Raw genomic sequence first — 49992 nt, 5'->3', positions numbered from 1 at the left:
AACCACATTCACTATATGCCCTTATGGGCGCACCAGATACTGATAGATCGAGACTTCCACCCCGTAGATTTCACCTGTTGTCCCACGCCGTATGTACACTTCTTTGAATCTTCCGCGTCCTTCCTTGTTGTCCAGTTGGTTGATGGTGAATATCTTACGCCTTTCGGTATCGGTGATGGAAAGGAGTTTTGCGATGGCATCGTAGTTTTCCCGGAATTTACTCTGGTCCAACAAACAGATGGTGTCCGAGTTGGCCAGAATACTGTCTTTGACAATCGGATTGCCCAGGATATCTCCAAGTTCCTGGGTTACCACGATCACTTCCCCCCAGAATTTCCGTACGGTTTTATAGAGGTATAAAATGTAGCCTGCCATCAGTGGACTCGCGATTGCTTTCCAGGCTTCCTCTATGATGAGGGCCTTTCTCCGGTCTTTTCGGTGCCGCATTTTCTGGAGAAAAACGGACATAATCGACAGAGTGACAATGGGGAAAATGGTCTTATTTTCCTTAATATTGTCAATTTCGAAGACAATAAAAGGAGCGGTAAACAGCGACTGATCCGTTGCCTCATTCAATAAAGTGCCGAATTCCTGACCGGAGAAGAACTTACGGAGCACGTAGCGGTATTCGTCCAGGTCAAAATTGACGGACTCCTGCTCGGTGATCTCCTTTATCCTCTCCACGGAGTAGACATAGAAGGAATCGAAATCCAGCTTTTCCGGGCGCCGGGGATTCTGGGGACCTGGATCCAGCCAAAAATGTTCATAGTAATAGGAGGAGAGCACATTTGAAAGAACCGAATCCTCAATCTGGGTAAGCATCCCCTCAGCTCCCTTCCAGAGCAGGGCGACTAGCGTTTTCAGAAAATCTTTCTGCTCCAGATTAAACTCCTCCTGTGACATGGCGAAGGGGTTCATGGAAAGTGGTTTTTCTTCGGTATAGGTGATGTACTTGCCGCCATAATAGCTGCACAGTCCCTGGTAACTGTCTCCTGTATCCACGATGACCACGTCCATGTTGTACTGGCAATATTGTTCTACCAGTGCATTCATAAAAAAAGATTTTCCGGATCCCGAGGGCCCCAACGTAAACCGTGAACGATTGTTTGTCCTTCCCGTGCGCATGACTAAGTCCGAAGGATCAATTGCTACGGGAAGCCCCTGCCTGTCCGTAAATCGGATCAGAAAGTCGGAGTCCTCATCGGTCTGCAGGGATTCTTTAAAGAGTAGGCAGAGGGCGGCATCCGAGGTGGTGAGAAACCAGTCGTATTTTTTCAGTTCCGCAGCATTTCCCGGGAGCACAGTCCTGAAGAGTTCAAGCTGGTTGTAGGCATTTCGGGAAGGGATTATCCCCTGCTGGAAGAGTGCGGCTTCAATAAAATTTGCGGCCTTTCCAATTTTGTCGTTTTCAGCGCAGAGGAGAATATTAAAATGGGCATTGACCAATAACTGGTTCTCCCGAGCGACGTCCACCAACAGCTGATCGATATCCTCGACACAGATAAGATTGGCCGGGTCGGGAACCCCCGAATGGCGTTTACGTTTGAGTTCCAGTTTGCTCAGGGTGAGCTGCTGGTCGGGAATTTCGATCAGCTGGTTATAGACCATGCAGCCGTAATCGGGGACCTGATGTAAAAAGAACAGGTTGTCCACCGGAAATTCCCGCAGGTTCCGCCCATCATGTTTGTAGGTGTAGGTGCCTATCGTTTCGGGGAGATCGATGGCATCGGTATTGACAAGGCTGATGCTGCGCACCGAGCGGCTGCCCATGCCAAGCTCCTTTTCGCCTGCAAGGAGGTTATCCAGTGCGATGTTGTCCGAAGAAAAATCCATGGCGAGCATGCGGGACACGTATTGATGGATCTGTTTTTCGGTAAGCCGCTTTGGCATTAATCCTGCTCCCTCCAGCAGATCGTGGACCTTTTCGATCTGCTGTCCGAATTCGATGAGCACTTTGGGATCGTATACATAAAATGCTCCTTTTTTGATCAGCCGGGTTATGGTAAGATAAGTGGTAATGACTGTATACTCCCTTCCATGAAAATGCTCGTTATATTTCTGTTTCAGGAACTCTGTAGCCTTTTCAGCATGGTAAATTTTACGGGAGAAAATATCCTGCTTCTGGATGATATAACCTTCACCGAGGATCTTGATCAGGTTAAGAAGAACAGAATGATATGCCAGGTAAGGCTCCGGATCTGCTCCATAGTGCATGACCGGATTGTGTAAACTGAAGATAGCCGAAAAATCCCCACGTTCTCCATATAGCAGTGCTTCAAGATTAAAATGATCTATACCTGCATATGGCAATTTGAATACTGTTTTAGGATGAGCGCTGTGCATAATTTTTTTTAAGGTGTACGGAATGGATGAAGGCGCCTTTGTTTCGGGTTTTGTCGTGCAGGCCTTCTTTTTGGCGGTAAAAGGTGAAGGTGAGGCCACCGGCGATGGACAGTATGGTGATGAGTCCTCCGAGGTACATATTGGTCAGTGCCCCCAGGAGACCTCCGCCGACCAGTCCCATAATCAGGAAGCCGATACCCCAGCCGATGAACTTCTCTTTGAAACCGCGGTAGACAAGGGGCTTCTGTAGCCCCTTGTAGATGGAATACCTGTTCATGATCAGACGCCGAAAAAGGCTTTGATGACGACTGAAACGAGTACTAAGAAAAGGCAGGAACCGCCCCATCCCATGAGTTCTTTGTTGATGTCGTTATCACCTGAGTTCCATTTGATGTAGACCCTTACGCCACCGACGATACCGACAACGGCCCCGATGGCCAGGGTCAATGTGGAGACAGGGTCGACATAAGTTGTCAGTGAGGAGGTTGCTGCATTGATTCCTGTGGTTCCGCCTGCTGTCTGTGCCAAAAGCATGTTTGTTGCACCGAGGATGGCCACCGAACATGCGAACAGCTTTTTTGTTTTTACTGTCATCTGAGAGAAGAAGTTAAAGGGTATGAAAAATGGGTTAATTGATCCCGTAGAGGGCTTTGAGAAAGACACCGACTAGTGTGAGGAAGAGACAGGAAAACAGCCATCCCATGACCTGGGCATCGATGTGATGGTGTTTCCCGGACTGCCAGTTGGCATAGATACGCAGTCCGCCGAGTATCCCCGATATGGCTCCGATGACAAGTACCAGGTCCGCGAAGCTGAAATACCAGCGGTGCATTTCACCTGTGGCGCTGTAGAATTCATTGATACCGGGCTGTGAGAAAGCATTTATCGGCCAGGCAAAAAAAAGGACGGCAATTGCCGTCCATAACATAATCCGATGCCACATCTTTTAATAGGGTATGGTGCTGGTATGTTCGATGAGGTTGTTTTTGGCGAGATTGAAAAGTTCTTTCAGGCTTACTGCACCAGTTGAAAAAACGTTTCCGCTTATGTTCCTTGATGTCTTTGGAAGCACTGTGGCGACTATAGGCTCAATTTCTTCTTCGGCCTGATCGGCAGCCGGGCTGGGAGTATAGGTTATGATCTGTGGCTGGATATCCTCTTCAAAAAATAGCGTATCATCCTTTCCCGGGGAAGAGTAAGGTTTTCGGTTCATGAAAAGATCGTAAAGCAGGTTCAGACCGTAATAGAATAAATAGGATAGGGTAAGGATTAAAAGGAAATTTGTCCAGTTCATAATGCTGTATTTTTAAGGGTTTCATTGATGTAATTGGCAAGCCAGGGATGCTGGTCAATGTATTGGTGGACGCAGTAAACGATGAAGCGGTTCATGTCGACTCCTTTTGTGAGCTTGATCCGTTTGAGCAGGTTCATTGTCTTTTTATCGACCCGGATGAGGCTTTTCTCCGTAGTTTCTAACTGAAAGGAGAGGATCGCATCAAAAAATAGATCAGCTTTTAATTCGTCAGAAGATAATTTTTTTTGCTTTTTTCCGGGAGCGGGCGAGCTTTCTTTGTTTTTAGCTTCTTGGGTCTTGTTTTCGGTTTCACTGCTGCGAAGCTCGTTTCGGAGCCTGTCGGCGAGCGATTTTATTTCGGTCATTTTGGATCCTCCTTATTTATGTAATTGTCATATATCAATTGAAGTATGGGCAGGATGGCGGGCAGTACGATTGCCGGCGTATAGAGGGTGGTTACGCGTTGAAAATCAATGCGGTCAGCGATGCCTGGTGTTATTGCTCCAAATTTTGCCAGCACTTTATCCACTTCCGTTCGGGTGTCGTAGCGTACATTGGGTTTGAGCCTGTTGGGTATAAACACCAGTGGAGCCTTTTTATTTATTTTTGTTGTGACCATGGCAAATAGCAATGTTGAATCCACGGAGAATTCATCATAGGAAAAAGGACATAAGATGAGGTTGCCGGAACGTATGACCGGAATGAGATCATCGTCATCCATTTTACCCGGTAAGTCGACAAGCACCGTTTCATCTGGATTCTTCGTGAGTACTTTCAGTAAAACCGGGAACTGGTCCAGATCGACCGAGACGATTTCATAAGGTTCTTCATTTTCAAGGATCTTCGCTTTTTCGTATTTACTTGATATGGACTGCTGATAGTCCATGTCAAGCACAGTAACTTTTTGCTCATACACTGAAGTCAGGTAATTGGCTAGTAACAGGGTCAGTGTACTTTTACCTGCACCGCCTTTTTGATTTCCTATCAGAATGACCATATTTCGGATATTTAAAGAATTAATATTATCTGGTGTTGGTACGGGACTTACGCTTGCGCCGACGGTTTCGCCCCAGGATGGCTTCATCATCGATATCATCTGCAATATTGATATCCACTGTAAGTATGGGGATTTCAAATTCGGATAAATCCTGAGCGCCATTGGCCAGATCAGCTGACTGCCCTCCGTTAAGCTCGGTGGATGATTCCTCCAGTTGAATATTGCTGTTGTTACTCGCTGTCAGATTGGACTGTTCATTGGAAGTAGCAGCCTGTTTTTCTTTAGGTAGTTTTTTCACCTCTATGCTGCTGAAATGATCAGGTTTTGGGGCAATAAGTTCTTTCAGTACCATAATCTCGGCTCCTTTATATATGGCCTTACCTGAGTGGTCGAAAAGGGTATAACCGTAAGGCGCTTTCCCATCCTTGCCGTGAAATACGAACTGAAGACCGAATTGATCGCGAAGGAAATCTGCTAGATTTGAGTAGTATCCATTCTCATTGTACTTGATGGATGGATCACGGCTATGCTTATATTTTTCGATGAGAGCCCTGATCTGGATCAGTCGGGCTTTGTCTTTTTGGTACGAAGCGATTCGCTCGTCCACTTTAGATAGCTGGATCTGACCAATTTCGGTTTCATTTTTATTTATGCAGTACATATTATTTTTTCGGACAAGAGTATAGCCCAAATTCTCTAGCAGCATCATAAATTGTGCTCGGGTAGAGTAATTATAGGAGAGTGCCTTTTGCAGATGGCTCGTCAGTTGTTGCTCCCGGTCTTCTCCCATAATTTGATTTAGTACGCGATAGGCTTTTAGCTTCTCATAGCGGTCCGAGATCTTCTTACCATCCCTTCCCACGCGGGTTGAAACCAGATGCACGTGATTGTTATCGGTATCCTTGTGAAAGATTAAAAGGTAAGGCTGCTCGCCATATCCCATGCCATCCATCCATTTTTGAGCAATTTCCGCGAGTTCTTCTTTGCTGTGCTGACGGCCTTTTGTGGATATTGAAACATGGAACTGGGGGTATTTGATTCGTGTACTGCGAGTGGAGACAGCTTGTAGGTAGTTGATGTAGTCCTGTGGCCGTAGGTTCTCCATTCCCTGAAGTGCGCCAAAATTCTTGACAAGCAATAGTTCGCCTCTGTTTTTGTCAACTTTTCCGCTGTTATAATTAACGGCTTTAAAAGTTGTTGATTTTTTGAGGATCTTGACAATCATAACAGCGGAATAAATGTTATCGTGGTTTCATCGCCCGAAGTATATGGCGGAGCAACTTTTCAAGCTCTTGTTGAAAATGGATATAGTCCGAAAATAAAAGATTAAAATCTTTTACGATCTGCTCATTTAACCGGCCTTGTTTATTGATCGTGTTGGCATGTCTGGCAAGCTGGTTGATGTTATTTCCCGCTCTACCCATTTCGCTACCGATGGAATCTAAAGCATTGAGCAGTTCAGCTGTGTTAATTGTCCCTGTTATACCTTTCTCCAGTACACGTCTTCGGATCAGTTCCATGCGGTTTAGCCCGGATCTTTTTTGAATTTCTAGAACAGCCTTAAATTCATCTTCGGTAAGTTTAGCTTTGATAATATACGTACGTTTTCCGCTCAGCATTGGAGGTCTCCCGACTTTCTTTTGTACTTTTTTCATTGGAACTTATTATTCTTAACTGCGATAAAGCTTTAGCCTTAAAATCTGCTTTAGCACGTTTTAAAAGAGAAAAACCGAGTTGCGAAGGTTTTTCCCCTTTGTCCTGCAGCTCCCCAAAAGGGGCACCGCAGGGCAAAGGCAAGGTGGTTTTCGGGGTACCCGAAAACACAACTTGCAGGGAGCAAAACACAAGGTGGTTTGATGCCTGAATGAAGACTCCGTTGTGAGCGGGCGGAGCCTTCGGGGCTTGCGTGAGGGATGAAGGTTATACGTGATTTGCCGCTTCGGTTTAGATCGGTCATTGGTGTCAGTTTATAGATGGAATGGACAATTATTCAGGATGGCTTAAGTGCCTATTAGCAATCTGTATATTTCGCTTTTTAGCCAATTTGCAAAGTAGGTTCTTAGACGATCAGCTTATTTGGCTCATGTTTATGTGGCTTATTTGCATATTTGCCTAGTGCTAAATAAGCTTAATGGCTTATTTGCAAATTACATAGCCAGATCATGAGCTTACTAGCCTAATGCTTATCTCGCCAATCACTATGTTTGCATATTTGATAAGCTGGTTATTACATATTAAGCTTATCAGCTAATTTGTAAAACTGGAATCTTTTTGTGAATGGAATCGGTATATTTTAGCGTTTGTAGGTTCCCAATATTTTCTCATAAATATTTTCTTCTTCCCAGGGAAGGAGAGTAGGTTTTCTGGCGAGCAGCATTTCGTTATAGTCTTTAAAACCCGTGTAAACTTCTGAGCAATCTTCTGCATGTGGAAGTTTGTGCTTCAATAGTCCAAAAGCTGTTTCTCCTGCCTTGTCACGATCAAAATATGCGCTGATCTGGCGGTAGGTTTTTGCCTTCTCTATTCCAATATCCAGGAGGTTCACAGAATTTAGTACAATTATGGAATCGGCCGCGTTAGGATTGTCTTTTAGCCAGCTAAGATAGTCAAGGAAGCCTTCAAAGATTGACAGCTTTTCAGAGGATGCATTGAAAAAGGATATTCCTTTTCGACCGAGGCAGGCTTTGAATTCGAATAGTCCAATTCTGTTCCTTAATTCCCATCCTCCGTTTTCATTCTGCCATCCCGCTGAAAAATATGTTCTTCCTTTTTTCGGTCCACTTTCAATAACATAGTATACTTCTTTTATCTTACCTTGAGCTTGCTCTAAAACTCCTCGTTTTTCGAGGTATTTTGTAATTGGTGGATTGTTGCCGAGTTCTTTTATATCCTGGATTTTGTAATTAGCGACGCGTGTCCCTTTTAATCTGGGCCGTTTCTGTCGATAAGGATCTGAGGATATCTGTCTGATGGGTAATGACATAATATCATTTATTTTATTCAGGACTTCAAGGAATGTTGTTGGGTGCCAATAGGCCAGAGCAAAGTCAATAATGTTCCCGCCCTTGATGCCAGAAAGGTTAGCCCCTCCATGATCGAACCATACATCTAGTTGGTCGTTGACACAAAAAGAAGGTGTATTTTCATTTCGGAGCATGCTCCTGTAGAAAAGATCTCTTCCCGATCTGTGGGTAGGCTGATGGCCGAGCCTAGCAAGGAACTCAACCAATGACACTTCGTCCTTGATCTGTTTTGCGTTTCGCTGTGTTTCCATAAATTGCTGGATTAAAATATTTCAGAAATAAAAAAAGGGAGCAAATCTTTGCCCCCTTGGATATGTATATGGGTTGTTTTTCTATTATTGATATTATCGAGTATGTATCTCTACATTAAGGCTAACTCTTTAATCTGTCTCTCGGGAATACACACGTAGGTAAATACATACCTGCCGAAACCGGCTGCCTTCGGTTCATCAAAAATAGATCTGATGATCTATGTTGACTGCACGATAATTTCCGTTTTTTATACGGAAATGCTTCTTCCCACAATGTCAAAGAACGATTCCTTTATTGAGCAAAATTGGTGATGGTGCAGTCGGTGTTTTCCCAAGGTGGAAAGCTTGGTAATGATTTTTCTAGGGTTGATTTTCGGTCAAAAAGAAAAGTATTTATAAATCGGTGTAAGTGATAATAGTCTATAAAATGAAGGTTTTATTGAAAATCGAAACTAGATTTAAATAATATCAGTTTCTCAGTTTGGATCTGAGACAAAATGATTAATGTTTTGGTTTTCCTTACCAAGTTTATATTATTGGGGAGTTTACTTATTGGAGAATATTTTCAGAATTATTTTTCGGCATGTTTAGATTTTCATTCAAGTTTGAATCATAATTGTTCCTTTAGGCCGGCTAGCTTCAGTGAAAAGGATTTATTAGGAGATATTTCGTCTGAATCAAATCTTTGGTAATCACCCGAAGGGGTGATTTGGTTTGAAATCGGAGATTTAGGACTTCTTATCCGTGAAGAAAAGGACCGTCGTACAAATTCTGAAATGGAAGGATAATTGTCGAAAATGTACCGTCGTATTATAGACTTACATTACAGAATAAGTTGTACAGCACAGAAGTGATTTTGACAATACAAGGGTAGCAAAATTTAATTTTTTAAAAAAATAACTTCCTGATTATAAAATCCTTTTAAAAACGATGTTTTAAATAGTTGAAACTTTAATGTAACATAAATATATTAGAACGAAATTTATTAACCTGTTCATAATAGATATTTTTAAAAGAAAGCTATTTTATTTTATTACAGCTTTGCTCTTGTTCCAATCTTGTAACCGTACAATTTTGGATAAAGAGCTTGAAGTAGAGCAAACTTACGAGAAAGAAGATGGGCTGATTAAAGCATTGATGGAAGAATTAAAGAACTTTGGAGATTTTAATACAACCGTAAATAGGAATGGTCTAAAAGCTCAAAAATTGAACTGGAACGAATGTATTAAAATTTATAATGTTGGTGGCAAAGTAGAACACATTTACGTGCCGTTTACAAAAAATAAACAAAGTCTAGGATTTTTAGATATCAAACTCACAGCAGACAATAAACCCATTGAAGTACAAATTAAAGGATATTATGATACTCGGAACATACTTTATGATAGTATAGAACATTATTTACAAAAAAAGGGATTCTTATTAAAAGAGCTTTCTTTCCCTGAAACAAGACTAAAAACCTTTGCAAAAAATAGTATATTAATAGATTATTTGAAAAGTCAGCAAGAGAATTTTCCTGTAAAAAAAATGAGTAACGGCTCTGCTCCTTTAACTTGTGTCTATGAGGTGACAGGACTTTATCTCGGAAATTTTAATCTGAACCCCATGCAATGTACGCCTGAGGTTATTAATAGAATTATTCCTGAAAGTATAGTTGATCAGCTCAATTTAGAATTAGCTGACGTAGGTGGCAGTGCAAGTATTAATTGGGAACAAAATATAAGAATCATTGTCCCACAGGGCAGTATGTCCCATATAGATGTTGGAAATCGCGTAAGGGCGGCAGCTTCAAGAGTTCAGGGAACTGTCCAATGTGTACATTCTTTTAATATCGTTGAGCTAAATGTGGGAGGTGGCTGTCCAACTGGTGGTGGATCTACTGGTGGCGATGGAGGTGATGATGGAGACAGTAAAGTAAAACATCAGCTTGATGACTATCCATGTGCAGTTGGTTTAATAGATTATTTCACGCAATCGGAAAGTAAACTTTCGCAGCTTTTAAACAGTTTATTTGGTGGTAGCCAGACCAGGATAAATTTAACGTTTCATGCCAAAGAGTATACCAATCCATTACAGGACGGAGGTTTAAGGGGCGGACAGGGCATCCATCCGAATAATGCGCATGTAGATCTGTCAAAGTTTATTTTGCAAAACTCTACCCAAGAATATCTGTTAACCACTATGTACCATGAGGTGTGGCATGCCTATTTGGAAGCTGAGAAATATCGTCTTGGATCCAGTCAATTTAATACAAGATATCCCGAGATTCAATATTATCAATCTCCGGACGGAAGTAAGTATTTTTATAGAAATGATGAGATGCATTCCAGGTTTGATACATTTATGGGATTAATGAAATCCGAATTAAAAGCATTTAATCCAAATCTGAGCAATGATGTAATCGATGCCCTTGTTACTACAGGAATCATTGAAAACAGATTACCAAACGATATTATCCTGAATCAAAATGAACGGGATGTGACAAAAAACAAGCACAAGGGTCGAAAGTGTCCATAATTTACGAATACTAAAAATGAAAAATTCACTAAATAAGTTCTATATTCTTTTTTTATTGCTGATCACTCATACAATCTATACAGAGGCTTCAGAGCGGAAATATGTGTTGCTAAATGGAAAGAATGATATTAGAGAAGATATCAGATCACACTTCCTGCTAAACACAAATGAATTATACAAGGTTGATTATAATGTTGAAATCTACAACTTTCTTTTTCCTGGAAATGAGGACCGGAACAAAAATCTGTTTCTGTTTTCGGTACTGCCAGATTTGATAACCGGCAGAGGGTGGGAAGAGATCAAAGATCCGAATATAATAAAGAACCTTCTAGATATAGAAGCATTGAAAGAAGAACTTTTTGCTCCAAGCTTCAGTACAAGCAGTTCGGAATATGGAAATCACCAAAAATTCTTTGGTGAATTCCTTGCTGTAAAAAAGAGCGGTGAAAAATATTTTTATGCCCCCAATACTTTGTTAGAGAAATTCACTATTGTCTCTTTTGAAAATACCTTTCCATCAGTTTATGGTTATTTAAATCTAAAACAGCCAAAGGTCGAACTTAAAGAATACCTAGAGCTATTTAAAAAGTCTTTTCCAAGCGAACTCTCACCCTTTGAATTTGATAAAAAGGTGGTGGCTCCGAGTTACAGATTTGGATGGAGACTCTGGAAGGAATATCTTTCAAAGGAAGTCAAAACGTCAGCAGGTACCGCTTATCAATTCTGGACTATTGGGTCATCCAATGGAGCCGATTATTACGATTGGACAAAGGGGATTAATCGTTTTCTTTATCTTCCTACAAAAGGTATTATCGGCGGCTCTTATGATTTTTATTTCAGAGATTATGTAGGCAACGGTTATGAACTGATCAGGCAGCAAAAACCTTTGAATAAACTATCAGATGCAGAATGGAACCAAAATATATTGGAGGAAAGAATTATGACTGTCGATCTTTCCAAGCTTTAAAAGTAGATTAACGGATGTAAATTTGCGCTAGGGATTGCAAGGTAAATCCTTTTGATATGTAAAGATTGAAGAGGAAAGGCCGTCCAAAGAATACAAGGTTATTGAACGTATACCGACTCAGAGATTGTCTAATACAGTTGTGCTTGATCAAAATAGTGGAGCAGTCTTTGTTAAAAACAAAGTGCCACATTCATGGGTCTATAAACCTACAGAAGTATTAGAAAATGGCAATACTGTTCAGAAGATTGCCAAAGTCAATTAACGATAGCAATAGTCCTTAAAAATAATAACAAATGTCGGATTTGTAAGAAGGAACCGACAGGGGACAATAAGTGCTAAGATTTAGAAATGCGAAATCCGAAAGGACTTCGCATTTTTATCTTGTTAGACTTTTACGTTATATGATTTTAGGGATCGGTTATAATGGATTAAGAGCTCTTTAAGAGGGTTTGGAATAACTGAAAGGTGCGAACGTTTTTTAAGAATGATATGCTGAGGGCCTTCGTGACAATGAAAAACAGCTGCTTAAACTTATTTTCCTTAAAGAATTTGCTGTTTATTTGTTTTGGCTATTGAATTTTGGTCTGTATTTAATGGAGTCTTCAATGTGGACATTTATTTCATGACGCATTTCGTCGATAAATTTTGTATAGCTTATCGTTTTCCTTCTTCTTATATCGACGAACATCCTGTACGCTTGGCTGAGATCGGTATTTAAGCTTTCTTCAAGCCAATCTATAATATCGGAAATTTCAGCTTTTCCATTATTCAATCTTTGGGTATAATAAATTCCATAGGCTATCTCTACCAGTTCTATCTTATCGCCCGACCATGATCTTTTCATTTTATCAGAGAGCTCATTTATCCTGGAGCGATCTGATTCCTGATGTAAAAATTTTACCCTTTTTATAATATAATCCCTTAGCATTTCATAAGCGCGAAATTTGCTGAACAAATAATCCAGTTCAGTTGAGAAATCAGATTCAATCACGATTATCTCTGAGCCGGGCGGAAACTGAGTTCTGTTTCTACGAAGAAAATATATTCTATCTTTTGAATGCTCATCTTTCAAGTAATACTGGAAGTAAAAAGCATTTATCTTAAAGAACCTGTCCGTTATGGCTATTTCGTTTATATAATAATCCTTTATCATTTGATCTGTACCGATTGGGGTGGAGGAAATAATATTATGCAATTCAATGTAGTAAGTCTGCCATGCGGCAAAACGAGGTTTTACGTATTTGAAAAATTTAATTTCCTGTTCCTCATCGATAAAAGAATTTACTTTTATGAATTCTCTTAATGAAATCATAGTTTGGCGGATTAGGCTAAGTGAAACGCTTAGTTTTCCAACGGAATCATGCATAGAGCCGTTGATTTTTTCCAGCTGTTCCAACATTTCAGAATAAAGATTGTCAATTTCTTTTGCCCACATAATGCACTGTGTTTATTTTTTACCACGAGATTAATTAAAAGCTAAGGTAGGTCTGAACTACGGCTGAGCATAGCGTAAGTATAGCGTATCCGTATACGCAATACTTACGTATTATTGAATTTTAAGTACTTAGGAAAGGAACTATGAATAGTTATTAAGTTTTTCCAGAAGGTTTTCTCTGCATGAAACACCTGTTTTTAGAAATATCCGCTCGACATGTTTGTCAACGGTTCGTACAGATATAAAAAGTCTGTCTGCAATCTGCTGGCGTTGGAGTCGATGGCATAAAAGTAGGGCAATCTCCGTCTCTCTTTTAGAAAGCAAATGAATTCTACAATTGAAAGAGATAACTTCTTTTTGTGGGACATATGAGTTTACCTGTTGAAGATGCGTTTGTTCATAACGCAAAGTTTTGATGTAATTATACTGAAGGAGAATGTTGAATGTTGCTGGTCCAATATTAATTAAAATGATCTCTATTGTTTTCCCCCAGTTTAGATGAATGGAAAGATAGACAAATAACCATGTTGACAGCATTATAAAAGCTAATATTTCTTCAGGAGATCCTTTCCGGTCTATATTTCTTCTATAAACGTTCCAGATGGTTTTTCCTATAGGCGCCATAATGGTAATGTTATTCAAAAACGGCAAGAGAATCGTGTATCGATGGGCTTTGTCTAGATCATTGAATGTATTATAAGTAATAAGGAAAACAATAGGATAAGATAATATTAAAAGGAATGAGATTGCTGTTTTTTCTTGAAACTTCCTATCTAATATCTGAAGCTTTTTGAAAAATTGGATAGGGAAGAAGGAAACAGTAAAAATACCGATTCCATTACGAATGATATATTGGATGTATAATGGTATATCCAAAACAGGGGTGGGAAGAAAGCCATTCACGATATTAAGCGTGAGTAGCAGCGTGAGGAAAAGCAAATGCCAAATACGATCATTTTTAAGAGGGTTACTTAAATAGTAAGCTACCTGCGCTCCGAGCATGATTAGTTCAATAACAATTACTCCCAATATAATGGGATGCATTTCAGTACAACCTATTTGCATAACATGTAAATTGGGGTCAAGACATGCGGAGGTACAGGTTACTAGATGCTATATCAGTTTTTAATTATTGTTTTGATGCTTATTTGGTGATTTTTAATGGACTATATTAAGATTGATATTTTGCTTTTAATTCTGCAATCTGTTCTTTTAGTCTAATATTCTCTTCTCTCAATTGAATATTAGATTCAAGGATAGTATTGTGTTTACTTAAAAAAATGGAGTACTTTTCTTTTAACTCTTCCAGCTCTTTTTTTATGTCCATAGGAGCTCTATATGAAGTTTCTACTAATGCTAAAGCGGGATAATCAGCCATTTCTGGAAATTCCACTGATAAGTCTCTACTGATTACTTTACCATATTTGGCAATAATTTCATACGAGAGCTCTGGATTATTCTTATGCTTATAAAAAGTACCATATTTATAACCCGCATCTTCGACGATATCTTTAATCCTTCGCGGATGATTTCTCAGTATCTCATGTAGGATCTTTCCTCTATGTATATTTTTATTATCCTTTTCCAATAGTATAATTATAATAATGCAATATAGCTTGAGTTTAATTGTATTTTAAATTGTAAAATAGTTGTATTTGATTATAATATTATTGTATTTTTGTTTATATTGTGATCGTCAAAATCTTATTACTCATGGTTAGATAAATTTTTACGATAAAAATAAATATGCAAGAGCCTTGTTATCAAAACTACCGCAATTGATAGAGTCCAAGGCGATAGGGAAATTCTCCCCGGAATTTTGTATTATTGCAAAACACGGGGTGATGCCCTATTGATGACTGGACTCTAGGCCTAGCGGTAGTGCCTGATAACAGTTGGAAAATAGGCGCACCCCGTTTTTCCTTTTAAAAGGCTCGTTATAAAATAACGAGTTATGAATCTTAAAAAAACACTTCTCAAAAACTTGATATCAGCCCCTGAGTAGCTCGGCAGGCTTTGCCAATTTATTGGCTTTCATAGCCATGGACAACGTGACGTCAATTATATAACCTTGTGAAATACCATTCAAACGTTCGTCTGGCTCTCCAATTAATCAATTTATTATTAACGTGACCTGTATCAGTTTTAGGAGGTAAGATCCGATTATGATCGGGCGGGAAAGAAAACTTGTTGAGGTCACTCTTTAAAACACCTAAAAAATGAATATTTTTTTTAGGGCGGGAGAGCTCTTGCCCAATTTTAGAATACTATTGTTAAAAAGTGCCCTACTATCTACTTTGTGTTTTTATATGTTTAGTTTATCGGCCCAGTCGCCCCGCAAGGACAGCGGGGCTGGCGGGCTAGATCAAATCAAACCCTTAAAGATTGGGGATACCATCCCAGAGCTGCTCTGGAACACACCGCTAAAGGTGGTTAACCATCCGTCAGCGAGAGAACAGATAACCTTAAATGATTATCGTGACAAAAAACTGATTATCCTCGACTTCTGGGCGACATGGTGCGGAAGCTGTATCAAGTCCTTTCCAAAGATAGCGCAGCTACAGACTAATTTTTCCGAAGTTCAATACCTTTTGGTAAATTCCACTTCAACAAGAAATACGGCCGAATCTATCCGTGAATTTCTGCTTGCCAGAAGGAAAGCCTATGACCTTATGTCAATAGTAAAGGATACGGTAATGGATCTTAGCTTCCCACACGAATTTCTACCTCACTATGTATTGATAAAAGACAATACAATCGTAAATATACTGTCGAGCAATGATTTTGAACAGATTCAATGGGATAGTCTGTTAAATAATCCATTATATGAACAGGAAAAGCGGGTACAGTTATCCTATGATTTTAGATATCCATTGTTCAAAAATGGGAACGGAGGATCAAGACCGGATGTATTATTTAGTTCGTTCATTAGTCCCTATATTGATGGTCTGCCTATAGGAATCCATACGGGTGGCGAAAATACCGAACGTATGACATTTATCAATAGACCATTGATACAGTTGTTCAAATTTGCCATGCCAGAACTCGCTAAAGTTCCTCAAGTTAGACTTATTTATGAAAAAAAGCACGCAGATATACTATCGGATAGAAATGATAAAAATAAGCCTTCTAATCTGTTTACCTATGAAATAGAAACCCCGTTGCTTCCCTACGAACGTGTGCGGACGATGGTGGCAGAAGATCTCAAAAGGTATTTTGGTTATGAAGTAACCTATGAAAAAAGGAAACTGAACTGTTGGGTCTTATCTGCCTGGAACAAAACGAAAATGAGGAAGTTGGACAATGTTATTCCCAAGGGAACATATATAACCGAACAAAATGGCTTGCCGGTAACTTTCAACGGCACATTTGGTAAGCTGACAAAATATCTTGAGGATGTGCATAAAATACCTTTTATAAATGATACTGGAATTGAAAAGAGGATATCCATGGTCCTTCCTCCTGAACTTACGGATGTAGTTATGTTAAAGGACTATCTACGGCAATACGGTATTGTTATGCGCGAGGAAGTACGTGAAGTGGATGTTGCAGTCATATCATTAAATAAATAGATAACCGATGAAAATACTTTTAATTATTGTAAGCATCCTATATGGTATGTATGGATTTAGCCAGCAGATATCGGGTACGGTAATGGATGGTGGCGGGAAGAGGTTGTCTTCAGTGACCGTTTCTGTGAAAGGGGGGATGTTAAAAACGCTGACGGATAAAGACGGGCGATTTCGGCTCAAAACGGATCCGAATGGCACATTGGTCTTTACGGGTATCGGATTTGAGATGAAGGAAGAGAACATAGACAAGCGCTCGACGATGAACGTGTACTTGACGGAGAAAAACAATACGCTAGATGAAATACAGGTGATCGGGTATGGTACGAATACCCAAAGGATGAACCTAGGCTCAGTCACAAAAATAAGGGCGGAAGATATAGAAAAGCAACCGGTTTCTAACCCTTTGTCCCTTTTACAGGGGAGGGTGCCGGGTTTGGTCGTTTCGTCGACAAGTGGTATCCCGGGCTCTTCATTCAAGGTGCAGCTAAGGGGCCAGAATACGATCAACACAAATTTTGGTGCTGCGGTACCGATGGACAATCCTCTGTTTATTATTGATGGGGTACCATTTGGCCCTCAGAATGAAAATATCAATAGTTTTGGATCTATGGCAGCTCCGGGTACGGGCCGCATGTTTAATAATTCCTATGGAGGAGTTAGTCCATTTAATACACTTAACCCAAATGATATCGAAAGTATTGAAGTGCTTCGGGACGCGGACGCTACGGCAATCTACGGCGCCAGGGCTGGAAATGGCGTGATCCTTATCACAACAAAAAAAGGTAAAGCCGGAAAAACGGAACTAACACTGAGCAGTAATATGGGAATAGCTTCATTAGGAGAGACAATGCCAATGATGAATACGGAACAATTTCTTGAAATGCGAAAGGAGGCGTATAAAAATGACAACCGTGTTCCCTCGGCCGATCCCGTTTCCAGTACATACGCGCCAGACCTGATGTTGTTTGATTCTGGAAGGGATATAGATTGGATAAGGGAATTTTTCCGAAAACCTTCATTTAGCAGCACTATAAATGCGGGACTGTCCGGGGGGAATTCAGATACTCAGTTTCGTTTTGGAACGAACTATCACAATAGTACATTTATGATGCCGGGGAATTTTTCGGACAGGAAGATTGGACTGAGCTTAGGGATACACCATCGCACTAAGGATCAAAAGTTGAATTTTGATTTTTCAGGTTCTTATAACCATGGTAAAAACAATTCTTCTCTATCCCCAAACTTACTGCTGACAGCAAATCTGCAACCCAATTATCCAGAACCAGTAAATGAGGCTGGTGAACTGGTTTGGTATCATAATGGGGCTGCCTTGAATGGAGTTGGGGCTCCCGTAAATCCATATGCTTACCTGCTGCAGAAATACCAAATTGCGTCCAATACTATTAATTCTAATATGGTAGTGAGCTATACTCCGGTCAAAAACCTGATATTGAAAACAAATTTTGGGATCAGCGACATGTCTACGGATGAGTATAGCGCGACACCAAAAAAATCTCGTTTTCCCGGTTTTGACCCACTTGCTGAGGCAAGTTTTGGTGCGGGGCGGTTTACCTCCTGGCTTATGGAGCCACAGTTAAATTATATGTTCAATCTGAATAGTTTACAGGTTACAACACTGCTAGGTGGAACCTTTCAGAATAGCTCACAAGTAGGGCGGCAGGTTTTTGCGTCAGGCTACCTGAGTGACGAGCTGATCGGTTCTATCTCTGGCGCGCCAGTCAAAAATGCCCAGGACCAATCAAGTATATATCGGTATGCAGCAATTTTTGGGCGTGTCAACCTCAATCTTTCCAAGAAATATCTTTTATCCATAAATTTTAGGCGCGACGGTTCGAGCAAGTTCGGGCCACAGAGGCAGTTTGGTAATTTTGGGTCGATAGCTGCAGGTTGGCTATTTAGCGAGGAAGAGGCCGTGAAAAAGTTAGTACCTGTCCTAAGCTATGGAAAACTACGGATGAGCTATGGTATAACCGGATCTGATGCGACCGGAAACTACAACTACTTGTCTAGATGGCGGCCAACAGACTATAGGTACGGCAATAGCTTGGGATATGTTCCGGTAAATCTAAGCAATAGCCTCTTCAGCTGGGCATCAACAAAAAAAATGGAAGTGGGTGCCGAGTTTGGCTTCATGAAAGATCGGCTTCTTTTTACCCTAGCCTGGTACAGGAATAGGACCGGCAACCAGCTGGTTAATTATACTTTGCCCATGATGACAGGCTTTTCAAGTGTGGTAGAGAACTGGGATGCTATAGTTGAGAATGCCGGCTTCGAAATAGTTGCCCAAGCGTCGTTGATCAAGGGGAAGAATTTTGCCTGGTCCGCAAGCCTAAATATTACGGTACCTAAAAATAAACTGATCTCTTTTCCGGGCTTGGAAGAGAGTGCATATGCAACCACCTATACAATAGGGAGGTCGCTTTCATCACTTTATCTTTTCAGATATGCCGGAGTAGACCACGAAACTGGATTGTTCAGCTTTTATAAAAATGATGGTACGACAAGCAGTACGCCCCAAGATGCTAAAAACGGCAATTTTAATGATTTGAGCTATTTTGGTAATACAGATCCACGTTTTTTTGGAGGGCTGAGCAATACTTTCCGTTATGGAAGGCTACAGCTTGATATCTTGGCGGAATTCAGAAAACAGCTGGGTAAGAATTATCTCGGGCAGGTCTATAACTATCGGCCGGGAGGAAACGCTAATATGCCCGCCGAGCTCCTTAACAGATGGCAGAAGCCGGGCGATATTGCTCAATTTCAAAAATTCTCGACCTACAGCAGTAGTCCGGCTGGTCGAGCGACCAGACCATTTATCGATTCCGATGCCGTATATGGCGACGCTTCGTTTATTCGGCTGAAATCAATATCGTTGTCCTATGGTCTTCCGGTAGCGGTACTCAGACGGATCGGCACGGAACAGCTCCAAATATTCTGTTCGATGCAGAATCTATTTACAATTACAAATTATAAGGGGAATGATCCCGAGACACAGAGTTTTTACGGTGTTCCTCCATTAAAGACATACACTTTGGGCTTTCAGGCCAAATTTTAAATATAGGGCTATGCAGATAAAAAGATTAATGATGGGAGTCATTCTAGGAATGGCATGTTATCTAAGTGCGTGTAAGGATTTCCTGGGCGTTGAATTGCCAAAGAACGAGCTAGTGACTGAAACAGTTTTCAGTGATAGCATTAATGCCAGCCAAGCGGTCCTAGGTATCTACATTGCTATGGTGAATGAGACTGGATTAAGCTTTGGTGGAGGAGCGTTGACTGTCTATCCTGGCCTAAGTGCCGATGAGATCAGGCTGTCCGCGGAAGGAGGAGAAGCAAATGAATTTGAAATTAATAGTATATCACCATTTAATAGCATCAACTATGCGCTGTGGAGCCGGGCCTATGAGTATATTTATAAAGCAAATGCCTGTATTGAAGGCATCAGCAATAGTACCGGCATCGGTAATAGTGCTAAAAACAACCTTATTGCAGAAGTGAAGTTCTTGCGCGCTTTTATTTATTTTAACCTGATCAATATTTTCGGAGATGTTCCTTTGGTATTGGGCGTTGACTATACGATCAATCGTATCATGGGCGCAACTGTAAAAGAGAATGTATATAAACAGATCGAAGAAGATCTTCTTTTTTCCCAGCAAGTGCTAAGAAATCTGTCCTTTAAATTCGAGAGGGCAAATTATTTTGCCGTAGCAGCATTGCTTGCCCGGGTATATTTATTTCAGAAGAAGTATAGCTTGGCAAAGAATGAGGCTGACAAAGTTATCAACTCCGGTAAGTTTTCCCTTGAAAAAGATCTGGAGAAGGTATTTCTATTGGATAGTAAGGAGATAATCTGGGCATTGCTTCCTGTACTTTCTGATAGGGAAACGGCAGAAGGCTACTTTTTTGTTCCTTCTTCTGATGCTGTTGCACCAACATATCTGATCAGGCAAGAATTATATAATAGTTTTGAGGATGGGGATCTGCGTAAAGTTTTGTGGGTTGGTGAACAAAAGATAGGAGGTAACGAGGTTCAATATCCACAAAAATACAGGAACAGGCGACCGGGAGGTTCGGCCAAGGAGATTTATTCGGTCTTGAGGCTAGCGGAACTGTACCTGATCAGGGCGGAAGCGAACCTCTTTATCGGTGACCTAAAATCTGCCTCGGACGATCTGAATATGGTCAGGACACGATCCGGACTAACAAAAAATACTGTTTTGGACGAAAGCAAAATCTTTGACACTTTGGTACAGGAAAGACGTAAGGAACTTTTCTGTGAATGGGGAAACAGGTGGCTTGACCTAAAGCGTTGGGATATGACTGTCGAAGTGATAGGAGATATAAAAGGTGGCTGGGAAGAAAAAAATAAGGTATATCCCATACCCCAAAAAGAACTTTCAGCGAATCCATTTCTAGAGCAGAATACAGGGTACGAAGATCTATAAGTTAAGCAAAACAAAGAAAGGGGAGCCATTGGCCCCCCTTTCTTTGTCATCAGTTGACGTTAATTTCGTGTACGTGGCGTTGACTTCGGTACTTGATTGTCGTCGATCAGTTCATTGGTAGAAGGGTTTACCTGATCAGAACTAAATCCCGATACACATTGATGTGGGTTATTAGTTGAACAGTTATTGCCCATTGGGGGTGTTGTTCCTTCTCCTAGATAGGCTGCGTCCGACTGTGCTACAGGCTCATTGGTGTCATAATCAGTCGATGATGAAATTTGGAACCATTTGTAGCTTGTTTGTTTTACTTCTACCTTTTTTGCCATAGCGTTTACAATGAAAAAACTGCCTAATAGTAATGTTAACGCTGTTGCGCCAGCAATAAATTTTGATTTTAAAGTTTTCATAATTAAGTACTTTAAGTTTATAAGTTTCATGAACTAACGTGTATGTCGATTTAACCTCATAGCCATACGATGGAGGAATTCTATTTGTATGCCAGTCAACTTCCTTGAAGTTGTAATGGCGAAATTATCTGGATACAATATTCTTTTGTTGTATTTTTTCTTTCTTATCTTATGTATCTGTCCTTTTTTGCTCAATTATTTTAAACTATCTCCCCCTGCAATTTTTAAACAGGGGGAGATTTCCCAATTTTCTGATGTCTTTCAATGTACTATCGCAGTAAGTGCGTCTCTGCCCCGACATCCGATCTCGACCCGGTGAAGCATACCAACGGATATTGATAGCAATTAAGATGGCAGCTATCTTGTCGAAACATTACCATCGAGAAATGGCCTGTACCTTGGTATGCAGACTAAATCTAGACTTTATAATAGTCCCTTATGTATTGTTAAAGTTCGGAGTATTAAGTATCCGGGGAGTAGGAAAAAACAAACCAAATTTTTGAATTTTTCAATAATTATTGTGAATAAATGTTTGTTTTTGTTCACTTTATTGAAATTCATGTAAAATATTTTTTATGCTTAGCGCTTTAAGCATTTAGATGGTGGAAAACCAAAGTGTTTTTTAAATTGTCTTCTGAAACTATGAAAATCTGAATAGCCGACAAGTGGATAAACGTGTGAAGGACAAATGCGGTCCGAAATCAATAATGTTTTGGCTTTTTCCATCCTGTAGTTCATTAGATAATAATGAGGTGTTATGCCAAATTCTTGTTTGAAGGTTTTTATGAGAGTTTTTTCGGTGATAAAAAATAAATTTGCGATGACTTTATTGTTTAAGTGGAGAACAGTGTAATTGTTTTCTATATAATCTTTTATCTGATAAACACGTTGGGAATATTTTAAATTCAGTAAGAATTGATATTGGTTAATAATTGCTTGAATGTATTTTGTCAATTCTATTTCCAAATCAATCGGATTTGTGGTTGTTAAATTGAACATTTGTTCTAACAAAGTATGTAAAGTTGGATCTATCCGACACGGAGAAAGGTTGCCAAACACTGTTTTGTCTTTTTTCATACTAGTTAGCAATTGTTCAATATGGGGATAATGGCCTTTCGCTCTATCAAGCCATGCTGTTCTGGGCATAATGTAGCAAAAGCTAGTTCTGCCAGTAGCCAAAGAGTAGTGAAATTCCCCTTTACGATTATATGTTGTGTAACAAGTGTCGTTTTCTATTTGTAAAATTTGTGTACCATCTTCTTTTGATAAAAATATGTTTCCTTCTAACATCATAATTAAAAAAAGCCTTTTCTTTTGGTTGAAATAGCTAGCTTTTAAATCGTTATGTAATACAAAAGTTGTGAATTCTAGAAAGAAGAGAAAGTGGCTGAAATATTGGATATACATTACTCCCTCTTGAAATACAATTTTTTGTGTTTTAGCAAAAGGTAACACCTTCCCGGATGAATCAGAAATACGTCCGGAGATATCTGCTGTTATTGCTTGGGAACTGAATTTATATGTTACCGTTCTACGCATTTTATTACCAAATTCAGATTAGGGAACTTATATCTAAGCTCTGGTAAAGCATTTTAATTCAGAGATCATGATTTTTGGTTTTTTATTCATGGTCTCTGAATTATTTAAATTTTTATAATACGAAATCTCCAGTCACTTCACCTGAGGTAGAAGTAAATGTTATCGAATAGTTTCCTGATGTAAATCCTGAAATTGGTATTAAAAATTCGCCAATTGAAGTGGACACTGTCTGATTATATACCATAGTGCCTGTAGCATTGGCAATGGAAATTTGCAATGTTCCTCCATCAAAATGAAATTGTGATCTAATTACAGTTGTTTCCAAAAATGCTGAGACAGCAGAACCTATTCTACGAATTTCACCAGGTTCGATTCTTCCTCTTAAATCAATTTCGTCAGATTGGGTGATTAAAGCACTGTTGGGAACCGGTGCGATTTGTGAACTTCCTAAAGCAGGAGCAGCAATAACACCTGATAATAATGCGATCAATAATATCTGTTTTTTCATACTAAAAGTGTTGTTGGGTTTAACTTTTAGTGGTCAAATATATTGGTGCGGTTTTTTGAACTATTACATATATAGGTTTAATTTTCTTAGGTATAGGTTTTTATTATTGATAAATTATAAGTTTCTTATTTTCTGTATATTGTGTTTTTTTAAATATAGGTTTTTGATCAGGTTATGGTAGTATCATTTTCTATATTTAACAAATGACAATGGAATTTTATTAATTATTAATGCCGTTGGAGAAAGGATGTGATAAAGTTATGCGGATTTAATTTTTAACTTTTAAAAGATATAATGTGTGAAAGTTTATCATCTGAATAAAATCCTTTTTTCAATAAAATCTTATGAAGCATTAATTATTTTGTTGAAGGGGTAGGTTGATTAAGTTAGGAGATGATATTGTGACGTTTTTGTTAGGGAAAGTCGTTGATTTTAAGTTGTTTTTATCGGATTATATATTTGATTATAAGGTCGATGTATTAGGGGGCTTAGCGCTGATGCCAATTCTTTTGGAATATTTTGATTGAAAAAATCAACCGCATAAGCTGTCTATTGATTCAGAGATGTCTCCGCCTTTAGGTACGCCAAGTTTTTGTCTTAATGACGTTCTTCGCGTCTGTACCGTATTTGGACTTTGTTGAAGAATAAGGGCTATTTCTTTAACACTGAAATCAGCGTAGGTAAGAATACATATCCGAAATTCTGTTTCAGTAATTTCTGGGAATAACTGTTTTATTTTTTCCGAATATTCGGGTCTAGCCTGACGGAAGGCTTGGTGCAGTGTTTCCCACTGTTCATCATAGGAATTTTCTCCATAGACTATAGTATTAAATCGCTTTAGTAACGAGTTACTATCTGATATAATTTTGTTGTTCTTGTTGATTTCTTTATTTAGTTTGATTAATTTTTTAGTAATATCAAATCTCCATAGAATTGTCCTTCGAAGGTCACGCTGTTTTTTTTGTACCATAGATTCTAAGTCGAGTTTCATTCCGTTCAAAGTCTCTATTTTGCCTTCAATTGCATGTAGTTTGTTTTTTTGTCTTGTACTGTAAGTTAGAAATGAAATTCCTCCTAAAATTACAATGCCCATTAACAAAATTATCCATTGTTGTTTTATCGTAAGTGCTTCAAAATATTCCTTTGTAATCTGTTCATAGTTGTATTTTTTTTCTATTTTGTAGATAGACTGCTTCTCGCGTTCTTTCATAATCTGATAAAGAACTTTCATTCGATCTGTTTGATAATCAAAAGCAGTTGAGATCCTGTTATTTTTTTTTTCGTAACGGATTAGGTAGTCTAATATGCTGTATTTTAAATAATTGTCTTTTATTGTGGGTAGCTCTTTTTTTAACTTTGCTGTATAATACGTTGTAGAATCATCAAGTGACATTTTACTGTAGAGTAATGCAAAGTTTAGATAATATCGTGGCAATCTGGTACTGTCAGTATTAAGAGAGATTGATTGCCATAGGTATTTTTGGGAGGCTCTGTATTCTTTTGTCTGTTCATATGCAACTGAGAGGCTTTCTGTCAATTGTCTTCTTAAATTTGTTCCTCCCAGATATTCTGCAATTTTTAGTCCTTTATGGAAAAAAAGAAAGGCGCTATCAGGATTTTGGCGAAATAGATACATTCTACCAATAGAGCTATATGAAAATGCTAGTTTGTCAGGGTATTGCTTATAGTAGATAGCTGCTTTTTGATATTTATTTAATGCTTTTCTGTAACGTCCTTGTTCGGATAAAAGGTCTCCCATATTGAAGTTAATTAGACCGATTGTTGAGGCATCATGAGATAGAAGTGCATATTTTTCGGCGTTTTTATAATATTCCATTGTTACATCATACTTTTTTTGTTCTCTCATGACGTTACCTGCGTAAAAGTATGCTAGTGAGGTTTGCTTGGGATTATTTGATTTTTTTTGATAATAGTTAACAGCATAAAATATAAGTGTATCCTCTTCAATAGGGAGATGATTTTTATAGTATATCTGAGTATGAGCAACTAGATAATACATGTATTGTTCTCTGTTTAAATTGGTTTTTGGTGAAGAAATAGAGTCAATGAATTTTAACGCTTTATCAGGATAATTTTCTGCGAAAATTCGAGCTTTTTGTAGCAATAGCAAATCCAAATTTTGTTGCCCACAGCCAGCCATAAAGAGAATAATGGCATAAAAGGAAAGGATAAACATAAATCTAAATTGCATAATAGTATTTATTAATAATTTATCTTGAATTTTATGATAGTTTGATAATAGTCTATTTTCAAGCCAATCGAACTTGATGTATACTAAAGAGGTTAATTTTATATAATTTTCTACTCTGAATTAAAGTTGAATCAGATTATATCATTACCTGGGCTATTTTTATGACTGTTTAAAATAATTGTTGGAATAGATCATTTCGCTTGTTTACAAGTACTATTCGTAGTTGGTTGATTTAAACTGGACTTTTCCCATAATACTTAAATTTAATTATTTACATCGAACTTTTAAGAAATATAAATAATTCACACAAATCTACTTTAAATACTTATATGGAGATTTAGAGGTATGTAAAGTTGTTCATATACTTTGAAAAGCGTTAGTCAAAAGATATATTACAGTTTTAAATAAAGCCATTTATTTATTGTTTTTTTATTAGAAACAATATGGCTGAATTGTAATATCAATTGCACGATATTAGAATGACTAATATAAATTTAAATACTTCCCCAATATTGATTTAAATAATTACTCTTTTATAGAGTAGGATGTTTGGACGAGAGACAATTGCACTAATGAACTAGTTTTAAAATTGTCGTTGTATTTATAATAGACAACTATAAATATTCTCATATTAAAGCAAGAAAACTATAAAGTCGTCTTTAAATTTAGTTTTGTTTGTTTTTTTTTATATTTTCGTTATAAATATGAGATGGAAAGCTACAATATTATTATTTTATATCCTTGCGCTATTTATGGTGCCTTGTGGGGATACGAATAATACATGTGGAACTCTTTCCAAATTTGCGGACGAAACAACGCATAGGCATAGCAATGATAGTGATGATTATTGTACTCCTTTCTGCCAGTGTACATGCTGTAGTATTTCAGTTGTTTCCTTCAATTTTGAAATCCCTGAATTAGGTGTGCTAACACAGATTTTTTCTAGGGAAAAAGTAATAATTCCGGATTTTAAATTTATCTCCCAGTATTCGGGTTCTATTTGGCAACCGCCAAAATTTTACGTTTAAGTTCATTTTAAAAGAGTATGGGTATTTGTTGCATTTTATAACAATATAAATTGCTTCTGATTTAATACTGATTTATGGCTTTATAAAGATTATAGCCAATCTTTTCAGTGTCTAATCATTCCCCTTACACACTTGTAATTCCTCTCCACCTTCTTTTAAGGTGCTAGAGCAAGCGCGATTTTTTTAATGTTAAAATAACAAAATACATTGTGTTAGACAGTATCATAAAATTCAGTATAAAGAACAAGATCATTATTGGTTTGATGACCCTGTTACTTATTATTTGGGGAGCATGGAGTGCAACAAAGTTGCCTATAGATGCGGTACCCGATATTACCAATAATCAAGTTCAGATACTCACCACTTGTCCCACGTTGGCCGGGCAGGAGGTTGAACAGCTGGTTACCTTTCCTATCGAACAAAGTATTGCAAATGTGCCCAAGATTGAAGAGATCCGTAGTATCTCGCGTTTTGGTTTGTCGGTTATTACCGTCGTTTTCGAGGAGGATATAGACATTTATTTTGCTCGACAGCTTATCAACGAACGATTAAAAGAGGCGGTTGATAAGATTCCACAGGGTATAGGTACCCCGGAAATGGCCCCTGTAAGTACCGGGCTGGGAGAAGTTTATCAATATATAATTCACCCCAAAAAAGGTAGTGAGAGTAAGTATAATGCGAAGGATCTGCGTACAATGCAGGACTGGATCGTGGCAAGACAGCTATATGGGACGCCAGGCATAGCTGAGGTGAACAGCTTCGGTGGTCAATTGAAACAATATGAGGTTGCTGTAAACCCTGATAAGCTTAGGGCTATGGGAGTTAGTATTCCTGAAATATTCACGGCTCTGGAGAAGAACAACCAAAATACGGGAGGAGCTTATATTGACAAAAAGCCTACAGCCTACTTTATCAGGGGTATCGGATTGGCAACTTCTCTCGATGATGTCAAAAAAATCGTTGTAAAAAATTCCGGAGCTGTTCCTATTTATATAGGTGATGTTGCAGATGTTAGGTTTGGTAGTGCTGTAAGATATGGTGCATTAACCTATAATGGAGAGGTTGATGCCGTGGGTGGCGTGGTAATGATGCTTAAAGGTGAAAATAGTAACGAGGTAGTAAAACGGATAAAAGAAAAACTACCGACAATTCAACAATCTTTGCCTGATGACGTGACAATTGAGCCATATTTGGATAGAACCGACTTAGTAGGAAGGGCAATGAGTACTGTGGAGAAAAACCTGATCGAAGGTGCGTTGATCGTAATCTTTGTTTTAGTACTGTTTCTTGGGAATTTCCGTGCAGGACTTATTGTTGCTTCCGCTATCCCATTAGCGCTTTTGTTTGCCTTAGGTATGATGAATGTATTTGGTGTTAGTGCTAACTTGATGAGTCTTGGAGCGATCGATTTTGGATTAATAGTGGATGGTGCGGTTATAGTTGTAGAAGCTACTATGCACCATCTTGGACTGCGGAAATCTACTGAGCGGCTAACGCAAAACGAAATGGATGATGAAGTTTTCCTTTCCGCATCCAAGATTCGTACAAGTGCCGCCTTTGGCGAGATCATCATTCTAATTGTCTATATACCAATCCTCACCCTAGTCGGTGTGGAAGGCAAGATGTTCCGCCCCATGGCGCAAACTGTTGGTTTTGCGATATTTGGAGCGTTGATATTGTCGCTGACCTATATTCCGATGATGTGTGCGTTAATTCTGTCAAAAAAACCAAGTCACAAAAAGACTTTTAGCGACAAAATGATGGATAAGCTTTCTGGTTGGTATCAGCCTCTGCTTCAAAAAGCAATCAGGATCAAATATATCATTGTAGGAGCAACTGTCGCTATTTTTGCAGTTTGTTTATTTTTCTTCAGTAGGATGGGGGGCGAATTCATTCCGCAACTGCAAGAAGGGGATTACGCCTTTCACTGTATTTTGCCGCAGGGAAGTTCATTAAATCAGAGTATCGAAACCTCCATGCAGGCTTCAAGGATAATTAAGCAATTTGATGAAGTGAAAATGGTTGTGGGTAAAACTGGAGCAGCTGAAGTGCCTACCGATCCGATGCCTCCCGAGGCAACCGATTTAATGGTCGTACTAAAGCCGCAAGACGAATGGAAGTCTGGCAGAAATTACAACGAACTTGCAGAGGCGATGATGGAAAAGCTTGAGGTTATACCGGGCGTTTTCTTTGAGAAAAACCAGCCTATTCAGATGCGTTTCAACGAGTTGATGACAGGTATAAGGCAGGATGTAGCTGTTAAGATTTTTGGTGAAAACATAGATTCACTCGCATCCTACGCAAAAGAAGTCAGTGAGGTGATTCAAACTGTCCAGGGGGCAACATCTCCACAGGTCGAGCGGGTAAGCGGTCTGCCACAAATTAATGTCGAGTATGACCGTACCCGGATTGCAAATTATGGATTGACCATTCAGGATGTCAACGATGTTGTCAGTACGGCTTTTGCAGGCAAAAGTTCAGGTCAGATCTATGAAAATGAAAGAAGGTTTGACCTTGTTGTACGTCTTGATAGTACACATCGGAGTAGCATTGATGATGTCAGTAACCTGATGATCCCAACAGATAAGGGAATACAGATTCCACTTTCGCAGGTTGCAAATATAGAGTATAAACTTGGACCTGCCCAGATAAGCAGGGAGGCAGGGAAGCGGCGTATAGTAATTGGATTCAACGTTGCAGGTCGGGACGTACAAAGTGTGGTACAGGATATCCAAAAACAATTGTCCGAAAAGATAAAATTGCCTTCAGGATATTATTTTACCTACGGAGGGCAGTTTGAAAACTTACAAAAGGCGAGTGCACGTCTGATGATTGCGGTACCAGTATCACTATTGTTAATATTTATGCTGTTGTATTTTACTTTCCATTCATTTAAGCAAGCTGCCTTAATATTTACGGCCATCCCAATGAGTGCTATTGGTGGTGTATTTGCCCTTATGGCGCGTGGTATGCCGTTCAGTATTAGTGCAGGAATCGGTTTTATTGCCCTGTTTGGAGTTGCAGTGCTTAATGGTATCGTTCTGATCGGAACGTTCAATCAACTAAAGAAAGAGGGAATAGAGGATGTTTTCAAACGAGTAAAAGAGGGTACAATGACCCGTCTGCGGCCGGTATTAATGACTGCCACTGTAGCATCACTCGGGTTTTTACCTATGGCGATTAGTACGAGTGCCGGTGCCGAAGTGCAAAAACCTCTTGCCACTGTGGTGATCGGCGGATTGATCACAGCAACATTTTTGACACTGTTTGTGCTGCCCCTCCTGTACATTATTTTTAATTCGAAGCTCAAAAAAAATGGAGACGGTAAAATGAAGGCAATAACAATGGTAATCTTAGTGTGTCTGGGAAGTTTATCGACGGTCAAGGCCCAGCAGCGGGAACGGATTTCTATCGAAAAAGCGGTGGGCACGGCGTTGGAAAATAATCAACAGTATGGGGTTAATAGTGCACAGGTAAAAAGTGCTTCCTTGAACGTCAAGACTGCAAACGATATTCCCAAAACGGGCGTGTTTGCTGAAAATGAAGATTTCCGGCCATCAGATAGAGTAGGAATTTTGAAAATCGGAGTTTCTCAAAGTATAGCATGGCCTGGCTTGTATGCTGCAAGGAAAGATTATTTTAAGCAGCAGTTAAAATATGCAGAACTTAATACCGATGTATTGAATGCTGCAATCAAACGTGATGTGCGTACCGCATACTATCAGCTTTGGTACCTGCAGGACAAACAGCTGCTTTTTAAAAAATTGGACAGTATTTACACGATGCTCTTTAAAACTACTGAAGTCAGGGTCAGGACAGGAGATGTCGCTAAATTGGATCAGGTGTCGGCTGAAGCTAAACTTAAAGAACTACGGGCTTTTCTTGAGCAGAACAAGAAAGAAATGACAGTCCAGCAGCAACAATTGATGATGCTCATGAATCAGAACGAATGGTTACTTCCTATTGCTGAATCATTAAAGAAAATCGAAGTTGAACTAGTTGAAAATAATAGTTCGCATCCGGTACTTGCTTTGCAGGAACAAAATGTCAATATTGCTTCTTCCAATATCAAAGTTCAGAAGAATACGAACAAACCGGAGTTTTCTGGAAGGTTTTTTAGTCAGCGTCTGTGGGGTGCCAAAGATCCGTTTACTGGTTTTTCAGTAATGGCTTCTTTCCCGGTTTTTGGGAGCGGCGCCTACCGGAATAAAGTAAGGGTTGCGGTTGCCGAGAAAGAAGTGCAAGAAAAAACACTTGCTTATCAGACCCAGCAGTTCCAGACACAAAGGGCATCGGCTATTGCTGAAATAGAAAAAAACTATTCTCTTCTGAATTTCTATGAAACATCGGGACTACGTCAATCTGAGGAAATAATCAGTGCTGCGACTCTGAGTTATAGAACAGGTGAAATAAGTTTTGCTGAATTAGGACAGTTCCTGAACCAGGCAATAGGTATCCGTCAGAACTATTTGGATGTACTAAACCAGTACAACCAATCAGCAATTCAATTCAATTACTTCAATAACAAATAATACAAAATGAAAATTATAGGAAAAATATTAGTTTCGGGTGTTCTTGTAGCATTTTTATATAGTTGTGGCGGACAGGCTGACAAGAAGGAAGAGAGCGGAGCCAGGAAAGAGACAAAGAAGGCAGAAGCTAGTGGTGAGGAGGGGCATGCAGAAGAAGAGTCTTCTACTATTGCATCACTTACACAAGAACAGATTAAGGCTGTTGGGATCACTCTTGGCGACATCGAAAATAAAAATCTGACAGCAACCGTCAAGGCCAACGGAGCACTTCGGGTTCCTAACAATAAGAAGGCAAATGCGACCTCGCTGTATGGAGGGGTTGTCAAAAGTCTCAAAGTGCAGCTGGGTGATTATGTTCAAAAAGGGCAGGTGATCGCCACAATAGAAAATCCACAGTTTATCCAGCTGCAGGAAGAATACATAACGATTGACAGTCGGATTACTTTAGCACAACAGGAACAGAGCCGTCAACAGGAACTTAATGAAGGGAGTGCTGGTGCATTGAAAAACCTCCAGACAGCTACTGCTGACCTGAATGCACTGATGGCTCGTAAAGCATCATTAAAAAAGCAGATACAGTTGATGGGCATTAATCCATCTAGTATTAACAGGGAGAATCTAAGGTCCGCACTTGTTGTAACAAGCCCTGTCAGTGGTACGATTAGCAATGAGCTGGCCAAGATAGGTAGTTATGTAGATGTTTCCTCTCCGGTTGTCGAAATTGTCGATAATGGTCTTTTGCATCTTGATCTTCAGGTATTCGAACGCGACTTACCTTATATGAAAATTGGACAGGTTGTCAATTTTACCATTACCAATAATCCAAAAGTTACCTACACTGCAAAGGTATTCAATATAGGCTCATCATTCGAAAACGAAAGTAAAACAATAGCTGTGCATTGTACTGTAGTAGGGAATAAAACGGGGCTAATTGACGGAATGAACATTACAGGTATGGTCAGTGTAGAAGATGTAATGGCATCGACTGTTGCTAATGATGCCATTGTAGAAGCTGACGGTAAGTTCTATATTTTTGTTCATACGGATAAGGATCCTGAAGCTGGTCACAAGGAAGGTGGTCATGAACACAAAGAAGGTGAAAGCCATGACCAGAAAGCTGAAGAAGACCATGATCACAAACCGGGGGAAAAACATGATCATGTTGCTGATAATAAGCAAACTGAAAAGAAAATTAATTTTGAAAAGATCGAAGTTGTTAAAGGAGTTTCTGAATTGGGTTACACTGTTATCACTCCTGTAACAGAAATTCCTAAGGGAGTTAAAATTGTTACCAAAGGGGCATTCTTTATCAATGCGAAATTGAGCAATACTGGTGGGCATGAACATTAATTTCTAAGTAAATGTAAAATTATGAAAACTCTGTTGTTATCTGTTGAAAATTATGTTTCCTCATTGCTAAAAGAAAACCTTTCAGGTGATTTGGGTTTTCATGGCATTACCCATACAGTTGAAGTTGCGAAAGCAGCAGTTGAAATTGGACAATTCTATAGTCTTGATGGTGGCCAAATGGAAATATTACTTGTTTCCGCCTGGTTTCACGACTGTGGTTATATTCATACCTACGCCGGACACGAGGAAAAAAGTAAACAGATAGCCAAAAGTTTTCTGACGAGATATAAAGCCGATACCGAATTTATAAATTCGGTATCGGCCTGTATCGAAGCAACAAAGTTTCCGCAGTCGCCGATGAATTTGGTGGAAATGATACTTTGTGATGCTGATTTCTTTCACTTTACTAGACCCACTTATCCTAGATATGCTATGGCGATAAGGAGAGAGTTTGAAATTTTCCTTCACAGGGTTTATTCGGATGAGGAATGGAAGACTATAAATATGGCTATGTTGCGAAACCACACTTATTGGACTTCATATGGAAAAAATGTTCTGGATAGATTTAAACAGGTCAATGTTATATTGATGAACTTTAATAGTCGGGATATACTATGAAGTGATCCGCTGGCAGTATTATGAAAAATTTCGACAACAGCTCCTTCAGGTATGGAATTTACTTGAAGATGTGTTTGACCAGCATTTACACTGTATTTTTGTTTTGCTATGAACAATATTGAAAATATTGAAATCGGTTTCGGAAGGGGGAAACCAAGATTTATAATTAATTGTTCATTATCTAAATGTACATCCGTCTAAAAATATAAAGAATGATTATTGTTCTTCACAAACCTAGAATATTCAGTTATGTTATTAAATCGAAAAATATCAATTTGGTACTTTATAAATGAGATAAAGACACAATTCATTCTGATCTCTATATTCGCCATATCGATCGGCGTGGTTGATATGCATCCGACTTTTAAAAAAGTATCCTTGCCGCTGAGTATTCCTGCTCTGATCGGAACGGCTGTTTCCCTACTACTGGCCTTTAGAACGGCTCAATCCTATGAGCGCTGGTGGGAAGCCAGAACAATATGGGGAGCTATTGTTAATGACTCCAGGAATTTACTAAGGCAGTTTATTCAATATGCTCCCGAAAGTCCCCGATACGAAATAAAAGAATTTGTGGACCGACAAATTATCTGGACTTATGCGCTGGGAGAATCGCTCCGAAAGCTGGAGTTTTCACCTAAAGTTCAGGCTTATCTGCATTTCCACGGGATAAAAGCCACAAATATACCCAATGCAATATTGGATAGACATTCAAATGCAATCAGACATCTCGCTTTCAGTGGAGCGATAACGGATATTCAACAGGTTCAGCTAAATGAAACAATAGGTAGGTTATGCGACAGCATGGGTAAGTGTGAACGTATTAAGAATACGGTCTTTCCCAGATCATATAGCATGATGGTACACACCTTGATCTACGTCTTTGCCGCGATTTTGCCTTTCGGGCTCGAAGATTCTCAGTTAACTATTGAGATCGTAATGACCATGATTATACCAATACTCTTTATTGCCATTGAAAAGACAGTCATCATTATGCAGGATCCTTTTGAGGGTACGCCAGTTGATACACCAATGACTTCGCTTGCACAAACCATCGAGATAAACCTTTTGGAAATGATTGGAGAAATAGATATTCCGGCAAATCCCAAAAATGATTCTTATTATGAAATGTAATATATCTGTAAATAATAAAATCTAAAGACTCTATGGATATGAATTTTGAACTTTTGCTTTCTGCTAAATTGGTACTCGCTCTCGTTTTAGGAAGCATCGTCGGTATAGAACGGGAAAAAGAACAGCAGAATATGGGTATAAGGACATTTGCCTGTATCTGTGTTGCCTCTTGTCTCTTTGTATCTGTTGCAGCCCACTTGACTGAAGACAGGTCTGCAACGGCAAGAATGCTGGCGGCGATTGCAACTGGCCTAGGATTTATAGGAGCCGGTATAGGATTTCGTACTGAGAAAAGTATGCCAATAGGACTGACCACAGCAGCCGGCCTCTGGACAATTGCTGCGGTTGGAATAGCTATCGCACTCAACATGTTTGTTCTTGCAATTTCTGCAACAGTTATTACCCTATTGATTTTCGTAATAAATCAATTTGAGTGGTACAAGCGATTTCTGAGAAAATTATCCGACAATAAAAATAGCGGCCATGAAACAGAATAATAATCAGTTCGATCTGCATCTTCAAAAACTCGCAGATTTGTTTGAAGGGGCGAAGAAAGAGAACAATCCCGGGCGGTATCTTTTTGAGAATGGATTAAGAACACCTTTGTTCCAATTGGAGGCATTGGCCAGGATATATAGTGTTACTGGTCCAAGAACAAAACAGTTTAGAAGAATGCGGGACAAATTTAAACAATTGGAGGACATGCTTGGGAGCATAGACTATTTTACCACTTTTGCTAAATTGTATACCAAAGACAAATGCATTCCAGAAGATGTGGGGATTTATTTTGATGCACAATTAGAAAAAGTCGTGAGGAAACTTAATAAATTACTCAAACGTAAAAACTGGTTGAATGGTAAACAATTAAAAAAAATCATCAGTGACATTGACAAAACCCAATGGAAGGCAAAAGACGAGCAGCACAGACGTCTTGTTAAATTCTATCGTTCAGAAATAGAAAAGATAATGGATTTTTCCCAGAATGGAAAATATGTTTTCAGAAACGTGGAGTCAGATATTCATGAGTTTCGTCGGAAATTACGCTGGTTAAGTATTTATGCACAATCATTACAGGGATGTGTCGAACTAGTAGATATTGAACATGAAAAGTCGGAGTTGAGAAACTACCTTACTGATACTATACTTGAGTCACCCTTTAATCGACTCCCACCTGTTGAAGAAAAGCAGACCCATCCTCTGGCGCTATCCAAGTTTGGTTTTTACGCAGTTAGCTGGATGATCGAACAGTTGGGAATACTGAAGGATCATGGACTCAGCTTACTTGCCCTGGCGGACGCTTTGAAAGAAACAGAGAAAATCAAAAAACAAAGTGATGCAATAATTAGGGCTGAGAAATATTTGGAGAAATCAATTCCTTCAATAGATGTTGTACTAAGTGAAGCAAATAAGGTCTCGAAACAATTCTTTATGGATAAAATATTAAAAAACCTTTTAAAATAAATATTATGGATCACAAACATCAATATGACGCGCAAGGCAAGCAGATCTGTTGTACGCAGACGGAAAAGGTCTATTCTAAAGCCGGAGCAAGAGAATTGGTAAAAGAGGAACATTACAAAAATGACGGACACGATCATGGCCATAGTGATGATGACGGTCATGACCACAGTAATGCCACCGGAAGTCCATTTAAAATGTTTCTACCATCTATTCTTTCTCTTTTACTTTTACTTATTGCAATATCATTGGATAACTGGCTGCCTCAGGAATGGTTTAAAGGAACAGTCAGATTTGTTTGGTATCTGGTAGCTTATGGAATCGTAGGCCTTCCGGTAATTCAAGATGCTTTTAAGAGTATAGCCAAGGGAGAGGTCTTCTCAGAATTCTTTTTGATGAGCATTGCAACCATAGGCGCGTTTTTTATCGGGGAATATCCCGAAGGGGTGGCCGTTATGCTTTTTTATGCTGTAGGCGAAGTATTTCAGACGTTGGCGGTTTCAAGAGCACAGCGTAACATAAAAGCCCTGCTGGACCAGCGGCCGGACGAAGTGAGAATTGTTGAGGAGAATCAGACCAGAGTTATTAAAGCCGAGGAGGCACAGATAGGTATGGTTATCCAATTAAAACCTGGGGAGAAACTGGGCCTTGATGGAGAACTGCTCACGGATAGTGCTTCTTTTAATACTGCCGCACTGACAGGTGAAAGTAAACCGGATACCAAAAACAAGGGGGAATCGGTGCTTGCCGGCATGATCAACCTAAATACCGTTGCTCAGGTTAAGGTGACTACCGCTTATACGGACAGCAAGCTAAGTAAGATTTTGGAATTGGTCCAAAATGCAACATCCCAGAAAGCACCTACAGAACTTTTTATAAGGAAGTTTGCCAAAGTCTACACCCCAATCGTTGTTTTTCTTGCAATCGGAATATGTTTGCTACCTTATTTCTTTTTAGAGAACTACGTATTCAATGACTGGCTTTACAGAGCTTTAGTCTTCTTGGTAATTTCATGTCCTTGTGCATTGGTAATTTCTATTCCATTGGGATATTTTGGAGGTATTGGAGCTGCCAGTCGTAATGGTATTTTATTCAAAGGCAGTAATTTCCTTGATACTATGGCTGCCATAAAGAATGTAGTAATGGATAAAACTGGTACAATGACCGAAGGTGTTTTTAAAGTGCAAGAAGTAGTTTTTAATTCCGATTTCGATAAAGCTGAAATTCTAAAACTCGTAAATGCCATCGAAAGTCTTAGCACGCATCCTGTAGCAACGGCCATACACGAATATGTAGGAGATGTTGATAGTTCCATAAAATTAGAAAACACTGAAGAGATTCCCGGTCATGGTTTGAAAGCGCAGATTGACGGAAAAGAATTACTGGTCGGCAATTTTAAACTGATGGACAGATTCAATATTAAATATGATCTAGATCCATTATCAATTGTCTACACAACTATTGCGGTGGCTAAAGACAGTAAATTTGTGGGCTACATTACCATTGCCGATAGCATAAAGGAAGATTCCCAAAAGACTATTGATATGCTTCATAAGCTCAATGTAAAAGCGACGATGTTGAGCGGAGATAAGACAACTGTTGTTAGATTTGTTGCAGATAAGCTGGGGATCGACAAGGCTTTTGGAGATCTCTTGCCTGAAGACAAAGTAAACAAAGTAAAAGAGATGAAGGCAAAAAATGAAACTGTTGCCTTCGTAGGAGACGGGGTAAATGACGCTCCGGTAGTTGCTTTAAGTGATGTGGGAATTGCTATGGGAGGACTTGGAAGCGATGCGACAATTGAGACAGCAGATGTTGTTATTCAGGATGACAAGCCTTCTAAAATCCCGATAGCCATTAATATTGGCAAGAAAACAAAAAAAATTGTTTGGCAGAATATCATACTAGCGTTTGTGGTGAAAGGCATAGTTCTTATTCTTGGGGCTGGAGGTCTTGCTACTATGTGGGAAGCCGTATTTGCTGACGTAGGGGTTTCGCTAATTGCGATATTGAATGCTATAAGGATCCAGCGGATGAAATTTTAAATAAAATTTGAATGTTATTGGAAACAGTATTCTATAAAACATCATGTTTAGTAGGGTCTTAGCTTTTTTATACAATAAAATGATCATCTAGGATGTTTTGTAATAAAGCAAGACATCCTTATTGTTAGCCTTTGAAAGGAATATCCAATTAGACTGTATTTATCAAATTTACGAAGGAATCAAAAATATGTTGGTATTGTTTAGTCTAAGTATCGGTCATGGCTGTCCGACATTCCTGTTTTCCATCTGTAAATCTTGCAGCATCATGTTGGGGTATCTTTATAATTAATGTGTTAGTGAAGTTTTTCTCATAAGTCTAAACGGTCATTAACTTTTGTAGCTTTTTTTGTTCTAACCTGTGTTGAAAGAAAAATAGGTTTTGAGAAATGTTGTATTAGGAAGTTTAGGATTATAAAATTATTGTTGATGCAAATGAGTATCAATTTATGTTTTTATCAAATTTTAATATAGGATTTCTATTTTTTATTGTTCCAGTTGTATTGAAATGAAAAAAAAACATAATGTACACAAGAGAAAACCTGCTGTTAAGAGGAGAAAGAGAAAACATACCTCTACTATATCCCAGAAGTCTTTTAAAGAGAGAAAATCACCCTTTTTGATTTTTATGGTCATTATACTGTCCATTATAACAATAATTACAATCATCGTTCAGATAAAACATATATATATACATATTTCAGGAAGAGGGCATTAAAATTCAATAATCAACTTAAAATTTTAGTAATGTTAGGTACTGTATTCACAGTATTTGATTGTGTTTTAGAAGAAGTTGATTGTTAGATTAGTAGTTCAAAATTACGAATTCGAATTATTTATAATAATCCCCTCAACTAACATTTATAGAAATAATAAACAGATAATTGAGGTCAAGATTTTAGGTGTTAAAAGTGTGTCAATATTCAATAAAGGTTTTAAGAACGTTTAAGATTTGTATTAATACGCAAAATATTATCAGAATATTTGCAATTTTTTATTTTTGATAAATGTATAACATTAGTATATGCTAGTTTTGTTTTAAGCCTAGAAAATGTTACTATTGTGTTTTGTCACTTTTGGTTTAAAGTATCATGTATAGACGTGTTTTATGTGTCCTGTTGATTGTTATATCGGTTATCTTATGTAAAGCAGGAACTGGACAGGATACTGCGTTGATACAACTGCTTCAGATGATCGACAAAAAGGAAGTGTTTATGGCCCTCAAAGAAGCGAGAATAGACGATTTGGGACGACAACTTCAGAAATCAATAAATAACACTTCCGGACAATACGAATTAAACAAGCTCCTTTACCAAGAATATTCTTCATATAAACTAGATTCTGCGATTATATATGCTAGGGGAAATGTAAAATTAGCCAAAAGAAGTGGCGATTTCTTCCAAATCAATGAAAGTAATCTGGATCTTGCTTCATTTTACTTCACAGCAGGTATGTATATTGACGCCTATAAAATATTGGCCACTGTAGGTAAGAACAAGCTTCCTAGAGAACTGTTGATCAAGTATTACGATGCGTGGAAAAGGCTCTATAAATTTTATTCATTTTCAAATACCGACGATCGGCAGTATGCTATTCGGAGTGACCGCTATCGCGATTCGCTCTTAAGTGAACTGGACACGGCAAGTAGTCAATACCGTATAGTTTATGCCGAAAAGCTCCATGATGAAGGGAAATTTGAGGAAGCGAAAAAGAGTTTGATGTATATGCTTGATCTTTCCCGAAAAGAGGATCATGAACATGCCATCTTATGTTATGCCCTGGCTAATATCTATGAAAAGGAAGGAAATATTGACCTTCAACGCAAATATTTGACGCTATCCGCGATTAGTGATATTAAAAACGCCATCAAGGAGAATGCCTCGATGCAGGCATTAGCGACCTTATTGTATAAGTCAAACCATATTGAAGAAGCCTATAGCTGTATCAAATCGTCAATGGAGGATGCTATATTTTGTAATGCCCGTTTCCGGACCTATGAAGCTTCGCAGATCTTTCCAATCATAAACTCAGCTTATCAAGAAAATGAATTACAACAAAAGGCAAAATTGACAATCTTTCTAGCGATTGTCAGTATCCTATCGCTGTGCCTCATTATAGCAGTTATTTTGATATACAGGCAGATGAAGCGGGTAAATCGCGTCCGTAGAGAGCTCTTCGAACTCAATCAAAAATTGCAGGTGCTCAATCAGCAATTGAATACAGCCAATGACGAACTTCATACCACCAATAGCGAAGTGCTGTCTATGAATAGCGAGTTGGCAGAAACCAATCACATCAAAGAAGCCTATATCGGTGAGTTCCTAAACTTATGTTCCTTATATATTGATAAGCTCGAAAAATACCAGATTTCGCTCAACAAGATGGTCATGGCCAAGAAGATCGAAGAGCTCAAGCAGATGCTTAAATCACGCGATATGATCGACCATGAAGTAAGAGAATTATACGCCACTTTTGATCATGTATTTTTGCACTTGTATCCGAACTTTGTGGAAGATTTCAATGCACTGTTAGTCGCAGATATGCAAGTCGTCTTAAAGCCAAATGAAGTACTGAGCCCGGAACTCCGTATTTTTGCATTGATACGTTTGGGTATTACAGACAGCGCAAAGATAGCCCGTTTCCTGCACTATTCAACCAATACCATTTATACCTACCGGACCAAATTCAGAAATAAAGCTGCCGTCCCGCGCGAAGATTTTGATGAATTGGTCACAAAAATAGGTCGAAAAGCCCTAAATTATTGACCTAATCTTCTATATATTTCTTTGTTGTATTTGATGTAATATTCTGTTTTTTAGGTTTTTACGTTTTTGTTGTTTCTATATTTGGCGATACACCTCTTTTATCTGCTCTTTGATCCTCTTATTTTTGGATAAACCAATTAGGGGGCGATTTGACACTAGTTTCAAATCGAAATTAGATAACAATTATAAGTAATACGTAAAAATCAAATTTTATGAAAAACCAGGGGCGATTACGTTTTACGTATCCCATTCTCATGCTTTCAATGATTTTGATCTGTTTAAATTCATTTGCACAACAAAGGGAGATTCAGGGTACTGTAAAAGACGAAAACAAGCTAGCTATTGAAGCTGTTTCCGTCAACAACAAGGGGACAACCCAACAAGTACAGACAGATCGAAATGGCCATTTTAAAATGACCGTTGCACATGGTTCAGTTTTGAGCATCTCCTATATCGGCTACAAGACTCAGGAACTAAAAGTAGACAATGCATCAATTTATAATATTATATTAGTCAAGGATAACACAGCACTTGACGAGGTGGTTGTTATTGGATATGGGACCGTTAAAAAGAAAGATCTGACAGGTTCTTTAGCGTCTGTGGGTGCAGAGGCAATGAAAGATAAGCCTGTGGCAAATGTTGGCGAAGCGCTTCAAGGACGTGCCTCTGGTGTACAGGTTATCAACTCAGGCGCGCCCGGAAGCAATGTGTCCATACAGATTCGAGGGCTGGGATCAATCAACAATAGTGCTCCATTGTTAGTGATTGATGGCGTCCCAACGGATCTGTCTCTCAATGCGCTCAATCCAAATGATGTGGAGACAATCGATATCCTCAAGGATGCCTCTGCTACTGCCATTTATGGTTCCAGGGGAGCCAATGGTGTTGTATTGATTTCAACAAAAAAGGGTAATAAAAATAAAGGCAGTATTACGGCAAGTGCCAATTACGCGATTCAGCAGGCAACGAGCCTACCCAAAATGCTGAATGCACAACAGTTTGCGTCGCAGCACAATGAGATGATGGCCAACAACAATAACCGTCAACGACCGGATTTTGCCGATCCTACATTGCTTGGCCGAGGAACAGATTGGTTAGATGCGCTCCTACAGACAGGTAAATTAGCTAATTATGCCCTTAGTTATGCTGGTGGTGGAGAAAAGAATACGTACTACGTCTCTGCTGGTATACTCAATCAGGATGGCATCGTGAAAAACACCGATTACAAACGGTATAATTTTCAGTTTAACAATGAAGCTAAACAGACAGCATGGCTCAAATTGGGCAATACGCTCACGCTAAGCCATGATGTAAAACACAATGGTTCCTATAGCGTATTGAATACGCTTGCCTCATTGCCTACACAACCAATTTTTAATGAAGATGGTACCTATTCAGGGCCAGGAAATGAAGCTATATTCTATGGCGATCTGCGCAATCCGATCGGGACTGCCATGCTTGAACAAAATACAACGAAAGGCTATAATCTTCTTGGAAATATCTATGCGGAAGCAAATTTCTTGAATCATTTCACCTTCAAAACTTTGCTTGGCCTTGATTATAAGGCTTGGGACAATATGACCTTTTCGCCTAAATACAATTGGAAACCCATCCCCGTTCCCAATTCCTATCGGAGTGAAAGTTTCAACAAGAGCCTAACCTATTTGTGGGACAATACCCTCACTTATGCAAATACTTTCGGGGGTGGACACGAAATCAATGTGATGATAGGTTCTAGTGCGCAAAACAATGATTATAATTACATGAATGGAAGTATCAAGGAATTTCTTTCCGACAATAATAACCAGTTAAATAATGGCTTGTTAGATCCAACTGTAGGTGGGAGCCGCAACGAATGGGCGTTATTGTCATTCTTCGGGCGCGCCAATTATACGTTTAAAAATCGCTATCTCCTTACGGCCACTGTACGTCGTGATGGTACATCAAGAATTGCTTCGGCCAACCGTTGGGGGACTTTTCCTTCTTTTTCTGCCGCCTGGCGTATCTCTGAAGAGTCTTTTTTTAACAAAAATGATTTTTGGAGTGATGTTAAACTCCGTATCGGTTATGGAGTTACCGGTAATCAGGCCGTGTTGGATAACTATGCTGCATCAGCCCGCTTAAAAACTGGTCAATATGTTTTCAATGGTATTCCCGTTTCGACATTGTACCCACTCGTTATGCCTAACCCGGGCATACGCTGGGAAACGATCAAACAACAGAATGTTGGAATTGATGCAAGTTTTTTCAAAAACAGGATCCAGTTGACGATGGATGCTTACATCAAAAAAACCTCAGATATGCTTGTCAAAATGAGCGTGCCCATTACGACAGGATATTCAGACAGCTATACGCCAATGATCAATGCCGGAGAGGTAGAAAACAAGGGGTGGGAATTAAGTTTACGTAGCCAAAACCTAAAAGGAGAATTGGTTTGGAATACCGATTTCAATATCTCCTATAATAGAAATAAGGTCGTTAGACTTGATGGCGATGTACCTATTTACTACGGTTATCAGTCCCATACCATTGGACAGCCTGTTGGATCATTTTATGGCTATTTGACCAATGGTATTTTTCAAAACTGGGCCGAAGTGAATAGTTATGCTTATCAATATCAAGGGGCAGATCCCGCTAATAGTACGGCACCCGGCGATATCAAATTTAGGGACATCAATAAAGATGGAGTTGTTAATGACTATGACCGGACCTATTTAGGCAATCCAACACCAAGTTGGAGTTTTGCCATGAATAATAAGTTGTCCTATAAAAATATAGATCTTGAAGTATTCTTTCAGGGGGTGTCTGGAAACCAGATCTATAATGCCAATAGGGTTACCTTGGAAGGTATGTATACCATACGAAATCAGACGACTAAGGTTCTTGATCGTTGGACCGCTGAGGGAACCAGCAATGAGGTGCCGAGAGCGATTTACAGCGACCCCAATAAGAATACACGTAATTCAGATCGTTTTATTGAGCAGGGAAAATACCTGCGTCTGAAAAATCTGACCGTAGGTTATACCTTGCCTGAAGCTGTAGCCAAACGTCTGCATGCAGGACGGTTGCGGTTTTATTTTTCAGGGCAGAATTTGTTTACTTGGACCAAGTATTCTGGCTTCGATCCTGAAGTGATAGGAGGTGTTGACAATAGTAACTACCCGATCACAAAAAACTTTAGCTTGGGATTGGACCTTAGATTTTAACTAATTAGACTCATGATGATGAAAAAAATATTTTATATGGCCCTTGCGGCGATGCCCCTTTGGTTGGGCTCATGTTCAAAATTTTTGGATAAAGAACCTCTTGAGGATCCCAGTGCCGAATCCGTCAAGGATGCTTCCGCTGCTGTTGCAATGATCAATGCGGCTTATCAGCCACTCCAACGACCCAAGTTATACAATATGCGTATATGGTCATTAGACATTATGGCAGGGAATAGTGCCGTGGGTGCAGGTGGTGGCGATGATGGAATAGAAACGATCCAATTGTCCAATTTTTCCACTGGCCCAGACAATTTTTCGGCGGTTGATCTTTGGCGAGGACCCAATCCCGGTATTTTATATTGTAATACCGTCTTGGAAAATGTCCCTTCGATGGATATAGATCCCCAATTGAAAAACAGATTGATTGGCGAAGCCAAATTCCTCCGTGCGAACTATTATTTTATTTTGGTTCAGCTGTTTGGCGATGTGCCGCTTTCATTGGTACCCGCGAAACCTGGAGATGATCTCAAACCGGCTCGCGTGAGCAAAGAACGCATCTATAATGAAGTCATTGTACCAGACCTTAAGGAAGCCATTACACTGTTACCTCGTCGTGAGGAATATGCCGATCAGGATAAGGGACGCGTCAGTAAAGGAGCTGCGGCAGGCCTTTTGGCAAAAGTTTACCTCACACTAAAACAATATCAGTTGTGCATTGATCAATGCAATCAGGTCGAGTCGCTGGGGTATGTGCTTAATGCAGACTATAGTGATTGTTTTGGGGGGGAGCCTCGTCATAAAAATACAGCCGAATCGCTCTTTGAAGTACAATATTATGGACTTACCAAGGCCGGATTTTGGGACGATGAAAATCAGGCAAACTGGCTGAGCACCTATATGGGACCACGCAATTCGGGCTGGGTGGGCGGCGGCTACGGTTGGAATCAGCCAACAGCTGAGTTTGTCTCCCAATACGAAACTGGAGACTTGCGCAAAGATAAAACTGTTTTGTATGAAGGAGGACCACTTTTCGACGGTAAGGCCTACAAATCCAATATGTCGTCCACAGGATATAACGTGCGCAAATTTTTGGTTCCATTGTCCATTTCACCCGATTACAATACCAATGCGGCCAATATCGTTGTGTTACGTTATGCAGACGTGCTATTGATGAAAGCCGAGGCACTCAATGAACTCGGCAATACGGCTCAAGCGGTGGATCCCCTGTATATGGTGCGACAACGAGCAGGTTTGACCGACAAAAAGTCAATTACAGGGCTTTCCCAAGCTGATATGCGTGAAAAAATCCGTCACGAAAGAAGAATAGAACTTGCTTTTGAAGGACAACGCTGGTTTGATATGATTCGCTGGGACAACGGGCAGTATGCGCTTAACTTTCTGCACAGCATCGGCAAGCTCAATGCCACCGCAAAACATTTGTTGTTACCCATTCCTCAAGTTGAGATTGACGCCAATCCAAATTTGAAGCAGAATCCCGGTTATTAAATCCATTTTGGTAATTAACCAACTAACAAATTTAAAAAGATGAAAAGACTATATTATATTATCAATTTGATCTTGATCTCGTCCTTGTTCTGTCAGTCCTGTAAAGACGATTTTGGCAATGTCATCTATCCCGATGGTCCCTTAGAACTCAGTGTCTCAACATCAGATATTGTATTGAATGTTGCCGCCCCGGAGCAGGAAGCTGTAGTATTCGACTGGACTTCGGGTTCTAATTTTGGAACGAATGCAGCCATCAAGTATACCCTTGAAATCGGTGAAAAAGGTAAGGATTTTAAGCCTTCCATTAACAGTACTTTTGAGAAAGGATTGCGGTCACAAAGATATGTTACCAAAGATTTTAATCAATTGTTGATTGAAAAGCTTGGCATCACAGCAGGAAGCGGAGCACAGCTGGAAGCGCGTGTCATAGCAGAGACCCAAGACGGACAAAGCGCAACACAGTTGTCTCAAATAATTAGTTTAAAGATCAAAACCTACAAGCCGGTTACCGAAACACTCTATATCCTTGGTAGCGCAACAAGCAACGGCTGGGATGCGAACAAAGCCAGCAGGATGAATCCGATACAGGGTACGCCAGGAGCCTTTATATGGCAAGGTGTACTGAGCCGGGGCGAGTTTAAGTTTATCAGCACCTTGGGCAATTTTACACCTTCATACAACAAAGGAACAAATAATGAAAAGCTCTATTATCGTGAGTCGGAGTCAGATCCCTACGATGTTCCATTTACCGTTGCCAAATCTGGACTATACCAAGTCAAAGTCAATCTGATCGATCGATCTATTGTCATTACTGAAATTGAGGGAGCTATGTATGATGCACTGTGGTTTGTGGGTGGCTTTACCGGTTGGTCCTTTCAGCCTATGGTGAAAGACCCGAATGACCCTTTTATTTTTACCTATCATGCCGTATTGAATTCTAATAATAGCACCGACGAGTTTAAGATTGCAACGAAGCCAGATTTTGATCCAAGCGTTGTCTTTTTGCGCCCAGAGACAGATCAACAAGGCGTTGGAACAGACCTACCTGTCGTCAAGTGGTCCGAAAGTGAAAATAAGAATGATTATAAATGGCGGATTAATAAAGGAATCTATAAGATCAGACTGGATCTACGGGCCAATAAAATTACCATTGCTCCTTTTACATCGTTTCCGGCTATTTATCTTGTGGGCGATGCGACACCCAATGGTTGGGATATTGCCACAGCAACCCCAATGGTTAAGGGTGATACACCCCACAGGTTTACCTGGTCTGGAACACTTAAAGCCGGTGAATTAAAGTTTAGTTGCGATAAACAGGCCGATTGGAATGGCGCATGGTTTTTGGCTTCACAAAATGGCAGGACACCCTCAGGGCAGACCGAGCAGATGATCTTTAGCAAGTCTGGCTCTAATCCAGATAATAAGTGGAAAGTGACCACTGCGGGTACATACAGTATCATACTGGATCAGCTACAGGAAACAGTCACAATTATCAAACAATAAATCAATCTTAAGCTTTTTCCTCCATCAACAAAATGGAGGAAATTAATAAGCTTCTGTGTGCATGATTAATTATTTACAGATGAAACGAATATTCAGACTTGTGGTTGCCGGCGGAATCCTTCTAAGCGCGAGCTGCAACAACTATTACGATATTGAAAAAGACCCGATCACCTATGGGCAGACCTATTTTAAGCCTGTCATCAATACAGATAAAGCTGTTTATAAACCTGGGGAAAAGATCACATTTACAGCTGCCATCTCCGACAATAATTTGAGTGTCGCCTATACCTATCTGGGCGAATTGATCAAAGAGGAGCCGCTTTCGCAGCTGAGCTGGACCTGGACACCACCTACAACAGACTTTCGGGGCTACATGGTCTATCTTTTTAAAACTGATGATACAACTAAAAAGCCGCTCTACAGCATAGCCGTTGATGTATCTTCTGACTGGCGCAAGTTTCCACGGTATGGATTTGTATCCAATTACGATCGCCTTGATCAGCAGGTAATACAACGCAATGTCGAAACGCTCAACCGTTTCCATATTAATGGAATCCAGTTTTATGACTGGCAGATGGATCAGCATAAACCTTTGGCCGGTTCAGTATCCAATCCGGCTGATTCCTGGCTGGATCTCATCGGCCGGACTAATTACAAATCTACCGTGGATGGCTATATTCAGGCCGCTCATGATAAAGGGATGAAAGCGATGTTCTACAACTTGTTGTATGGCGCTTTGTCCAATGCGGCAAGTGATGGGGTATCCGAACAATGGTACCTTTTTAAGGATAATCAACATCAGGAGAAAGATAGGCATTCGTTGAATGCACCCTTTCGCAGCAATATCTATTTGGTCGATCCCGGCAACTCCGACTGGCAGACCTACATTAACAAAAGACATCAAGATGTATTTGCGGTCTATAATTTTGACGGCTATCATATTGATCAGTTGGGAGACCGCGGAAAACTATATGACTATACTGGCAAAGAAGTGAAACTAGAGCAGCGCTACGCCCCATTCATAGCAGCGTCAAAGAAGGCTTTTCCGGGCAAGTATCACGTGATGAATGCAGTTAATCAATACGGTCAGGAGTCTGGGATAGCACCATCTGCTGTTGATTTTTTATATACCGAAGTTTGGGATCCTAACAAATCATACGATGAATTGGTGAAAATTATTCAAGACAATGACCGTTTTAGCAATTACAATAAGAATACCGTATTAGCAGCTTATATGAACTATGCTAAGTCCAATCAGGCAGGCTTTGTCAATGAGCCAGGCGTGTTGCTGACCAATGCGGTCATCTTTGCCAATGGAGGGGCTCACCTTGAAATGGGAGAACATTATTTGACCAATGAATATTTTGCAAATAACAACCTGCAGCTTAAAGGAACAACAAAGGAAAAGCTGATCCAATATTATGACTTTATGGTCGCTTACCAAAACGTATTGCGAGATGGTGGTACAGCCGCGGTCTTTAGTGTCACCGGTACAAACGCTTTGACTATCAGTAATGGTAAAGCAAGATCAGGCAGTATTACAAGCTATGGGCGATATTTTGCTAACCGCGATGTAATCCATTTGATCAATTTTAAGGATGCCAATACTATGGAATGGCGTGATACCAATGGGACCCAACAGGAACCCTCCAGTATCGATGGCCTACAGATCAAGCTCGACGTGACACGTACTGTCAAGCGTGTATGGCTGGCATCGCCCGATATGCAAGGGGGCGTCGCTATTCCGCTTACTAAAGCGCAGACAGGAAATAAATTGACCATAGATCTGCCGGGGCTCAAGTATTGGGACATGGTTGTGATCGAATATTAAAAACCTATTATGCATAAACTAAAATCTTTTTATTTGATGCTGTTTTGCCTGATCTCCATCGTTCATGGAGCAGCAGGGCAGATGATGAAAGCGACACAATGCCAAGATTATCAGATCGAGGGGCGAAAGGTGACTTTCAATTGCAGCGACGGCGCTAAGTTGGAGCTTTATTTTTGCAGCAGTTCTGTTGTTCGGATATGGTATGATGTCAGCGGCACATTGCAAAGGAAGAATTCTTCCTTTGCAGTAGTTCATGAACAGCTTGAAGACATCGGTGAAATCAAGGTGAATAACGAACCGGCAACCTTCGAAATCTTCACCGGAAAGCTGCGTGTCCGTCTCAACAAGAATCCCATGCAATTGCTGATTTACGATAAGTGGCAAAAGTTGGTTTTCAGTGATTATAAAAGTCTTGGGCACAGCACGAGCGGTACCAAGACGGTGGCACATAAAGTACTGCGTCCCGATGAACAATTCTTTGGCCTAGGCGAAAAGACTGGGCCGCTCAATCGAAGAGGCCGGTCTTACAAGATGTGGAATAGCGACAAACCCTGTTATAGCAGTCAAGAAGATCCATTGTATAAGAGTATTCCTTTTTTCATGAGCAGCTACCATTATGGTATTTTTTTGGACAATACCTATAAAACAGCTTTTGACTTTGGAACCAGCAGTACAGAATCCTATTCCTTTGGAGCACCAGATGGTCCCTTCATCTACTATTTTATCTATGGAAAGGATTATAAAGAGATCCAACAGCAATATATCGCATTGACTGGGAAACCGATCATGCCACCGAGGTGGGCGTTTGGTTTTGCACAGAGCCGTGGACTTTATACACGGGAAGACCAAGCTTTGGAGATCGCTTCCGAATTTCGAAAGCGGGAAATTCCCTGTGATATCATCTATCAGGATATAGGCTGGACACAGGAACTGCAAGATTTCAACTGGCGTAAAGGAAATTATAAAGATCCTAAAGGAATGCTCAAAAAGCTGAATGAAAAAGGCTTTAAGATGATTCTCTCACAAGATCCAGTGGTGTCGCAATCAAATAAGAGTCAGTGGCAGGAGGCCCATCAAAAAGGATATTTTGTCAAGGACCGTCGTACGGGTACATCTTATGATATGCCTTGGCCATGGGGTGGTAATTGTGGTGTCGTTGATTTTACAAATCCATCTGTGGCCGACTGGTGGGGGCAGCTCCAGCAGAAGCCCCTAGCCGATGGTGTGAGTGGTTTCTGGACAGATATGGGGGAGCCTGCCTGGAGCAATGAAGAGGATGTTGATAGACTTCATATGCAACACCAGTTAGGCATGCATGCCGAGATCCACAACGTATACGGTCTTACCTGGGATAAGGTGGTGAAAGAGCAGTTTGACAAGCGTAATCCCAACAAGCGGATCTGTTAATTCGCATATAAATACCCCCAGCAATTCGCATTAAAATGCCACCACCTTAAACAATTAAGGTTTTACTTGTTGAGAGTATAATAA

36 protein-coding genes are annotated in these 49992 nt (G+C 39.7%); 20 read left to right on the top strand and 16 right to left on the bottom strand.

Annotation, left to right across the window (positions count from 1 at the left end):
- Positions 1-21: 21 nt before the first annotated feature.
- Positions 22-2343: a TraG family conjugative transposon ATPase gene (locus tag BGP15_RS23450; protein ID WP_286770832.1), complete on the bottom strand. Its 2322-nt coding sequence runs from the start codon at positions 2341-2343 to the stop codon at positions 22-24.
- 22 nt (positions 2344-2365) lie between these two features.
- On the opposite strand from BGP15_RS23450, the gene BGP15_RS23445 reads away from it, so the two are divergent.
- Positions 2366-2593 (top strand): hypothetical protein, encoded by a 228-nt coding sequence (locus BGP15_RS23445; protein WP_286770831.1) that lies wholly within the window; start codon positions 2366-2368, stop codon positions 2591-2593.
- Between the two features lie 29 nt (positions 2594-2622).
- Here BGP15_RS23445 and BGP15_RS23440 read toward each other — a convergent pair whose 3' ends face one another.
- The 8 genes from BGP15_RS23440 to BGP15_RS23405 form a co-directional block, all read right to left on the bottom strand.
- On the bottom strand, positions 2623-2937 hold the full coding sequence (locus BGP15_RS23440; protein WP_088160788.1) for a DUF4134 domain-containing protein: 315 nt from the start codon (positions 2935-2937) through the stop codon (positions 2623-2625).
- Between the two features lie 34 nt (positions 2938-2971).
- Positions 2972-3271, bottom strand: a complete 300-nt coding sequence (locus BGP15_RS23435; protein WP_232475720.1) for a DUF4134 family protein — start codon at positions 3269-3271, stop codon at positions 2972-2974.
- Between the two features lie 18 nt (positions 3272-3289).
- The gene (locus BGP15_RS23430; protein ID WP_088160790.1) at positions 3290-3637 is read right to left on the bottom strand and encodes a hypothetical protein; all 348 of its coding nucleotides are present in this window, start codon (positions 3635-3637) and stop codon (positions 3290-3292) included.
- On the bottom strand, positions 3634-4002 hold the full coding sequence (locus tag BGP15_RS23425) for a hypothetical protein (protein ID WP_088160791.1): 369 nt from the start codon (positions 4000-4002) through the stop codon (positions 3634-3636). The genes BGP15_RS23430 and BGP15_RS23425 overlap by 4 nt, the downstream gene beginning before the upstream one ends.
- Positions 3999-4634: a ParA family protein gene (locus BGP15_RS23420; RefSeq protein WP_088160792.1), complete on the bottom strand. Its 636-nt coding sequence runs from the start codon at positions 4632-4634 to the stop codon at positions 3999-4001. Before BGP15_RS23420 ends, BGP15_RS23425 begins: the two co-directional genes overlap by 4 nt.
- A gap of 25 nt (positions 4635-4659) precedes the next feature.
- Positions 4660-5859, bottom strand: a complete 1200-nt coding sequence (locus tag BGP15_RS23415; protein WP_088160793.1) for a relaxase/mobilization nuclease domain-containing protein — start codon at positions 5857-5859, stop codon at positions 4660-4662.
- Between the two features lie 16 nt (positions 5860-5875).
- A complete protein-coding gene (locus BGP15_RS23410) occupies positions 5876-6289 on the bottom strand; it encodes a plasmid mobilization protein (RefSeq protein WP_088160794.1) in 414 nt (137 codons plus the stop codon).
- A gap of 638 nt (positions 6290-6927) precedes the next feature.
- Positions 6928-7908 carry a DUF8464 domain-containing protein gene (locus tag BGP15_RS23405; RefSeq protein WP_088160796.1) on the bottom strand — a complete coding sequence of 327 codons (981 nt, stop codon included), beginning with the start codon at positions 7906-7908 and terminating at the stop codon, positions 6928-6930.
- 1074 nt (positions 7909-8982) lie between these two features.
- Here BGP15_RS23405 and BGP15_RS23400 point away from each other — a divergent pair.
- Entirely contained in the window at positions 8983-10425 is a 1443-nt protein-coding gene (locus BGP15_RS23400; RefSeq protein ID WP_286770830.1) for a hypothetical protein, read from the top strand.
- Between the two features lie 16 nt (positions 10426-10441).
- The gene (locus BGP15_RS23395; protein WP_088160798.1) at positions 10442-11392 is read left to right on the top strand and encodes a hypothetical protein; all 951 of its coding nucleotides are present in this window, start codon (positions 10442-10444) and stop codon (positions 11390-11392) included.
- A 556-nt stretch (positions 11393-11948) separates the two neighbouring features.
- On the opposite strand, the gene BGP15_RS23390 is transcribed toward BGP15_RS23395, so the two are convergent.
- The 3 genes from BGP15_RS23390 to BGP15_RS23380 all read right to left on the bottom strand — a co-directional run bounded on the left by BGP15_RS23390 (position 11949) and on the right by BGP15_RS23380 (position 14415).
- Positions 11949-12827 carry an RteC domain-containing protein gene (locus BGP15_RS23390; RefSeq protein ID WP_088160799.1) on the bottom strand — a complete coding sequence of 293 codons (879 nt, stop codon included), beginning with the start codon at positions 12825-12827 and terminating at the stop codon, positions 11949-11951.
- Positions 12828-12968: 141 nt separating this feature from the next.
- Positions 12969-13892, bottom strand: a complete 924-nt coding sequence (locus BGP15_RS23385) for a response regulator transcription factor (protein ID WP_088160800.1) — start codon at positions 13890-13892, stop codon at positions 12969-12971.
- A gap of 106 nt (positions 13893-13998) precedes the next feature.
- Positions 13999-14415 (bottom strand): hypothetical protein, encoded by a 417-nt coding sequence (locus tag BGP15_RS23380; RefSeq protein ID WP_088160801.1) that lies wholly within the window; start codon positions 14413-14415, stop codon positions 13999-14001.
- Positions 14416-15046: 631 nt separating this feature from the next.
- On the opposite strand from BGP15_RS23380, the gene BGP15_RS23375 reads away from it, so the two are divergent.
- The 3 genes from BGP15_RS23375 to BGP15_RS23365 are packed head-to-tail and all read left to right on the top strand — an operon-like array spanning position 15047 to position 20865.
- Positions 15047-16399: a TlpA family protein disulfide reductase gene (locus BGP15_RS23375; protein WP_088160802.1), complete on the top strand. Its 1353-nt coding sequence runs from the start codon at positions 15047-15049 to the stop codon at positions 16397-16399.
- A gap of 7 nt (positions 16400-16406) precedes the next feature.
- Positions 16407-19475: a SusC/RagA family TonB-linked outer membrane protein gene (locus BGP15_RS23370; protein ID WP_088160803.1), complete on the top strand. Its 3069-nt coding sequence runs from the start codon at positions 16407-16409 to the stop codon at positions 19473-19475.
- 10 nt (positions 19476-19485) lie between these two features.
- A complete protein-coding gene (locus BGP15_RS23365) occupies positions 19486-20865 on the top strand; it encodes a RagB/SusD family nutrient uptake outer membrane protein (protein ID WP_286768326.1) in 1380 nt (459 codons plus the stop codon).
- A gap of 59 nt (positions 20866-20924) precedes the next feature.
- On the opposite strand, the gene BGP15_RS23360 is transcribed toward BGP15_RS23365, so the two are convergent.
- The 4 genes from BGP15_RS23360 to BGP15_RS23345 form a co-directional block, all read right to left on the bottom strand.
- The gene (locus BGP15_RS23360) at positions 20925-21272 is read right to left on the bottom strand and encodes a hypothetical protein (RefSeq protein WP_088160805.1); all 348 of its coding nucleotides are present in this window, start codon (positions 21270-21272) and stop codon (positions 20925-20927) included.
- Positions 21273-21851: 579 nt separating this feature from the next.
- Positions 21852-22811 carry a helix-turn-helix domain-containing protein gene (locus tag BGP15_RS23355; protein WP_088160806.1) on the bottom strand — a complete coding sequence of 320 codons (960 nt, stop codon included), beginning with the start codon at positions 22809-22811 and terminating at the stop codon, positions 21852-21854.
- A 112-nt stretch (positions 22812-22923) separates the two neighbouring features.
- Entirely contained in the window at positions 22924-23319 is a 396-nt protein-coding gene (locus BGP15_RS23350) for a DUF3244 domain-containing protein (protein WP_088160807.1), read from the bottom strand.
- Positions 23320-23851: 532 nt separating this feature from the next.
- Entirely contained in the window at positions 23852-25531 is a 1680-nt protein-coding gene (locus BGP15_RS23345; RefSeq protein WP_157698408.1) for a tetratricopeptide repeat protein, read from the bottom strand.
- A 704-nt stretch (positions 25532-26235) separates the two neighbouring features.
- Between BGP15_RS23345 and BGP15_RS27020 the strand changes: the two genes are divergently transcribed.
- The 14 genes from BGP15_RS27020 (at position 26236) to BGP15_RS23280 (ending at position 49908) form a co-directional block, all read left to right on the top strand.
- Complete coding sequence (locus BGP15_RS27020) at positions 26236-26559, top strand: DUF6660 family protein (protein WP_088160810.1); 324 nt, start codon at positions 26236-26238, stop codon at positions 26557-26559.
- 209 nt (positions 26560-26768) lie between these two features.
- Positions 26769-31091 (top strand): CusA/CzcA family heavy metal efflux RND transporter, encoded by a 4323-nt coding sequence (locus BGP15_RS23340; RefSeq protein ID WP_088160811.1) that lies wholly within the window; start codon positions 26769-26771, stop codon positions 31089-31091.
- Between the two features lie 6 nt (positions 31092-31097).
- Positions 31098-32441: an efflux RND transporter periplasmic adaptor subunit gene (locus BGP15_RS23335; protein ID WP_088160812.1), complete on the top strand. Its 1344-nt coding sequence runs from the start codon at positions 31098-31100 to the stop codon at positions 32439-32441.
- Positions 32442-32462: 21 nt separating this feature from the next.
- The gene (locus BGP15_RS23330; protein ID WP_088160813.1) at positions 32463-33059 is read left to right on the top strand and encodes an HD domain-containing protein; all 597 of its coding nucleotides are present in this window, start codon (positions 32463-32465) and stop codon (positions 33057-33059) included.
- Positions 33060-33308: 249 nt separating this feature from the next.
- Positions 33309-34190, top strand: coding sequence for a bestrophin family protein (locus BGP15_RS23325; protein ID WP_286770829.1), 882 nt, complete (start codon positions 33309-33311; stop codon positions 34188-34190).
- Positions 34191-34228: 38 nt separating this feature from the next.
- Positions 34229-34687: an MgtC/SapB family protein gene (locus BGP15_RS23320; RefSeq protein ID WP_198386059.1), complete on the top strand. Its 459-nt coding sequence runs from the start codon at positions 34229-34231 to the stop codon at positions 34685-34687.
- Positions 34674-35651, top strand: a complete 978-nt coding sequence (locus BGP15_RS23315) for a hypothetical protein (RefSeq protein WP_088160816.1) — start codon at positions 34674-34676, stop codon at positions 35649-35651. The genes BGP15_RS23320 and BGP15_RS23315 overlap by 14 nt, the downstream gene beginning before the upstream one ends.
- A 5-nt stretch (positions 35652-35656) precedes the next feature.
- Positions 35657-37693: a heavy metal translocating P-type ATPase gene (locus BGP15_RS23310; RefSeq protein ID WP_088160817.1), complete on the top strand. Its 2037-nt coding sequence runs from the start codon at positions 35657-35659 to the stop codon at positions 37691-37693.
- Between the two features lie 1088 nt (positions 37694-38781).
- Positions 38782-40455 (top strand): SusR family glycan utilization regulator, encoded by a 1674-nt coding sequence (susR, locus tag BGP15_RS23305; protein ID WP_088160819.1) that lies wholly within the window; start codon positions 38782-38784, stop codon positions 40453-40455.
- Between the two features lie 212 nt (positions 40456-40667).
- A complete protein-coding gene (locus BGP15_RS23300; RefSeq protein ID WP_088160820.1) occupies positions 40668-43661 on the top strand; it encodes a SusC/RagA family TonB-linked outer membrane protein in 2994 nt (997 codons plus the stop codon).
- A 12-nt stretch (positions 43662-43673) separates the two neighbouring features.
- The gene (locus tag BGP15_RS23295; RefSeq protein ID WP_286770828.1) at positions 43674-45167 is read left to right on the top strand and encodes a RagB/SusD family nutrient uptake outer membrane protein; all 1494 of its coding nucleotides are present in this window, start codon (positions 43674-43676) and stop codon (positions 45165-45167) included.
- Between the two features lie 39 nt (positions 45168-45206).
- A complete protein-coding gene (locus BGP15_RS23290; protein WP_088160822.1) occupies positions 45207-46670 on the top strand; it encodes a SusE domain-containing protein in 1464 nt (487 codons plus the stop codon).
- A 79-nt stretch (positions 46671-46749) separates the two neighbouring features.
- The gene (locus BGP15_RS23285) at positions 46750-48501 is read left to right on the top strand and encodes an endo-dextranase (protein WP_088160823.1); all 1752 of its coding nucleotides are present in this window, start codon (positions 46750-46752) and stop codon (positions 48499-48501) included.
- Between the two features lie 9 nt (positions 48502-48510).
- Complete coding sequence (locus tag BGP15_RS23280; protein WP_286770827.1) at positions 48511-49908, top strand: TIM-barrel domain-containing protein; 1398 nt, start codon at positions 48511-48513, stop codon at positions 49906-49908.
- The last annotated feature ends 84 nt before the right edge of the window (positions 49909-49992 follow it).

This window comes from Sphingobacterium sp. 40-24 (assembly GCF_001899705.1).
Taxonomy (GTDB): Bacteria; Bacteroidota; Bacteroidia; order Sphingobacteriales; family Sphingobacteriaceae; genus Sphingobacterium; species Sphingobacterium multivorum.
The sequence above is the reverse complement of the archived record's forward strand: the minus strand, read 5'-3'. Positions and strand labels throughout refer to the sequence as shown.

Excerpts from the sequence above, each read along its gene's own strand:
- BGP15_RS23365 (WP_286768326.1), top strand. The coding sequence starts at position 19,486 with ATGCAGATAAAAAGATTAATGATGGGAGTCATTCTAGGAATGGCATGT.
- BGP15_RS23290 (WP_088160822.1), top strand. The coding sequence starts at position 45,207 with ATGAAAAGACTATATTATATTATCAATTTGATCTTGATCTCGTCCTTG.
- BGP15_RS23415 (WP_088160793.1), bottom strand. The coding sequence starts at position 5,859 with ATGATTGTCAAGATCCTCAAAAAATCAACAACTTTTAAAGCCGTTAAT.
- BGP15_RS23285 (WP_088160823.1), top strand. The coding sequence starts at position 46,750 with ATGAAACGAATATTCAGACTTGTGGTTGCCGGCGGAATCCTTCTAAGC.
- BGP15_RS23385 (WP_088160800.1), bottom strand. The coding sequence starts at position 13,892 with ATGCAAATAGGTTGTACTGAAATGCATCCCATTATATTGGGAGTAATT.
- BGP15_RS23315 (WP_088160816.1), top strand. The coding sequence starts at position 34,674 with ATGAAACAGAATAATAATCAGTTCGATCTGCATCTTCAAAAACTCGCA.
- BGP15_RS23360 (WP_088160805.1), bottom strand. The coding sequence starts at position 21,272 with ATGAAAACTTTAAAATCAAAATTTATTGCTGGCGCAACAGCGTTAACA.
- BGP15_RS23335 (WP_088160812.1), top strand. The coding sequence starts at position 31,098 with ATGAAAATTATAGGAAAAATATTAGTTTCGGGTGTTCTTGTAGCATTT.
- BGP15_RS23420 (WP_088160792.1), bottom strand. The coding sequence starts at position 4,634 with ATGGTCATTCTGATAGGAAATCAAAAAGGCGGTGCAGGTAAAAGTACA.
- BGP15_RS23445 (WP_286770831.1), top strand. The coding sequence starts at position 2,366 with ATGGATGAAGGCGCCTTTGTTTCGGGTTTTGTCGTGCAGGCCTTCTTT.
- BGP15_RS23280 (WP_286770827.1), top strand. The coding sequence starts at position 48,511 with ATGCATAAACTAAAATCTTTTTATTTGATGCTGTTTTGCCTGATCTCC.
- BGP15_RS23325 (WP_286770829.1), top strand. The coding sequence starts at position 33,309 with ATGTTATTAAATCGAAAAATATCAATTTGGTACTTTATAAATGAGATA.
- BGP15_RS23320 (WP_198386059.1), top strand. The coding sequence starts at position 34,229 with ATGAATTTTGAACTTTTGCTTTCTGCTAAATTGGTACTCGCTCTCGTT.
- BGP15_RS23330 (WP_088160813.1), top strand. The coding sequence starts at position 32,463 with ATGAAAACTCTGTTGTTATCTGTTGAAAATTATGTTTCCTCATTGCTA.
- BGP15_RS23405 (WP_088160796.1), bottom strand. The coding sequence starts at position 7,908 with ATGGAAACACAGCGAAACGCAAAACAGATCAAGGACGAAGTGTCATTG.
- BGP15_RS23300 (WP_088160820.1), top strand. The coding sequence starts at position 40,668 with ATGAAAAACCAGGGGCGATTACGTTTTACGTATCCCATTCTCATGCTT.
- susR (WP_088160819.1), top strand. The coding sequence starts at position 38,782 with ATGTATAGACGTGTTTTATGTGTCCTGTTGATTGTTATATCGGTTATC.
- BGP15_RS23395 (WP_088160798.1), top strand. The coding sequence starts at position 10,442 with ATGAAAAATTCACTAAATAAGTTCTATATTCTTTTTTTATTGCTGATC.
- BGP15_RS23310 (WP_088160817.1), top strand. The coding sequence starts at position 35,657 with ATGGATCACAAACATCAATATGACGCGCAAGGCAAGCAGATCTGTTGT.
- BGP15_RS23370 (WP_088160803.1), top strand. The coding sequence starts at position 16,407 with ATGAAAATACTTTTAATTATTGTAAGCATCCTATATGGTATGTATGGA.
- BGP15_RS23390 (WP_088160799.1), bottom strand. The coding sequence starts at position 12,827 with ATGTGGGCAAAAGAAATTGACAATCTTTATTCTGAAATGTTGGAACAG.
- BGP15_RS23375 (WP_088160802.1), top strand. The coding sequence starts at position 15,047 with ATGAATATTTTTTTTAGGGCGGGAGAGCTCTTGCCCAATTTTAGAATA.
- BGP15_RS23295 (WP_286770828.1), top strand. The coding sequence starts at position 43,674 with ATGATGATGAAAAAAATATTTTATATGGCCCTTGCGGCGATGCCCCTT.
- BGP15_RS23430 (WP_088160790.1), bottom strand. The coding sequence starts at position 3,637 with ATGAACTGGACAAATTTCCTTTTAATCCTTACCCTATCCTATTTATTC.
- BGP15_RS23425 (WP_088160791.1), bottom strand. The coding sequence starts at position 4,002 with ATGACCGAAATAAAATCGCTCGCCGACAGGCTCCGAAACGAGCTTCGC.
- BGP15_RS23345 (WP_157698408.1), bottom strand. The coding sequence starts at position 25,531 with ATGCAATTTAGATTTATGTTTATCCTTTCCTTTTATGCCATTATTCTC.
- BGP15_RS23350 (WP_088160807.1), bottom strand. The coding sequence starts at position 23,319 with ATGAAAAAACAGATATTATTGATCGCATTATTATCAGGTGTTATTGCT.
- BGP15_RS23355 (WP_088160806.1), bottom strand. The coding sequence starts at position 22,811 with ATGCGTAGAACGGTAACATATAAATTCAGTTCCCAAGCAATAACAGCA.
- BGP15_RS23410 (WP_088160794.1), bottom strand. The coding sequence starts at position 6,289 with ATGAAAAAAGTACAAAAGAAAGTCGGGAGACCTCCAATGCTGAGCGGA.
- BGP15_RS23440 (WP_088160788.1), bottom strand. The coding sequence starts at position 2,937 with ATGACAGTAAAAACAAAAAAGCTGTTCGCATGTTCGGTGGCCATCCTC.
- BGP15_RS23435 (WP_232475720.1), bottom strand. The coding sequence starts at position 3,271 with ATGTTATGGACGGCAATTGCCGTCCTTTTTTTTGCCTGGCCGATAAAT.
- BGP15_RS27020 (WP_088160810.1), top strand. The coding sequence starts at position 26,236 with ATGAGATGGAAAGCTACAATATTATTATTTTATATCCTTGCGCTATTT.
- BGP15_RS23450 (WP_286770832.1), bottom strand. The coding sequence starts at position 2,343 with ATGCACAGCGCTCATCCTAAAACAGTATTCAAATTGCCATATGCAGGT.